The organism is Thauera sp. ZXT1-4, assembly GCF_052598215.2.
Map to the genome: position 1 here is coordinate 1 of NZ_JBQWSN020000025.1, position 54,500 is coordinate 54,500.

The 54,500-nt window shown below is 65.0% G+C and carries 53 protein-coding genes, 1 tRNA gene and 1 pseudogene; 30 read left to right on the forward strand and 25 right to left on the reverse strand.

The genetic code is table 11. From position 1 onward, the window contains the following. Positions 1-186: 186 nt before the first annotated feature. On the reverse strand, positions 187-1,155 hold the full coding sequence (locus ACUH78_RS15260) for a TAXI family TRAP transporter solute-binding subunit (RefSeq protein ID WP_418365323.1): 969 nt from the start codon (positions 1,153-1,155) through the stop codon (positions 187-189). 176 nt (positions 1,156-1,331) lie between these two features. Between ACUH78_RS15260 and ACUH78_RS15265 the strand changes: the two genes are divergently transcribed. Continuing rightward, positions 1,332-2,201 (forward strand): helical backbone metal receptor, encoded by an 870-nt coding sequence (locus tag ACUH78_RS15265; protein ID WP_510497571.1) that lies wholly within the window; start codon positions 1,332-1,334, stop codon positions 2,199-2,201. Between the two features lie 96 nt (positions 2,202-2,297). Here ACUH78_RS15265 and ACUH78_RS15270 read toward each other — a convergent pair whose 3' ends face one another. The 3 genes from ACUH78_RS15270 to ACUH78_RS15280 all read right to left on the reverse strand — a co-directional run bounded on the left by ACUH78_RS15270 (position 2,298) and on the right by ACUH78_RS15280 (position 5,822). Further along, positions 2,298-2,807, reverse strand: a complete 510-nt coding sequence (locus ACUH78_RS15270; RefSeq protein WP_418365325.1) for a putative toxin-antitoxin system toxin component, PIN family — start codon at positions 2,805-2,807, stop codon at positions 2,298-2,300. A 111-nt stretch (positions 2,808-2,918) separates the two neighbouring features. Next, complete coding sequence (phaC, locus tag ACUH78_RS15275) at positions 2,919-4,742, reverse strand: class I poly(R)-hydroxyalkanoic acid synthase (RefSeq protein ID WP_418365326.1); 1,824 nt, start codon at positions 4,740-4,742, stop codon at positions 2,919-2,921. Between the two features lie 33 nt (positions 4,743-4,775). Next, positions 4,776-5,822: an MBL fold metallo-hydrolase gene (locus ACUH78_RS15280; RefSeq protein WP_418365327.1), complete on the reverse strand. Its 1,047-nt coding sequence runs from the start codon at positions 5,820-5,822 to the stop codon at positions 4,776-4,778. A 200-nt stretch (positions 5,823-6,022) separates the two neighbouring features. On the opposite strand from ACUH78_RS15280, the gene ACUH78_RS15285 reads away from it, so the two are divergent. From ACUH78_RS15285 to ACUH78_RS15310, 6 genes are all read left to right on the forward strand, one after another. Further along, on the forward strand, positions 6,023-6,466 hold the full coding sequence (locus ACUH78_RS15285) for a MerR family transcriptional regulator (protein ID WP_418365328.1): 444 nt from the start codon (positions 6,023-6,025) through the stop codon (positions 6,464-6,466). 93 nt (positions 6,467-6,559) lie between these two features. Then, on the forward strand, positions 6,560-7,027 hold the full coding sequence (locus tag ACUH78_RS15290; protein ID WP_418365329.1) for a PaaI family thioesterase: 468 nt from the start codon (positions 6,560-6,562) through the stop codon (positions 7,025-7,027). Between the two features lie 62 nt (positions 7,028-7,089). Continuing rightward, positions 7,090-8,232 (forward strand): carbonate dehydratase, encoded by a 1,143-nt coding sequence (gene can, locus ACUH78_RS15295; protein WP_445333937.1) that lies wholly within the window; start codon positions 7,090-7,092, stop codon positions 8,230-8,232. Between the two features lie 35 nt (positions 8,233-8,267). Beyond that, positions 8,268-9,479 carry an acetyl-CoA C-acetyltransferase gene (locus tag ACUH78_RS15300; protein ID WP_445333936.1) on the forward strand — a complete coding sequence of 404 codons (1,212 nt, stop codon included), beginning with the start codon at positions 8,268-8,270 and terminating at the stop codon, positions 9,477-9,479. 11 nt (positions 9,480-9,490) lie between these two features. After that, positions 9,491-10,624 (forward strand): acyl-CoA dehydrogenase, encoded by a 1,134-nt coding sequence (locus ACUH78_RS15305; RefSeq protein ID WP_445333935.1) that lies wholly within the window; start codon positions 9,491-9,493, stop codon positions 10,622-10,624. A gap of 150 nt (positions 10,625-10,774) precedes the next feature. Further along, complete coding sequence (locus tag ACUH78_RS15310) at positions 10,775-11,467, forward strand: DUF3334 family protein (protein ID WP_445333934.1); 693 nt, start codon at positions 10,775-10,777, stop codon at positions 11,465-11,467. A gap of 88 nt (positions 11,468-11,555) precedes the next feature. Here the strand turns inward: ACUH78_RS15310 and ACUH78_RS15315 are convergent, their stop codons facing one another. Beyond that, positions 11,556-12,038 carry an acyl-CoA thioesterase gene (locus ACUH78_RS15315; protein WP_418365333.1) on the reverse strand — a complete coding sequence of 161 codons (483 nt, stop codon included), beginning with the start codon at positions 12,036-12,038 and terminating at the stop codon, positions 11,556-11,558. Positions 12,039-12,245: 207 nt separating this feature from the next. Further along, positions 12,246-13,292 (reverse strand): AraC family transcriptional regulator, encoded by a 1,047-nt coding sequence (locus tag ACUH78_RS15320; RefSeq protein WP_445333933.1) that lies wholly within the window; start codon positions 13,290-13,292, stop codon positions 12,246-12,248. A 161-nt stretch (positions 13,293-13,453) separates the two neighbouring features. Here ACUH78_RS15320 and ACUH78_RS15325 point away from each other — a divergent pair, with 161 nt between their 5' ends. From ACUH78_RS15325 to ACUH78_RS15345, 5 genes are all read left to right on the forward strand, one after another. After that, positions 13,454-14,635 (forward strand): isovaleryl-CoA dehydrogenase, encoded by a 1,182-nt coding sequence (locus ACUH78_RS15325; protein WP_445333932.1) that lies wholly within the window; start codon positions 13,454-13,456, stop codon positions 14,633-14,635. A 20-nt stretch (positions 14,636-14,655) separates the two neighbouring features. After that, the gene (locus ACUH78_RS15330; protein ID WP_445333931.1) at positions 14,656-15,258 is read left to right on the forward strand and encodes a 2-hydroxychromene-2-carboxylate isomerase; all 603 of its coding nucleotides are present in this window, start codon (positions 14,656-14,658) and stop codon (positions 15,256-15,258) included. Between the two features lie 115 nt (positions 15,259-15,373). Next, positions 15,374-16,981 carry a carboxyl transferase domain-containing protein gene (locus tag ACUH78_RS15335; RefSeq protein WP_445333930.1) on the forward strand — a complete coding sequence of 536 codons (1,608 nt, stop codon included), beginning with the start codon at positions 15,374-15,376 and terminating at the stop codon, positions 16,979-16,981. Between the two features lie 11 nt (positions 16,982-16,992). After that, positions 16,993-17,778 (forward strand): enoyl-CoA hydratase/isomerase family protein, encoded by a 786-nt coding sequence (locus ACUH78_RS15340; protein ID WP_445333929.1) that lies wholly within the window; start codon positions 16,993-16,995, stop codon positions 17,776-17,778. Positions 17,779-17,910: 132 nt separating this feature from the next. Beyond that, positions 17,911-19,923: an acetyl/propionyl/methylcrotonyl-CoA carboxylase subunit alpha gene (locus ACUH78_RS15345; protein ID WP_445333928.1), complete on the forward strand. Its 2,013-nt coding sequence runs from the start codon at positions 17,911-17,913 to the stop codon at positions 19,921-19,923. A gap of 155 nt (positions 19,924-20,078) precedes the next feature. Here ACUH78_RS15345 and ACUH78_RS15350 read toward each other — a convergent pair whose 3' ends face one another. Continuing rightward, positions 20,079-20,465, reverse strand: a complete 387-nt coding sequence (locus tag ACUH78_RS15350; RefSeq protein ID WP_445333927.1) for a hypothetical protein — start codon at positions 20,463-20,465, stop codon at positions 20,079-20,081. Next, on the reverse strand, positions 20,459-21,058 hold the full coding sequence (locus tag ACUH78_RS15355; RefSeq protein WP_445333926.1) for a peptidoglycan recognition protein family protein: 600 nt from the start codon (positions 21,056-21,058) through the stop codon (positions 20,459-20,461). Before ACUH78_RS15355 ends, ACUH78_RS15350 begins: the two co-directional genes overlap by 7 nt. Positions 21,059-21,167: 109 nt before the next feature. Between ACUH78_RS15355 and ACUH78_RS15360 the strand changes: the two genes are divergently transcribed. The 8 genes from ACUH78_RS15360 (at position 21,168) to ACUH78_RS15395 (ending at position 27,009) form a co-directional block, all read left to right on the forward strand. Next, a complete protein-coding gene (locus ACUH78_RS15360; protein WP_445333925.1) occupies positions 21,168-22,097 on the forward strand; it encodes a hydroxymethylglutaryl-CoA lyase in 930 nt (309 codons plus the stop codon). Positions 22,098-22,244: 147 nt separating this feature from the next. Further along, a complete protein-coding gene (locus ACUH78_RS15365; RefSeq protein ID WP_418365341.1) occupies positions 22,245-22,442 on the forward strand; it encodes a DUF1289 domain-containing protein in 198 nt (65 codons plus the stop codon). Next, a complete protein-coding gene (locus ACUH78_RS15370; protein WP_418365342.1) occupies positions 22,439-22,636 on the forward strand; it encodes a DUF1289 domain-containing protein in 198 nt (65 codons plus the stop codon). Before ACUH78_RS15365 ends, ACUH78_RS15370 begins: the two co-directional genes overlap by 4 nt. Beyond that, on the forward strand, positions 22,633-23,553 hold the full coding sequence (locus tag ACUH78_RS15375; RefSeq protein ID WP_445333924.1) for an MBL fold metallo-hydrolase: 921 nt from the start codon (positions 22,633-22,635) through the stop codon (positions 23,551-23,553). The genes ACUH78_RS15370 and ACUH78_RS15375 overlap by 4 nt, the downstream gene beginning before the upstream one ends. Positions 23,554-23,638: 85 nt before the next feature. Further along, positions 23,639-25,093 carry an alanine/glycine:cation symporter family protein gene (locus ACUH78_RS15380; protein ID WP_445333923.1) on the forward strand — a complete coding sequence of 485 codons (1,455 nt, stop codon included), beginning with the start codon at positions 23,639-23,641 and terminating at the stop codon, positions 25,091-25,093. A gap of 83 nt (positions 25,094-25,176) precedes the next feature. Continuing rightward, positions 25,177-26,076: an RNase adapter RapZ gene (gene rapZ, locus ACUH78_RS15385; protein WP_445333922.1), complete on the forward strand. Its 900-nt coding sequence runs from the start codon at positions 25,177-25,179 to the stop codon at positions 26,074-26,076. Next, complete coding sequence (locus tag ACUH78_RS15390) at positions 26,073-26,462, forward strand: NusG domain II-containing protein (RefSeq protein WP_418365346.1); 390 nt, start codon at positions 26,073-26,075, stop codon at positions 26,460-26,462. The genes rapZ and ACUH78_RS15390 overlap by 4 nt, the downstream gene beginning before the upstream one ends. Further along, complete coding sequence (locus ACUH78_RS15395; RefSeq protein ID WP_445333921.1) at positions 26,443-27,009, forward strand: Gx transporter family protein; 567 nt, start codon at positions 26,443-26,445, stop codon at positions 27,007-27,009. Before ACUH78_RS15390 ends, ACUH78_RS15395 begins: the two co-directional genes overlap by 20 nt. 59 nt (positions 27,010-27,068) lie before the next feature. On the opposite strand, the gene ACUH78_RS15400 is transcribed toward ACUH78_RS15395, so the two are convergent. Together ACUH78_RS15400 and infA are read right to left on the reverse strand one after the other, a co-directional pair. Then, positions 27,069-27,953, reverse strand: coding sequence for a dienelactone hydrolase family protein (locus ACUH78_RS15400; RefSeq protein WP_445333920.1), 885 nt, complete (start codon positions 27,951-27,953; stop codon positions 27,069-27,071). Positions 27,954-28,097: 144 nt separating this feature from the next. Then, a complete protein-coding gene (gene infA, locus ACUH78_RS15405) occupies positions 28,098-28,361 on the reverse strand; it encodes a translation initiation factor IF-1 (RefSeq protein WP_418365349.1) in 264 nt (87 codons plus the stop codon). 412 nt (positions 28,362-28,773) lie between these two features. Here infA and ACUH78_RS15410 point away from each other — a divergent pair, with 412 nt between their 5' ends. Both ACUH78_RS15410 and ACUH78_RS15415 read left to right on the forward strand, forming a co-directional pair. Next, positions 28,774-29,745: an ABC transporter substrate-binding protein gene (locus tag ACUH78_RS15410; protein WP_445333919.1), complete on the forward strand. Its 972-nt coding sequence runs from the start codon at positions 28,774-28,776 to the stop codon at positions 29,743-29,745. A 5-nt stretch (positions 29,746-29,750) separates the two neighbouring features. After that, a complete protein-coding gene (locus ACUH78_RS15415) occupies positions 29,751-31,352 on the forward strand; it encodes a diguanylate cyclase domain-containing protein (protein ID WP_445333918.1) in 1,602 nt (533 codons plus the stop codon). 126 nt (positions 31,353-31,478) lie between these two features. On the opposite strand, the gene ACUH78_RS15420 is transcribed toward ACUH78_RS15415, so the two are convergent. The 11 genes from ACUH78_RS15420 to ybgC all read right to left on the reverse strand — a co-directional run bounded on the left by ACUH78_RS15420 (position 31,479) and on the right by ybgC (position 39,410). Continuing rightward, positions 31,479-31,554: transfer RNA gene (locus tag ACUH78_RS15420), tRNA-Lys, on the reverse strand. Positions 31,555-31,670: 116 nt separating this feature from the next. After that, on the reverse strand, positions 31,671-32,783 hold the full coding sequence (locus tag ACUH78_RS15425; protein ID WP_418365352.1) for a YeeE/YedE family protein: 1,113 nt from the start codon (positions 32,781-32,783) through the stop codon (positions 31,671-31,673). A 90-nt stretch (positions 32,784-32,873) separates the two neighbouring features. Continuing rightward, complete coding sequence (queC, locus tag ACUH78_RS15430) at positions 32,874-33,581, reverse strand: 7-cyano-7-deazaguanine synthase QueC (protein ID WP_418365353.1); 708 nt, start codon at positions 33,579-33,581, stop codon at positions 32,874-32,876. A gap of 57 nt (positions 33,582-33,638) precedes the next feature. Then, entirely contained in the window at positions 33,639-34,310 is a 672-nt protein-coding gene (gene queE / locus ACUH78_RS15435) for a 7-carboxy-7-deazaguanine synthase QueE (RefSeq protein ID WP_418365354.1), read from the reverse strand. A 4-nt stretch (positions 34,311-34,314) separates the two neighbouring features. Next, complete coding sequence (ybgF, locus tag ACUH78_RS15440) at positions 34,315-35,040, reverse strand: tol-pal system protein YbgF (RefSeq protein ID WP_445333917.1); 726 nt, start codon at positions 35,038-35,040, stop codon at positions 34,315-34,317. 12 nt (positions 35,041-35,052) lie between these two features. Continuing rightward, positions 35,053-35,562: a peptidoglycan-associated lipoprotein Pal gene (gene pal, locus ACUH78_RS15445; RefSeq protein ID WP_435751139.1), complete on the reverse strand. Its 510-nt coding sequence runs from the start codon at positions 35,560-35,562 to the stop codon at positions 35,053-35,055. A 67-nt stretch (positions 35,563-35,629) separates the two neighbouring features. After that, complete coding sequence (gene tolB, locus ACUH78_RS15450; RefSeq protein WP_418365357.1) at positions 35,630-36,907, reverse strand: Tol-Pal system beta propeller repeat protein TolB; 1,278 nt, start codon at positions 36,905-36,907, stop codon at positions 35,630-35,632. Between the two features lie 39 nt (positions 36,908-36,946). Continuing rightward, a complete protein-coding gene (locus ACUH78_RS15455; RefSeq protein WP_445333916.1) occupies positions 36,947-37,852 on the reverse strand; it encodes an energy transducer TonB in 906 nt (301 codons plus the stop codon). After that, a complete protein-coding gene (gene tolR / locus ACUH78_RS15460; protein ID WP_418365359.1) occupies positions 37,849-38,265 on the reverse strand; it encodes a protein TolR in 417 nt (138 codons plus the stop codon). Before tolR ends, ACUH78_RS15455 begins: the two co-directional genes overlap by 4 nt. Positions 38,266-38,283: 18 nt before the next feature. Further along, positions 38,284-38,952, reverse strand: a complete 669-nt coding sequence (gene tolQ / locus ACUH78_RS15465; RefSeq protein ID WP_418365360.1) for a protein TolQ — start codon at positions 38,950-38,952, stop codon at positions 38,284-38,286. Further along, positions 38,949-39,410 carry a tol-pal system-associated acyl-CoA thioesterase gene (gene ybgC / locus ACUH78_RS15470; RefSeq protein WP_435751136.1) on the reverse strand — a complete coding sequence of 154 codons (462 nt, stop codon included), beginning with the start codon at positions 39,408-39,410 and terminating at the stop codon, positions 38,949-38,951. The genes tolQ and ybgC overlap by 4 nt, the downstream gene beginning before the upstream one ends. A 187-nt stretch (positions 39,411-39,597) precedes the next feature. Between ybgC and ACUH78_RS15475 the strand changes: the two genes are divergently transcribed. The 4 genes from ACUH78_RS15475 (at position 39,598) to ACUH78_RS15490 (ending at position 43,725) form a co-directional block, all read left to right on the forward strand. Continuing rightward, the gene (locus ACUH78_RS15475) at positions 39,598-40,749 is read left to right on the forward strand and encodes an STAS domain-containing protein (protein WP_418365362.1); all 1,152 of its coding nucleotides are present in this window, start codon (positions 39,598-39,600) and stop codon (positions 40,747-40,749) included. Between the two features lie 69 nt (positions 40,750-40,818). Beyond that, positions 40,819-41,355 carry an ATP-dependent protease subunit HslV gene (gene hslV / locus ACUH78_RS15480; protein WP_418365363.1) on the forward strand — a complete coding sequence of 179 codons (537 nt, stop codon included), beginning with the start codon at positions 40,819-40,821 and terminating at the stop codon, positions 41,353-41,355. Between the two features lie 10 nt (positions 41,356-41,365). Next, complete coding sequence (gene hslU, locus ACUH78_RS15485) at positions 41,366-42,703, forward strand: ATP-dependent protease ATPase subunit HslU (protein WP_435751135.1); 1,338 nt, start codon at positions 41,366-41,368, stop codon at positions 42,701-42,703. A 146-nt stretch (positions 42,704-42,849) separates the two neighbouring features. Continuing rightward, on the forward strand, positions 42,850-43,725 hold the full coding sequence (locus ACUH78_RS15490) for an AEC family transporter (RefSeq protein ID WP_445333915.1): 876 nt from the start codon (positions 42,850-42,852) through the stop codon (positions 43,723-43,725). Positions 43,726-43,764: 39 nt separating this feature from the next. Here the strand turns inward: ACUH78_RS15490 and ACUH78_RS15495 are convergent, their stop codons facing one another. The 4 genes and pseudogenes from ACUH78_RS15495 to ACUH78_RS15510 all read right to left on the reverse strand — a co-directional run. Next, entirely contained in the window at positions 43,765-44,544 is a 780-nt protein-coding gene (locus ACUH78_RS15495) for a slipin family protein (protein ID WP_418365366.1), read from the reverse strand. Beyond that, entirely contained in the window at positions 44,538-46,091 is a 1,554-nt protein-coding gene (locus tag ACUH78_RS15500) for an NfeD family protein (protein WP_445333914.1), read from the reverse strand. Before ACUH78_RS15500 ends, ACUH78_RS15495 begins: the two co-directional genes overlap by 7 nt. 106 nt (positions 46,092-46,197) lie before the next feature. Then, positions 46,198-46,608 carry an Hsp15 family ribosome-associated heat shock protein gene (gene hslR / locus ACUH78_RS15505; protein WP_445333913.1) on the reverse strand — a complete coding sequence of 137 codons (411 nt, stop codon included), beginning with the start codon at positions 46,606-46,608 and terminating at the stop codon, positions 46,198-46,200. Between the two features lie 137 nt (positions 46,609-46,745). Further along, positions 46,746-47,372: pseudogene (locus tag ACUH78_RS15510) on the reverse strand (complement resistance protein TraT); the annotation flags it as partial. 119 nt (positions 47,373-47,491) lie between these two features. Here ACUH78_RS15510 and ACUH78_RS15515 point away from each other — a divergent pair. Genes ACUH78_RS15515 through gmtZ form a run of 4 tightly spaced genes read left to right on the forward strand, consistent with a single transcriptional unit; the run spans position 47,492 to position 54,466 of the window. Beyond that, positions 47,492-47,932, forward strand: a complete 441-nt coding sequence (locus tag ACUH78_RS15515) for a VPA1267 family protein (protein WP_418365369.1) — start codon at positions 47,492-47,494, stop codon at positions 47,930-47,932. Continuing rightward, on the forward strand, positions 47,929-50,127 hold the full coding sequence (locus ACUH78_RS15520) for an AAA family ATPase (RefSeq protein WP_445333912.1): 2,199 nt from the start codon (positions 47,929-47,931) through the stop codon (positions 50,125-50,127). Before ACUH78_RS15515 ends, ACUH78_RS15520 begins: the two co-directional genes overlap by 4 nt. Next, a complete protein-coding gene (gene gmtY, locus ACUH78_RS15525; RefSeq protein WP_418365371.1) occupies positions 50,124-51,605 on the forward strand; it encodes a gamma-mobile-trio recombinase GmtY in 1,482 nt (493 codons plus the stop codon). The genes ACUH78_RS15520 and gmtY overlap by 4 nt, the downstream gene beginning before the upstream one ends. Further along, positions 51,602-54,466: a gamma-mobile-trio integrase GmtZ gene (gene gmtZ / locus ACUH78_RS15530; RefSeq protein WP_445333911.1), complete on the forward strand. Its 2,865-nt coding sequence runs from the start codon at positions 51,602-51,604 to the stop codon at positions 54,464-54,466. The genes gmtY and gmtZ overlap by 4 nt, the downstream gene beginning before the upstream one ends. Positions 54,467-54,500 lie beyond the last annotated feature (34 nt).

A 54,500-nucleotide genomic window follows, 5' to 3' on the forward strand; every position in this document is an offset into this window, starting at 1 on the left:
GCCTCGGCGACGATCTTCTGCAGTTCTTCGTCGGACAGCTCGAAGCTGGCCTTGTTTTCGTCCTGGCGGTTCATGTGCGCTGCCTCGAATCCATGCACTCAGGGACAAAAACGGCGGGGAGCCGGGGCCCGCCGCCGCTTCTGCTACAGGGTACGGCGCTCTGCCCCAGGGCGCCGCAAGGAGGAATTACATCCAGCCTTTTTCCTTGTAGTACTTCACCGCACCCTCGTGCAGCGGTGCGGACATGCCGTCCTTGATCATCTTCTGCGGTTCAAGGTTGGAAAAAGCCGGATGCAGCTTCTTGAAGTCCTCGAAGTTCTCGAACACGGCCTTGACCATGGTGTAAACCGCGTCCGGGGATACCTTGGCAGAGGTCACGATGCTCGCAACCACGCCGAAGGTCTGGGTCGACTCGGGATTGCCGGCATACATGCCACCCGGGATGGTGGCCGGGGCGAAGTAGGGGTACTGGGCGAGGATCTTGTCTACGCCTTCGCCGGCGACGTTCACCAGCTTGGCGCCGCAGGTGGTGGTCGGATCCTGGATGTTGGCGGCCGGGTGGCCGACGACGTAGGCGAAGCCGTCGATCTTGTTGTCGCACAGGGCTGCGCCGTGCTCGTCGGGTTTGAGCTCGGAGGCAAGCGAGAAATCGGAGAAGCTCATGCCCATGGCCGGCAGCAGCACCTCGAGTGTGGCGCGCTGGCCCGAGCCCGGATTGCCGATGTTGAAGCGCTTGCCCTTGAAGTCTTCCATCTTGGTGATGTTGGCTTCCTTGCGCGCGAGCACGGTCAGCGGCTCGCCATGAAGCGAGAACACGGAGCGCAGGTCGGCGAAGGCCCCGCTGTCCTTGAACTGGACTTCGCCGTTCAGGGCGTTGTACTGGATATCGGACTGCGAGACGCCGAAGTCGAGCTCGCCTGCCTTGATGGTGTTGACGTTGTATACCGAACCGCCGGTGCTTTCGACCGAGCAGCGGAAGCCGTGCTGGGCACGGTCCTTGTTGATCAGGCGGCAGATTGCGCCGCCGGCGGCGTAATACACGCCGGTCACGCCCCCGGTGCCGATGGTGACGAACTTCTGCTGGGCGTGCGCAGGCGCTGCCCCAAGGGTGCCGACAAGTGCGAAGGCGGCTGCCAGGGCGGTCAGTTTCTTCATGAAGCTCTCCTGTGAGTGAATTGACGAGCCGGCGATCGGCTCGGGGCCATGGCGACACATGCGCCGCGGGTTCGTTGGGGCGAAGCATCCCACAAAACGTGCGATGCGGGCACTCGGGGTTTCCCGAAGAGGGGGTGGTGTCGCGCTAGAATCGGTGCATGAACGGAAACAACGATATGGGGCCCACGGCCGCTGGTGCCGGGGCTCGGGCGTGCCCGACGAGTCTTGTTGGGCTGATTGACGCGGCGGGGACGCAGCATGCGTATGCGGGCACATCGGCGCGCATCGTGTCGCTGGTACCATCGCTCACGGAACTGTTGTTCGATCTTGGGCTGGGCGATCAACTGGTAGGGCGGACGGGGTTCTGCGTGCATCCTCGTGATGCGGTGCGTACCGTCCCCAAGGTTGGTGGCACCAAGGACGTCCGGATCGAGCGCGTGCGCGCGCTTTCGCCGACACATGTGCTGGTCAACATGGACGAGAATCGGCGCGAGACGGTCGAAGAACTCGCAGCCTTCGTGCCGAACATCATCGTTACCCATCCCGGTACGCCACTCGACAATCTGGCGCTCTTCCATCTGCTTGGCGGCGTCTTCGGGGCTGAGCGGGCGGCCCTGCAGCTCGGCGAGGATCTGCGTGCGGCGCTGGCCGAGGCGTCGGCGTTGCGCACGGAGGTGCCGGATGAAGCGGTGCTGTACCTGATCTGGCGTGAGCCGTGGATGACCGTCGCGCGTGATACCTACATCGCCGCGACCCTTGCCGCGGTCGGCTGGCATACGCTGCCGGAAGTGGCGGGTGGGGAGACGGGTGCCGCGCGCTACCCAGCCTTCACCTGGGACGCGCCGTGGCTGCTTGGGGTCGAGCGCGTGCTGCTGTCCACCGAGCCCTATCGTTTCCGTGACGCACATATCGGCGAGGTGGCGGGTCTGGCCGGGCGGCCGGCGGCGCTGGTGGACGGCGAGATGGTGTCCTGGTACGGCAGCCGTGCGGCCAGGGGGGTGCGCTGGCTCTGCGCACTGCGCCGCAGCCTTGCGGTGGGCGCCTGAGCGTAGTCTGCCTGCCAGCGATAAGGGTGATTGCGACCGGGCGCTTGCGACAGGGGCGCCTGCATTCAGGGCGCCTACCTCGGCGCCGGGGCAGGTTCAGGCGCCTGCTGCGGCGGTGACCGTCTGCTGGAAGCGTTCCGGCGTTTCGACAGCGAAGTACGGTCGGATGGCCACGTGGCGACGCAGGCGGAGCAGCGCCTTGTCGCGTGTCAGCAGGTGTTTGGCCTGGCTTGCCCAGGCGATTTCGAGGAACTTCTGGTCGTCTGCGTCACTGCAGCGCGGCAAAGGTCTCGCCATCGCGTCGGCGACGTCTCGCGTTTCTGTGGCGAGCGTGACGCGGGCGCAGTATGCGGCGAGGAGGCTTGCCTGTGCTGCTTCGCCCTGAGCGAACTGGCGGTAGGCGAGCACGCGCCGCAACTCCTCCAGCGCATCTTCACGGCTGAACAAACGGCAATTTGCGGCCTCGATCCAGTCGCGCAGCCCGCGGAGCGCCGGGTCGCGGAACATCCATAGGGCGAGCACGGCATTGGTGTCGAGCACAAGGCCCGGCGGCGGTGCCGCAACAAGGGCGTCAGGCGAGAGCAGAGGGGTGGGAGGCGCGGTCACGTCCGGGAGCGTGGAGGGGCGGGGTAGTCAGGGGGCGCGAGGCAGGGTAACGCGCACCGGTAAACGGAAAAACGGGGAGGGTTGCCCCTCCCCGCTTCAGTGCTGCGATTCTCAGCTTGCGGCCGTGGCGTCGATGCGAATCTTGACGAAGCTTCCCGGTGCATCCTCTAGCGCCTTCAGCTTTCCGCTGGCGGGGTCGCGTGCGTCGACCTGCTCGTTGTCGTGCGCAGTGACCCAGGCCTGCCAGTCGGTCCACCACGACCCCGGATGTTGCTGGCTGCCCTCGAGCCAAGCGTCAGCTGTTTCCGGCAGTTTGGCGGTGGGGTTGAGCCAGTAGCCGTACTTGTTCGCGGCGGGCGGGTTGACGATGCCGGCGATGTGGCCGGAGCCGCCGAGCACGAAGCGGGTCGGGCCGCCGAAGCGACGGGCGCCCATATAGGTGCTCTTCCACGGTGCGATGTGGTCTTCGATCGTGGAGATGAAGTAGCACGGCACCTTGATCTTGCCGAGGTCGATCGGGGTGCCGTCGATCTCGATGCCGCCCGGCTCGATGAGGCGGTTTTCCATGTACATCTTGCGCAGGTAGAAACTGTGCATGGTGGCGGGCATGCGGGTGGAGTCCGAGTTCCAGTACAGCAGGTCGAACGGGAACGGGTCCTTGCCCATCAGGTAGTTGTTCACCACGAAGGACCAGATCAGGTCGTTGGCCCGCAGCATGTTGAAGGTGCCGGCCATCTCCGAGCCTTCCAGATAGCCGCGCTCGAACATCTTCTTCTCGAGGCTGGTGACCTGGCCTTCGTCGATGAACACGCCGAGTTCGCCCGGATCGGTGAAGTCGGTCATGGTGGTGAAGAAGGTGGCCGAGGCGATGCGCTTCTGCCGTTTCGCCGCCAGATAGGCGAGCGATGTGGCGAGCAGCGTGCCGCCCAGGCAATAGCCCGCGGCATTGACCTCCTTTTCGCCGGTTTGCTGCTCGATCGCGTCGAGGGCGGCGATGATGCCTTCCTTGACGTAGGCGTCGAAGCTCTTCGCGGCCAGGCGCTCGTCCGGGTTCACCCAGGAGATCACGAACACCGTGTGGCCCTGGTCGACAGCCCACTTGATGTACGAATTCTTTTCGCGCAGGTCGAGGATGTAGAACTTGTTGATCCAGGGCGGAACGATCAGCAGCGGCTTCTTGAGCGCCTTTTCGGTGCTCGGGGTGTATTGCAGCAGCTGCATCATCTCGGTCTGGAACACCACCTTGCCCGGCGTGGTGGCGACATTCTTGCCCAGCTCGAAGGCCGTGGTGTCGGTCATCCTGACGCGCAGGTTGCCGCCGCCGTCCTCGACGTCGCGCAGCAGGTTGTTGAGACCCTTGAGCAGATTCTGGCCGTGGCTCTTGACGGTCTCGCGGAAGACCTCGGGGTTGGTCATCGCGAAGTTGGATGGCGACAGGGCGTCGATGTACTGGCGGGTGTAGAAGGTGACCTTCTTCTGCGTCTGTTCGTCGAGGCCGTCGACACCGCTGACGGTGTCGTGAATGTGGCGTGCGGCGATGAGATAGGACTGCTTGATGAAGTCGAACAGGAAGTGCTCTTCCCATTCCTCGTCCTTGAAGCGCTTGTCGGTTTTCTCGGGCGTGGCGATCGGGGTGGCGTTGAGGCCGGCCACGCGCATCATCGATTGTTGCCAGAGCGAGAAGTAGTCCCAGACCAGGTTCATCTGTGCCTGGGCGAGCTTGTAGGGGTTGGCCAGCAGCTTGGCCATCATGTCCATGAAGGCCTGTGCGATGCCGAGCTCGTCGGCTGGTGCCGAGACGCCCTTCTTGAGCTGGCGGTGCACGTGTTCGTTGATCAGGTGCGAGGCGCGGCGGGCGACTTCAGCGTAGGTCTTGGCGACTTCCTGCGGGTCGGGCAGGTCGCACTTGGGGGTCTCGTTGGTGGGTGCAGCCATCTCGTACGGGCTCCTGTTGCTGGCGGGGCGGGGTTATCGGTTAAGAGTGAAGTTAGGGGTGAAACGAATCAGTCCGTCCGCTTCGATCCGTCTCGAGAGCGCTCCCTGAGTCTCGAGATGGTTGAGGTGGGCAATGGCCTCCCCCATGGCGAACATGACCTGATGGGTGTCCAGCTCGCGGGGAAACAGCGTCGACAGCAATTCCGCTGCAGTCTTCGGCGTGCCGCAGGCGGCCAGCAGAAGCTCGCAGCGTTCGCGATGGTGTGCGGCCAGCTGCTCCACCCGGGCCTGGATACCCTTGAATGGTTTGCCGTGCGATGGTAGCACGAGCGTATCGGCCGGCAAGGTGCACAATTCCCTCAATGACTTGAGGAACCAGCCCAGTGGATCGTCATGCGGGGTGGCGGCATAGACGCTGACGTTGGTGGAGATGCGCGGCAGCAGCATGTCGCCCGAAATGAGCACGCCGAGCTCGGCGCAATACAGGCTCGCATGTTCGGGTGCGTGGCCGTGGCCGATGATCACCCGCCATTCGTGTGCCCCGATGCGCAGGCTGTCGTCGGCGAAGAGGCGGTGAAAGCTCGCAGGCAGCGCGGGTGCGCCATGGCGGTAGGCATTGCCGCGGCGGGACAGCGCGTCGTGCCGCGCATCCCGGAGGCCATGGCTGGCGAACTGCGCGAGCATGTCCGTGACGCAATAGCCGGGCAGTTGATGCCAGATCGCTTGCGCGGCCAGAAACTCGCCCTGGGTCATCTCGATGCGGGCGCCGTCGCGCGCGGCCAGCCAGCTCGCCAGGCCGATGTGGTCGGGGTGGTGGTGGGTGACGACCACACGCCGCACCGGTCGTCCGTCCGCGGCCAGCACGGCGTCCCATGCTGCACGGGTATCGTCGAGGGCATAGCCGCAGTCGATCACGGCGAGGCTGTCGCCGTCGTCCAGCAGCCAGAGGTTGATGTGGTCGAGCGCGAACGGCAGGCGCATGCGCAGCCAGCGTACGCCCGGTGCGACGGGGATGGTTTCACCCGAGGCAGGCAGGGTATCGAAGGGAAAGGCGAGTGCGGGGCCGGTGTTCTCGATCATGGGGGTGTCCTGTGTCGATGTCGGGGATGGTGCGCGCATTGGGCGTGCTGGGGCGCAGCCGATGCGGTCCGGTCGTGGAGCTCGATTGCCCAATTGACTGGAATCTGATTAACTTCGGATCGATTTTTCTTTAATCGGCTAGCAAAACAAGGCACTGCAGCGCATTGTCCGCATGGGCCTGCGGGTTGCGCCGACCGAGCATGGTCAACGAACAAACCTACACGATCACCGAGCTTGCGCGCGAATTCGGCATTACGCCTCGTGCAATCCGCTTTTACGAAGACCAGGGGCTGCTCACACCAGCCAGGGCCGGGCGTGCCCGCGTCTATACCAAGGCCGATCGTACCCGACTGAAGCTTACCTTGCGTGGCAAGCGGCTGGGGCTTTCGCTGGCCGAGATCCGCGAGTTGCTGGGCATGTACGGTGGCGTACAGGATTCCGTGCCGCAACTCGAACGATTTCTGCGCGTGCTGGCCGAGCGGCGTGCGTCGCTCGAGCAGCAGCGCCGCGACATCGAAGCGGTCCTGGAGGAGATCGACATGATCGAGCGCCAGTGCCAGGCTCTGCTTGGCGACAACGCGGAAGGCGCTGCAGCGGCCAAGGCGGAGCTGGCGCGCTGCATCGATCGGGTCGGGACGGCCTGATCGGGTCAGGTTGGCTCCATTGGTGTGAAGTGTGATTTACGTTGACGTAAACGTTAAAACAAAGAAAATACCGATACAAGAAGGAGACGAACGATGCGAGCAGAGATGCAGCCATTCCAGCCACGTGACCCTGCCTACGCAGAGCGGGTCCGGTCGAGCTTCGCCCTTCAGCACGCGATGACCCTGATCGGCGCACAACTGGTGGTGGTCGAACCGGGCTACACCGAAATCCATCTGCCGCATCGTGCGGAGATCACCCAGCAGCACGGCTTCATTCATGGCGGGGTTGTTGGCATGATCGCTGACTCGGCCGCGGGGTATGCGGCCAACACGCTGACCCCGCCCGACACCAGCGTGCTTACCGTGGAGTACAAGCTCAACCTGGTCGCGCCTGCCGACGGCCAGCGCCTGGTTGCGCGGGGCGAGGTCATCAAGCCCGGACGCACCCTGATCATCACCCACGCGGAGGTTTTCGCGGTGCGTGACGAGAAGTGGACCCTGTGCGCCGTGATGCAGCAGACGATCATGGCCATGCACGGCCGCAAGGAGCGTGACGCATGATGTGCCCAGTCTGCAGATGCGCAGGCCCGTATCTGAATCCTGGTTCCTGGGGGGCGTGAGCGATGCCTTCGCGCCTTTGTGTTCTCACCGCTGCGGACGCTACCGAACTCGGACATGTGCGCGGGTTCTTCCGCCAATACGCGGCCTGGCTCGGCGTGGATCTGAGCTATCAGGGCTTTGCCGATGAGGTTGCGAACCTGCCCGGTGCCTACGGCGAGGCAGATGGCCGTCTGTTCTACGCCGAGGTCGATGGCAAGCCCGCCGGCTGCGTGGGCATCCGCCGCTTCTCCGAAGGTGTGTGCGAGATGAAGCGGCTCTACGTCGATCCAGCCTTTCGCGGCCTGGGCGTCGGGCGCAAGTTGGCCCTCGCTGCGATCAAGGCCGCGCACCTGCTCGGCTACCGCCGCATCCTGCTCGATACCGTCCCGGCGATGCGGATCGCGGTGAAGCTTTACCGTGAGCTTGGCTTCAAGGAAGTGCCTGCCTACTACCCCTCTCCGGTGGAGGGGACGATCTTCCTGACCCTCGACCTGGAGAACTGGTCGGAGGACGAGGTCAACAACGAGAACCTGTTCCATCTCTTCGACTACAACCAGGCGTGGTCGCGCCAGATGCAGCAGATCGACCCTGGCTTCTTCGGCAAGCTGGCGCAGCTGCAGGCGCCTGAGTATCTGTGGATCGGTTGCTCTGACTCCCGCGTACCTGCCAACCAGATCGTCGGCCTGTTGCCGGGCGAGGTCTTCGTCCACCGCAACATCGCCAACGTCGTTGTGCACACAGACCTCAACGCATTGGCGGTAATTCAGTACGCGGTCGATGTGCTCAAGGTGAAGCACATCATGGTGGTTGGCCACTATGGCTGCGGCGGTGTAAAGGCAGCACTCGAACGTACTCGGGTCGGGCTGACCGACCTGTGGCTGCGCCATGTGCAGGATGTGCATGTACGCCACCTGCAGGCGGTTGACACGCTGCCACCCGAGCGTCGTCACGCTCGCTTGTGCGAACTCAATGTCATTGAGCAGGTGGCCAACGTCGCGCAGACCGTGGTCGTGCAGGACGCCTGGCAGCGCGGCCAGCGGCTGACCGTGCATGGCTGGATCTATGGCCTCAAGGATGGCCGTATCCATGACCTGGGACTCAACGTCAGCCGTCCCGACGACCTCTTGCCGCGCTATGCCGCGGCCCTCGAAGCGCTCGGTGATTGAGCGCCAACCTCTTACGCATTCAACAGGAGAACTGCATGTCCGATCCCGTCGTCATCGTTTCCGTCGCCCGTACCCCGCTGGGCGGCTTCCAGGGCGAGTTGTCCAGCCTGACCACACCGCAACTCGGCGCCATCGCCATCCAGGCGGCGGTCGAGCGCGCCGGCCTCAAGGCCGAGCAGGTCGAAGAAGTCATCATGGGTTGCGTGCTGCCCGCCGGTCTGGGCCAGGCGCCCGCCCGCCAGGCCGCGCTCGGCGCCGGCCTGCCGCTGTCGGCCGGCTGCACCACCATCAACAAGGTGTGCGGCTCGGGCATGAAGGCCACCATGCTCGCCCACGACCTGATCCTGGCAGGCAGCAACGAGGTGATGGTCGCCGGCGGCATGGAATCCATGTCCAACGCGCCCTACCTGCTGCCCAAGGCGCGCGGCGGCTATCGCCTCGGTCACGGCCAGATGTTCGATCACATGTTCCTCGACGGCCTGGAAGACAGCTACTCCAAGGAGAACAAGGGCCGCCTGATGGGCACCTTCGCCGAGGAGTGCGCCAGCCACTTCAGCTTCAGCCGCCAGGCGCAGGACGAGTTCGCCATCGCCTCGACCACGCGCGCGCAGGCCGCGATCAACAACGGCGACTTCACCTGGGAGATGGTGCCGGTCACCGTGTCCGGCCGCAAGGGCGACGTTGTCGTCGACAAGGACGAGCAGCCGCTGAAGGCGCAGATCGACAAGATCCCGGGCCTGAAGCCTGCGTTCAAGAAGGACGGTACAGTCACGCCGGCCAACTCGAGCTCGATCTCGGACGGTGCCGCGGCGCTGGTGCTGATGCGCAAGTCCACCGCCGACAAGCTGGGCCTCAAGCCGGTCGCGACCATCGTCGGCCACGCCACCCATGCGCAGGCGCCAGCCTGGTTCACGACGGCTCCGGTGGGTGCGATGCAGAAGGTGCTGGCCAAGGCCGGCTGGTCGACCGACGACGTCGATCTGTGGGAGATCAACGAGGCCTTCGCGGTCGTCACCATGGCGGCGATGCACGAAATGAAGCTGTCGCACGACAAGGTCAACGTCAATGGCGGTGCCTGCGCGCTGGGCCATCCGATCGGCGCCTCGGGCGCGCGCATCCTGGTCTCGCTGATCGGCGCGCTGCGCAAGCGCGGCCTCAAGCGTGGCGTGGCCAGCCTGTGCATCGGCGGTGGCGAGGCGACGGCGATGGCGATCGAGGTCGATGCCGCGGTGGGCTGCGGCGGTTAAGGGGGCGCAACATGATTCTGACTCAGGAACAGGAACTCATCCGCGACTCGATGCGCGCCTTCGCGCAGGAGCGCCTGGCCCCCTTCGCCGCCGAATGGGACCGCAACCACACCTTCCCGCGCGAGGCGCTGAACGAGCTTGCCGAACTCGGTGCGCTCGGCATGGTGGTGCCCGAGGAGTGGGGCGGGGCCGGCATGGACTACATGAGCCTGGTGCTGACGCTGGAAGAGATCGCCGCCGGCGACGGTGCCACGTCGACCATCGTCAGCGTGCAGAACTCGCTGCCCTGCGGGATCATCAACCGCTTCGGCACCGATGCCCAGAAGGAAACCTGGCTGAAGCCGCTCGCCCGTGGCGAGAAGCTCGGCTGCTTCTGCCTCACCGAGCCGCACGTGGGCTCGGATGCGTCGGCCATCCGCACTTCCGCGGTGCGCGAAGGCAACGAGTGGGTGCTGAACGGCGTCAAGCAGTTCATCACCACCGGCAAGCACGCCGATGTCGCCATCGTGTTCGCGGTGACCGACAAGGCCGCCGGCAAGAAGGGCATCACCTGCTTCCTGGTGCCGGCGAACGCACCGGGCTACCAGGTTGGCCGCATCGAGGAGAAGATGGGCCAGAAGGCGTCCGACACCACCCAGATCCTGTTCGAGAACTGCCGCATCCCGGCCGACTCGGTGATCGGTGCGGAAGGCGAAGGTTACCGGATCGCGCTGTCCAACCTCGAAGCCGGCCGTATCGGCATCGCGGCGCAATGCCTGGGCATGGCGCGCGCCGCGCTGGAAGCGGCGGTGAAATACGCGCAGGAGCGCGAGAGCTTCGGCAAGCCGATCTTCGAGCATCAGGCGGTGAACTTCCGCCTCGCTGACATGGCGACTCAACTGGAGGCCGCGCGCCAGCTCGTGTGGCACGCCGCCAGCCTCAAGGATGCCGGCCGTCCGTGCCTGAAGGAGGCTTCGATGGCCAAGCTGTTCGCCTCCGAGATGGCCGAGCGCGTGTGCTCGGACGCCATCCAGGTGCACGGCGGCTATGGCTACGTCACCGACTTCCCGGTCGAGCGCATCTACCGAGACGTGCGCGTGTGCCAGATCTACGAAGGCGCCAGCGACATCCAGAAGCTGGTGATCGGCCGCGCGCTGGCGGGCTGACCGGCTCCGTAGCCATGGCGTTGTGTGGGTCTCGCTCATGCGGCTGCCCCTTGCTTTCAGGCAGGGCGGCCGCATGGTGCGGGCCCGCACCGGCGCCGCAGTGTGTTATAGAGAGGGCACCACTCCTCACCGCGTACAAGGACGCCCCTCATGAGTAGCTCTCGAGACTACGCCGTCGTCTTCGGCACCGAAGACCTCCTGAAAAGCTTGTGCGACTCGGTCGCAAAGGTACTGGCAGTCGCGACGCAGAGCGAAATCCGCTACTCGGGAATGGTCCAGCGCATCTCCAAGACCTGCCTGAAGCCCGACATCGGCTGCTTCGTGCTGTTCGATGGCGGATTCTCCGGTCTGGTGGTCATCAACTTCTCTGCCCAGGCTGCGATGGAGCTGTATCAGAAGTACCTGCTCAGCATGGGGATGTCGAAAAGCGATCTCGCTGCGTCGCACACCGCCGATGAGGTCAGCAACGTCATGGGCGAACTGATGAACCAGATCGTCGGCGATTTCACCGGCAAGGTCGGTCGTGAGCTTCAGACGCACATCACGCAGAATCAGCCCAAGATGCTGGTCCTCAACAAGCAGGTCATTCTCAGCGTCGACACCAAGCTCGACAACCCTGAGGCGCGGCGAGTGACCTTCTACACCGGCGAACACAACATCTTCTACCTCGAGCTTGCGGTCGATCGTACCGAGTTCATCAAGCTCAATGATTTCGACGCCAATGAGGTACTCGACCCGGATGCTTTGCTCGAGCAGAACTCGAACGGTGCAGCCGGTGGCAAGGTTCACGGCACCCAAGAGGGTGGGGATCACGACGAGCTCCTGAAGTCGCTCGGCATGTAGGGCACCTCGGGCCGGGGCGCGCCGGGCGCAGGCTTCGCAGCACGCACAGCCGAACCGCCGGGCCGAACTCTGCCAGGCGCCCTCGGATTTACTCCCCGCCGTGCACCTCAGCGAACTTGCGCTCCATCTCGCGCCGCATCGCGCGGCGCACCTCGGCTTCGCGGAAGCGCCGGCGTTCGTCCGGCGTGCGGGGCTCCAGCGGTGGCACCCTCGTTGGCCGGCCTCCATCGTCGACCGCGATCATGGTGAAGAAGCAGCTATTGACGTGGCGTACGACCTTGGCGCGGATGTCTTCTGCGACAACCTTGATGCCCACCTCCATCGAGGAGTTGCCAGTGTGGTTGACCGAGGCGAGGAAGGTGACGAGTTCGCCGACCTGAATGGGCTGGCGGAACATCACCTGGTCGACGCTGAGTGTGACGACATAGTGGCCGGCGTAGCGGGCAGCACAGGCGTAGGCGACCTGGTCGAGCAGCTTGAGGATGGCGCCCCCATGGACCTTGCCCGAGAAGTTTGCGGTATCGGGCGTCATCAGGACGGTCATGGTGAGCTGGTGGGCGGGCAGGTCCATTGTGGTGTCTCGGGTTGATCCAGAAAGGTGCGACCCAGGCCGTGCCGGTCTCCGGCCTGGCACGGCAGTGTCGCCCCCGGCGAGGCGGGGCGCAAGGCTGGAACGCAGGCTTCAAGTGGGTGTTCGTGGTGTTGGAGACGCTGGAGTTGGTGATGGAGCACAATGTGCTCGTGAAGCGCAACGAGGTGACCCAATCCCCGCTGGGGGCTAGGGTGCCGGGCCAGCGTCTGTCCGGTACACGCTTGGCGCCACCCCCGTCCACTCCCGGAACGCGCGCGCAAAGCTCTTCTCGCTGTCGAAGCCGATCGCTGCCGCGACCTGCTTTACCGACTTCCGTGTCTGCAGCAACAGCCTGATCGCGTGCTCGCGCCGCACCTCGTTCTTCAGCTTCTGCAGGGACACGCCTTCTTCCTTCAGCTGCCGGTGCAGGGTGCGCACTGAAGTATTGAGCTGGGCGGCGACGTCCTCGGCGGTGTGGGCCGCGGCGGGGGCGGCGGCGAGGAGTTGGGCGACGCTGTGCACCAGCAGGCGGTCGCGGCGATACTGCCGCACGGTCAGTGGCAGGGCGCGTTGCAGCATGGCCTGCAGCGCCTTCTCGTCGCGGCGCACGGGGAGCGCCAGGTAGCGTGCGTCGAAGCAGATCGATGCGGGTTCTGCGGCGAAGCGTGCGGGGCCAGCGAAGAGATAGGCGTAGGCGTCGGCATGGCCCGGGGCCGGGAAGGGGAAGGTGGCCTCGGTGAGCGCGATGCGCGAGTCGACCAGCCAGCAAGCGTAGCCGAGCAGGTAGCGCAGCGTGCTGACGAGGCAGAACTCGCGCAGCTCACCGAGTTCTGTGTTTTCGCTGACACGGATCGTGGCGAGTCCCCCGCGCTGCGTAAGTGTGAAGACGATGTCTTCTGTGAGCAGGCGGTGGTGCCGGCACCAGCGCTTGAGGGCTACTTCCAGCGTCGGCGCGGTGAGCGAGGCGCGGCACAGCATGCCGTAGCTGCCCCAGGGGAGCCGGCGCGAGAACCAGCCCAGGGCCTCGTCATCGAGCGCCTGCATCGCCACCCCCGAGAGCAGCTCCATCTGCGCGGCGGTGACGCGCGCGGCGGAGTCGTCCAGCAAGGCGGCTGAGATCTGCGCCTGCGCGAGCGCGCTGGCCGGATCCATGCCCCGGCTACGATACCCGGTGACGATCGCGCGAATGAAGGCGATCGGTGTGGCGGCGCGGCCGCGGGTGAGTTCCGCAGGCGAGGGGGCGAGTATGTTCATGTGCCGCAATGCTAGCTGGCGTGGCACGAATTGCAACCATGATGGCACTCGTGGACCGCGGTGCGCCGCTAATCTCGGTCCATCCTCGGGCATGCGCCGTCCATAATGGATTTGCGCAAGACGCCCACCGCGCCAGGACAACCTCGAGAAGGAGACACCCCATGAACGTGCCCAGCCTGAACTTCAACCTCGGCGAGACCATCGACGCGCTGCGCGACACGCTGCAGGCTTTCTGCGCCGCGGAGATCGCACCGCGCGCGGCGGAGATCGACCGCGTCAACGAGTTCCCCGCCGACCTGTGGAAGAAGCTCGGTGACCTTGGCGTGCATGGCATGACGGTGAGCGAGGAGTACGGCGGCACCGACATGGGCTACCTGGCCCACATCGTCGCGATGGAAGAAATCTCGCGTGCCTCGGCGTCGGTCGGCCTGTCCTACGGCGCGCACTCCAACCTGTGCATCAACCAGATCCGCCGCAACGGCACCGAGGCGCAGAAGCAGAAGTACCTGCCCAAGCTGATCTCGGGCGAGCACGTCGGTGCGCTGGCGATGTCCGAGCCCAACGCCGGTTCCGACGTGGTGTCGATGAAGCTGCGTGCCGACCGCAAGGGCGATCGTTTCGTCCTCAACGGCGCCAAGATGTGGATCACCAACGGCGGCGATGCCGACACCCTGGTGGTCTATGCCAAGACCGACGTCAATGCCGGCCCCAAGGGCATCACCGCCTTCATCATCGAGAAGGGCATGAAGGGCTTCAGCTGCGGCACCCACCTCGACAAGCTGGGCATGCGCGGCTCCAACACCTATCCGCTGTTCTTCGACGACGTCGAGGTGCCGCTTGAGAACGTGCTCGGCGGTGAGGCCAACATCGGCCGCGGCGTGCAGGTGCTGATGTCGGGCCTGGACTATGAGCGCGCGGTGCTGTCGGGCGGCCCGCTCGGCATCATGGCGGCGTGCATGGACGCGGTCGTGCCCTACATGCACGAGCGCAAGCAGTTCGACACCCCGATCGGCGAGTTCCAGCTCATGCAGGGCAAGATCGCCGACATGTACTCCACCTGGAGCGCCTGCCGCGCCTATGCCTACGCAGTGGGGCAGGCCTGCGACCGCGCCGACCACGCGCGCACGCTGCGCAAGGACGCTGCCGGCGTGATCCTCTACACCGCCGAGAAGGCCACCTGGATGGCGGGCGAGGCGATCCAGGCGCTGGGCGGCGTGGGTTACACCAACGAGTATTCGGTGGGTCGCCTGTGGCGTGACGCCAAGCTGTACGAGATCGGCGCCGGCACCAGCGAGATCCGTCGCATGCTGATCGGCCGCGAGCTGTTCTCCGAGACGCGCTGAGTCTCCGACGGAGAGGAAACATGGCCGAGCCGATCGACTTCTATTTCGACTTCTCCTCGCCTTACGGTTACTTCATGGCGGAGAAGATCGACGCGCTGGCGGCCGCCCACGGCCGCAGCGTGCGCTGGCGTCCCTTTCTGCTGGGGGCGGTGTACAAGGTGACAGGCGAGGTTCCGCTGCCATCGAAGCCGCTCAAGGGCGACTACTCGAAGCATGATTTCGAGCGCTCGGCCCGTTTTCTCGGCCTGTCGTGCCGCATTCCCGAGGCCTTCCCGATCGGCACCCAGATCGCGGCGCGCGCCTTCTACTGGCTCGACGAGCGTGACCCGGTCGCAGCACGCGCCTTTGCGCTGGCCGCCTACCGTGCCTATTTCGGCGAGGGGTGCGACATCTCGCAGGAGACGGCGGTGCTCGACCTCGCCGCGGCCCACGGTGCCGACCGTGCCGGGTTGGCCGAGGCGCTTGCCGGCGAAGCCGTCCGCAACCGGCTGAAGGATGAGTGTGCCCAGGCTATCGCGCGCGGCGTGTTCGGTTCGCCCTTCGTCATCATCGATGGCGAGCCTTTCTGGGGCGTGGACCGCATCCCGCAGATCGAACGCTGGTTGCAGACGGGCGGGTTCTGACATTGGAGGTGCCGTGCCGGCTGGTTAGCGCGGGGCGGGCCTGAATCAAGTAACGGCCGGACTGCGGGGGCGACCGAGATCCGCCACGCGGGACGAGATACGAGGACGAGGGGACATGAGCACGATCAAATCTGCCATCAACACGCGCAGCGAGGACTTCCAGGCCAACGCGGCCAGCCTGCGCACCCAGGTCGAGGACCTTCGCGCCAAGGCGGCGCAGGTCAGCCTTGGCGGCGGCGAGTCGGCCCGCGCCAAGCACACCGCCCGCGGCAAGCTGCTGCCGCGCGACCGCGTCGGCCATCTGCTCGATCCGGGCACGCCTTTCCTTGAAGTCGGCCAGATGGCGGCCTACGGCATGTACGACGACGAAGCGCCGAGCGCGGGTGTCATCACCGGCATCGGCCGCGTGCAGGGCGTCGAATGCATGATCGTGGCCAACGACGCCACGGTGAAGGGCGGCACCTACTACCCGATGACGGTCAAGAAGCACCTGCGCGCGCAGGAGATCGCCGAGCAGAACAACCTGCCCTGCATCTACCTGGTCGACTCGGGCGGCGCCTTCCTGCCCAAGCAGGACGAGGTCTTCCCCGACCGCGACCACTTTGGCCGCATCTTCTACAACCAGGCCAACATGTCGGCCAAGGGCATTCCGCAGATCGCGGTGGTGATGGGCTCGTGCACCGCGGGCGGCGCCTACGTGCCGGCGATGTCGGACGAGACCGTCATCGTCAAGAACCAGGGCACCATCTTCCTCGGCGGTCCGCCGCTGGTGAAGGCGGCGACCGGCGAGGTGGTGAGCGCCGAGGATCTCGGCGGCGGCGACGTGCATACGCGCCTGTCGGGCGTGGCCGACCACCTGGCCGAGAACGACGCCCACGCGCTCTACATCGCGCGCCGCATCGTCTCCAACCTCAACCGGACCAAGCCGATCAACCTCGCGCTCGGGCAGGGCGAGGAGCCGCTGTACGACCCGGAAGAGATCTACGGCATCATCCCCAGCGACACCCGCAAGCCCTTCGACGTGCGCGAGATCATCGCGCGCGTGGTCGATGGCTCGCGCTTCGACGAATTCAAGGCGCGCTACGGCACCACGCTGGTGTGCGGCTTCGCCCAGCTCCACGGCTACCCGGTGGGCATCGTCGCCAACAACGGCATCCTGTTCGGCGAGTCGGCGCAGAAGGGCGCGCACTTCATCGAGCTGTGCGGCCAGCGCGGCATTCCGCTGCTGTTCCTGCAGAACATCACCGGCTTCATGGTCGGCCGCAAGTACGAGAACGGCGGTATCGCCAAGGACGGCGCCAAGATGGTGACGGCCGTGGCCACCGTGCAGGTGCCGAAGATCACCATGCTCATCGGCGGCTCCTTCGGCGCCGGCAACTACGGCATGTGCGGCCGCGCCTACTCGCCGCGCTTCCTGTGGATGTGGCCGAATTCGCGTATCAGCGTGATGGGCGGCGAACAGGCGGCGAGCGTGCTGTCCACCGTGCGCCGCGACGGCATCGAGGCCAAGGGCGGCAGCTGGAGCAAGGAAGAGGAAGAGGCCTTCAAGGCGCCGATCCGCGACCAGTACGAGTTCCAGGGCCATCCCTACTACGCCACCGCGCGCATGTGGGACGACGGCGTCGTCGATCCGGCGCAGTCGCGGCGCATCCTCGGCCTCTCGCTGTCGGCGGCGCTCAACGCGCCGATCCAGCCGACGAAGTTCGGCGTGTTCCGGATGTAAGGGGGCCAGACATGAGCTACGAGACCCTGGAAATCGTCCGTGAAGCCGGTGTGGCGACGATCTGGATGAACCGTCCGGACGTGCACAACGCCTTCAACGCGCAGCTGATCGCCGATCTCACCGCCGCCTGCATCGTGCTCGATGCCGACGACACGGTGCGCGCGGTGGTGCTGGCCGGGCGGGGCAAGAGCTTCTCCGCCGGCGCCGATCTCAACTGGATGAAGGCCGCCGGCGAGGCGAGCGAGGCGGAGAACTTCGCCGACGCGATGAAGCTTGCCGGCATGCTGCGCACCCTGGCCGAGATGAAGAAGCCCACCATCGGACGTGTGCATGGCGCGGCACTGGGCGGCGGCATGGGGCTGGCGAGCGCCTGCGACATCTGTATCGCCTCCGACCGCGCGGTGTTCGCGACCTCCGAGGTCAAGTTCGGGATCATCCCCTCGGCGATCAGCCCCTACGTGATCCGCGCCATCGGCGAGCGCCAGGCCTACCGCTACTTCCAGACCGCCGAGCGCATCAATGCGGCGCGTGCGGCCGCGCTGGGACTGGCGCACGAGGCGGTGGCCACCGATGAGCTGGACGCCAAGGTCAAGGAAGTGGTCGAGGCGCTGCTGCAGGGCGGCCCGAAGTCGCAGGCCGCGGCCAAGGATCTGATCCGCGCGGTGGCTAACCGGCCGGTGAGCGACGCGGTGGTGGAAGACACTGCGCGCCGCATCGCGAGTCTGCGCGTGACGCCCGAGGCCAAGGAGGGCCTCGCCGCCTTCCTCGACAAGCGCCCGGCGGCGTGGATCACCTAGTGGGCGACGGTGGGCGTGCTTCGCCGAAGGCATGCCCACCCGTATCGATTAAGCGCCTGTTTGCCGTGGGAGCGGGCTTGCCCGCGAATCGTCCTGACGGCCCGCCTGAAGAACACAAGGTTTGGAGACACCATGTTTGACAAGATCCTGATCGCAAATCGCGGGGAAATCGCCTGCCGCGTCATCAAGACCGCCCGCCGCATGGGCATCAAGACCGTCGCGGTGTATTCCGAGGCTGACGCCAAGGTCCGCCACGTGCGCCTGGCCGACGAGGCCGTGCTGATCGGCCCGGCGGCGGCGCGCGAGTCCTATCTGGTGATCGACAAGATCATCGCCGCGGCCAAGGCCACCGGCGCCCAGGCCATCCACCCCGGCTACGGCTTCCTGTCCGAGAACGAGGACTTCTGCCACGCCTGCGAGCGCGAAGGCATCGTCTTCATCGGCCCGCCGGTGTCGGCGATCCGCGCCATGGGCTCGAAGTCCGAGGCCAAGAAGCTGATGGAAGCGGCCGGCGTGCCGCTGACCCCCGGTTACCATGGCGACGACCAGAATCCCGCGTATCTGCACCAGCAGGCCGACGCCATCGGCTACCCGGTACTGATCAAGGCCGCGGCCGGCGGCGGTGGCAAGGGCATGCGCCTGGTCGAGAAGTCGGAGGACTTCATCGACCTGCTCGCCTCCTGCAAGCGCGAGGCGATCTCCAGCTTCGGTGACGACCACGTGCTGGTCGAGAAGTACATCACCAAGCCGCGCCATATCGAGATCCAGGTCTTCGGCGACACCCACGGCAACGTGGTGTATCTGTTCGAGCGCGACTGCTCGGTGCAGCGCCGCCACCAGAAAGTGTTGGAGGAAGCGCCCGCGCCCGGCATGACGCCTGAGCGCCGTGCGGCGATGGGCAAGGCTGCGGTCGATGCGGCCAAGGCAGTGGGCTACGTCGGCGCCGGCACGGTGGAGTTCATCGCGAGTGAAAGCTTCACGCAGGACGGCTCCTTCTACTTCATGGAGATGAACACCCGCCTGCAGGTCGAGCACCCGGTCACCGAGATGATCACCGGGCTCGACCTGGTGGAGTGGCAGCTGCGCGTCGCCTCGGGCGAGAAGCTGCCTCTGGAGCAGGAGCAGTTGCAGATCCGCGGCCATGCGCTCGAAGCGCGCATCTACGCCGAGGACCCGGCCAAGGGCTTCCTGCCCTCCACCGGCAAGCTGGTCCATCTGGCGCCGCCGGCCGAGTCGCTGCACGTGCGGGTCGACACCGGGGTCGAGGAGGGCGACGAGATCAGCCCGCACTACGACCCGATGATCGCCAAGCTGATCGTGTGGGACGTCAACCGCGACCGCGCGTTGGCGCGCATGCTGCAGGCGCTGGCCGACTACCGCGTGGTGGGCGTGGCCAACAACATCGAGTTCCTGTCGCGCCTGACCGCCTGCCCGGCGTTCTCCGGCGCCGACCTCGACACCGGCCTGATCGAGCGCGAGAAGGCCTACCTCTTCCCGGCCGAGGAAGGCGTGCCCGACGAGGTGCTGCAGATCGCCGCGCTTGCCGAGCTGTTGCGTGAGGCGGCGCTCGCCGACAAGCGCGCCCAGCGCACGGCGGACGCCCGCTCGCCCTGGCATGCGCGCGACGGCTGGCGCATGAACGCCACCGCGCGCCGCACGCTGTTGTTCCGCCACGGCGAGACCGACCGCACGGTCGAGGTCGCCTACCTGCCCGGCGGGTACCGGCTGACGATCGATGGCCGCAGCGTGGAGGCGCGCGGCGAGCTCAACCCGCGTGGCCTGCTGCGCGTGGAGCTCGACGGCACCCGCATGGACGCCACCGTGATCGCCGCTGCGGGTCGCCGCCATGTCTTCGCCAAGGGCCGTGCCTGGCAACTCGCCGCGGTCGACCCGCTGCACCACGGCGGCGAGGGCGGCGGTGCCGAAGGCGGCCTGCTGGCGCCGATGCCGGGCAAGGTCATCGCGCTGGTCGCCGCCGAAGGCGCCAAGGTGGAGAAGGGTGCGCCGCTGCTGATCCTCGAGGCGATGAAGATGGAGCACACCATCACCGCGCCGTCCGCCGGCACGGTCAAGGCCTTCCGTTTCGGCGTGGGCGACCAGGTGGGCGACGGGGCCGAGCTGGTGGAGTTCGAAGTCGCCGCCTGAGGGAGCTGCCAACCACGAACGAACACCTTGTTAGGGCGCGGACCCGAGGGGGCGACGCGGTCGCGAGAGCCGGCGCGCCCTGCATCGAGCGCCTCGTGCGCGCGTTCCGGTCTGTCGCCGTGGATGAACGATGGAGGGGGAGCCGAAAAGGCGGCTCAGTTGCTGAGGATATCGTCGCAATCGTCGCAGGCGAAGTGCCATTCATTCGGGCCGCAGCGAATGAGGCCGGTTGCCGCCGCGGTGATGCGCCAATCGCAGAGTTCTCCATCTGCGAGCAGGGTGCCCTCGACGAAGCACGGGGCCGCCGGGTAATTGTCGGCGATTTGGCGGGGGCTCAGTGCGTGGGCGCGGCTGAAGAAGATCGCGGCTTCCGTGTGAGTGAGGGCGACATCGGCTGTGGTGCAGTCGAGCGGAGCGGCGGAACGGAAATCCTTGATGAAGACCTCGTCAAGATGCTGAGGGGGGGGCGAATGGGGGGGGAGCCTGGAGCAGCCCAGAAGCGATGTCACGAGCAGGGTACCCAAGGCGAGCCGAATCACCATTTGGCACTCGCCGCTTCGCCAGGGTTTTTGTAAGAGACTTGGGGGTGGCGGAACGTGTCGTCGGAACCGATGGTGAACGTTTGGTACAACAGGTTGAGCAGCCAGCGTAGAGAACTGCTCTGCGTGGAGGAGACGGCTTCGTAGGTGGTGTCGTTGATGTGGCGGCCGACAAGCTCGATTCCGAGCGAGTCGCTGTTCACCGGAAAGCGATCCGGATATTTCTTCGTGCGCTCGATCTTGTCGATCTCCTTCACTCGGGCGGCCCAACGTAGGGCTTTCGCTTTCGCCAGTTCGGCATCTGCGCACGAGAATGGCTTGATTTCAAGGCAGCGCGACTTGATCAAACGGCCGACGTGGTAGCAACGCTTGTGTGCGCTTGCCGTCTGATAGATCCGACCATCAGTGTCAATCAGAAAGTGGGCGCCGTTGCTGCCGGACTGGTAGGCGTTAAACGTGGCCTCCGCGGTACTGGAGTCGGTTTGGTGGAGGACGATGGCTTTGATTGCATCGAGCTTGCCATGCTCTATGGTGTGAAAGCGGCGATGGCGGATGCTGGGGGAGACGAACATCCCCTCGGAGTTCAAGGTCGTCATGCTCGTATGGCTTCATACAAAGGTGAGGCAGAATAGAACAAATGAATAAATTCTGCAATGCTGTAGGAGTGCTTTTCATATGGGAAACGTGCTAGTTGGAAGGGGTGAAATGAAACAGGTGCCATCGAAAGTACGCATCGTCGAGATGGGGCCGCGCGATGGCCTGCAGAACGAGAAGCAACTCGTTCCCACCGACACCAAGGTCGAGCTCGTGCGCCGCCTCGAACGCGCCGGGCTGAAGGCGATCGAGACAACCTCCTTCGTGTCGCCCAAGTGGGTGCCACAGATGGGCGACAACAGCGAGGTGCTCACCCGCGTGCTCGCGGACGCCGCGCCCGGTGTCGCGTACCCGGTGCTCACCCCCAACCTCAAGGGTTTCGAGGCCGCGCTGGCGGCCGGCGCGCGCGAGGTCGCGGTGTTCGGCGCCGCCTCCGAGTCCTTCAGTCAGAAGAACATCAACTGCTCGATCGCTGAGTCGCTCGAGCGCTTCCGCCCGGTGACGGAGGCGGCGCAGGCGGCGGGCGTGAAGGTGCGCGGCTACGTCTCCTGCGTGGTCGGCTGCCCCTACGAGGGCGCGGTGGCGCCGCAGGCAGTGGCGGAAGTGGCGGCGACGCTGATGGAGATGGGCTGCTACGAGGTGTCGCTGGGCGACACCATCGGCGTCGGCACCCCGGCGAGCATCCAGCGCATGCTGGAGGCAGTGATCCGGCGCGTGCCGTCCGAGCGGCTCGCCGGCCACTACCACGACACCTACGGCATGGCGGTGGCCAACGTGTATGCATCGCTGGAGCTGGGCGTGGCGGTGTTCGACGCCTCGGTCGGCGGCCTGGGTGGCTGCCCCTACGCCGCGGGCGCCTCGGGGAACGCAGCGACCGAAGACGTGGTCTGGATGCTGGACGGCCTCGGCATCGCCACTGGCATCGACATTGATGCCTTGGTGGATACCGCGGCGTGGGTCAGCGCCCAACTCGGCCGTGAGCCCGCCTCGCGCGTGGCGCGTGCGGTGCTCGCGAAGCGCGCGAAGGCAGCCTGCGGCTAGGCGTCCCGGCTTTGGAGTAGCCCTCGCCTGCACCCCGCGTGGTGTGGGTGCAGATCGGCCGGGCGGGGCGCGAGTCGTTCATAATTGAGCCGCAGATCAATGAGGCGGCGCGCAAGGACGCGCCCCCATAACCAACAGAGACCGTTCATGAGCATTCCGTCCCCCTGCACCAACGTCTGCCGCATGAGTCCCGACACCGGCTGGTGCGAAGGCTGCCAGCGCACGATCGACGAGATCACGCGCTGGAGCCGGACCAGCGACGACGACCGCCGCGCCATCCTGTCCGCTGTCGCCGAGCGCCGCGAATGGCTCGCAGAGGCCAGCCCTGCGGAGTCGCGCGCATGAGCGGCGACGCGCTCTGTGTCGGCGTGTGCATGATCGACTGGGATTCGGGCGTGTGCCTGGGCTGCGGTCGCACCGCGGACGAGATCAATGGCGTGCCGGTCGCAGCGCCGCCCGAAGCCTTGCAGCCCGCGACCGACCAGCCTGTGGCGCTGCCGCCCAATGTCGCCGCGCAGGTCGGGGAGGGCAGCGATTGAGTGCCTCGGCCCGCCTGCCTTCGACGCTGCAGATCTTTGAGCGCGGCTGGCTTTCGGCCAACAACGTCCTGCTGTTCGATGGTGACGAGGCGACCCTGGTCGACTCCGGGTACCTGACCCATGCTGCGCAGACCGTGCAGTTGGTGGCTGGGTCGCTGGATGGACGCAGGCTCGCACGCCTGATCAACACGCACTCGCACTCCGATCACATCGGCGGTAACGCCAGCCTGAAGCGTGCGTTCGGGTGTGCGATCACCGTTCCCGAGGGCATGGCGCGCGCCGTGGCCGAGTGGGACGAGGACGCGCTGCTGCTTTCGATCGGGGCACAGTCCGGGGAGCGGTTCCGTTTTGATGCGACCCTTGGCGCGGGCGCGCGCTTTCTGGCCGGAGAGCTCGAGTGGGAGGCACTGGCCGTTCCTGGCCACGACATGGATGCGCTCGCCTACTACAACCCGGATCGCCGCATCCTGATCTCGGGTGATGCGCTGTGGCGCGATGGTTTCGGCATCCTTTTCGCCGAGGTGATGGGCAGCGACGATGCCTTGACGCAGGCAAGGGGTACGCTGGAGGCGATCGGTCGGCTTTCGGTCGATGTGGTGATCCCGGGGCATGGCGCGCCCTTCTCGGAGTTCGACGACGCGCTCGAGCGGGCCTTCGCGCGCATCCGTGCATTCGAGGCGGACGGTGCGCGTATGGCGCGCAACGCGATCCGCGCCTGCATTACCTTCAAGCTGCTCGAAGTCCGCAGCATGCGGCTCGAAGACTTGCCCGTCCATCTGGCGCAGACGCCGCTCTACCGCGTTGCGAATGCCCGATTCCTGGGGCTGGACTACGATGCGTTGGCGACATGGGTGGTCGGTGAGCTTGAGCGTGCAGGCGTGGCACGCCGGGAGGGCGGGCTGCTCCTCGCAGCCTGATGCGGGTTTTCCACTAGGCGTAGATTTTCATTGATCTGCAACAAGCGGATACAATCGAGCCCTTAAATTTCCCGGAAGTGTTGTCATGCAAGAGACCGTAGACTGGATCAACGGCTGGGTGTGGAGTCCTGCGCTCGTCTATCTTTGCCTGCTGGTGGGCCTCTATTTCTCGATCCGCACCCGCTTCATGCAGGTGCGCCATTTCGGCGAAATGGTGCGTGCAATGTTCCGCGGCACGAGTTCGGACGCGGGGGTTTCGTCCTTTCAGGCGTTGACCATCGCGCTTTCGGGCCGGGTCGGAACGGGCAACATCGCGGGTGTCGCCACCGCGATCGGCTTCGGCGGTCCGGGCGCCATCTTCTGGATGTGGATGGTGGCCTTCCTCGGTGCTGCCACGGCATACATCGAATCCGCGCTCGGTCAGATCTACAAGGTCGAGCATCACGGCCAGTATCGTGGTGGCCCCGCCTACTTCATCGAGAAGGGTCTGGGTTGGCGTACCTATGCGATCGTGTTCGCGGTCGCGACCATGATCGCCTGCGGCGTGCTGCTGCCCGGCATTCAGACCAACAGCATTGCCGCCAGCATGCAGAACGCTTTCGGTGTGGCACCGGCGGTGACCGGCACGATCATCGTGATCCTGCTGGGGCTGATCATCTTCGGGGGCGTGCGCCGCATTGCGCAGGTCACGCAGGTCGTCGTGCCCTTCATGGCGCTGGGCTATGTCCTGGCGGCGGCCGTGGTGGTGGCACTCAACGTGGAGAAGGTGCCCGAGGTCATCAGCCTGATTCTGTCCTCGGCGTTCGGACTCGATGCCGGCTTCGGTGCGATGATCGGTCTGGCCATCCAGTGGGGTGTCAAGCGCGGGGTGTATTCCAACGAGGCAGGTCAGGGCACCGGTCCGCATGCGGCCTCCGCGGCCGAGGTGCCGCATCCGGCGGCGCAGGGGTTGGTGCAGGCATTTTCGGTGTACATAGACACCTTGTTCGTGTGCTCGGCCACCGCATTCATGATCCTGATCACCGGCACCTACAACGTGACGGGTGCCGACGGCACGCAGGTGTTCACCGGGCTGGCCAACATCACTGCCGGCACAGGCTTCACTCAGGCTGCGATGGAGCAGGTGCTCCCCGGCTTCGGTGCGGTGTTCGTGGCGGTTGCGCTGTTCTTCTTCGCCTTCACCACGGTGCTCGCCTACTACTACATCGCTGAGACCAACCTGGCCTACCTGACACGCAACCTGCGCTCCGAGGTGCTGATCTTTGTGTTGCGTGTGGCGCTGATCGGCTCCGCACTGTACGGCTGCGTGCGAACCAGCGACCTGGCCTGGGGGCTTGGCGACATCGGCGTGGGCATGATGGCCTGGCTCAACCTGGTCGCCATCATCATGCTGCAGAAGCCTGCGCTCGCCGCGCTCAAGGACTACGAGGCACAGCAGGCACGGGGGCGCCTCGAGCCCCAGTTCGACCCGCGCCCGCTTGGCATCGAGAATGCCGACCTGTGGGTAGCACGCGCCGAGAAGCGCAAGCAGGACGCCTGATCGGAGCGGGCGGCGGCCTGCATGCACGACGGCCCGCCGACGCTGGGGTATAGTGTCCGCGGGCCTTTTCTTCTCCTGGATCGATGCAGATCGTACTCATCAGCGGGCTTTCGGGTTCGGGCAAGAGCATCGCGCTCAACGTGCTCGAGGACGCGGGCTACTATGTCGTGGACAACCTTCCCGCCGCTCTGCTGTCCGGCTTGGTCGAGCACCTGCGCGGGGCAGGCTGGGAGCGCATCGCGGTGGCGGTGGACATGCGTTCCGGCGCAAGCATCGAGGCCCTGCCCAAGGTCGTCGAGGCCTTGCGTGCGGAGGTGCGCGACCTGCGCTTCATCTTTCTCGATGCGCGTGACGACACGCTGATCGCGCGTTTCTCCGAGACTCGGCGGCGTCACCCGCTCGCGACCGGGGGGACGAGCGTGGAAGAGGCGATTCACCACGAGCGCGACGCCCTTGAGTGCATCGCCGAGCTTGGCCACAGAATCGACACCAGCGACATGCACCCGAACACGCTGCGCGCCTGGGTGAAGGATTTCATCCAGATGTCTGCGGCGCAGGGCATGACCCTGATGTTCGAGTCCTTCGGCTTCAAGTACGGCATCCCACTCGATGCCGACCTCGTGTTCGATGTGCGCTGCCTGCCCAATCCACACTACGACCCCAAGCTGCGCCCGCTGACCGGGCGCGACCAGCCGGTGGTCGATTTTCTGCAGCGCGTGCCCGAGGTCGGACGCATGTGCCAGGACATCCATGATTTTCTTGCGGGCTGGTTGCCCGCCTACCTGCGGGACAACCGCAGCTACCTCACCGTGGCGATCGGCTGCACTGGCGGGCAGCATCGCTCGGTGTATATAGCCGAGTGGCTCGCGGTGCGTTTTCGCGACCAACTCGACGTGATCGTCCGTCACCGCTCTGCGGCGAGGCGTGCGGCGGATCGTGCTGCGGCGCGTGTGCATGCACCGGAGAACGGTAGCGACACGTGAAGCGGTTCCTGAGTTCATGGCGCGGCCTGCTTCGCCCAGGGGATGTGCTTGTAGCGCTGGCGGGGCTATTCGTGTGCGCTTACGCCCTGCTGAGCCTGTGGCGTGGCGGAGCGCCCGACGGGGCAGTGGTCCGTGCGGGTGGCAAGGTGGTGGCCAGCGTAGACCTGGGCCGCGAGCGATTCATCGAGGTGCCCGGGCCGCTTGGCGTGACGTTGATCGAGATCCGACCAGGCCGCGCGCGCGTCGCTTCGGACCCGGGGCCCAGGCAATATTGCGTGCGTCAGGGCTGGCTGACCCAGGCCGGGGCGGTGGCGATCTGCGCACCGAACGAGGTCAGCCTGAGCCTTACCGGCGGGGTGGCGGAGTATGACTCCCTCAATTATTGAAATACGGCCCACGCCCGAGGATCGCAGGATCGCGCGCCATGCGGCAGCGGCCATCGTGCTTACGGTCGCGGAGGCCGCGATCCCCTTGCCGCTGCCCGGGGTCAAGCCCGGTCTGGCCAACATCGTCACCCTGGTGGTGCTGGCGCGCTGGGGCTGGCGCGAGGCGGTGTGGGTGTCCCTGCTGCGCGTGCTGGCCGGCAGCCTCCTGCTCGGCCAGTTTCTGGCGCCGGGATTCTTCCTGAGCCTTGCGGGGGCGCTCGCCAGCCTGCTGGTGCTGGGGCTGGCCATGCATCTGCCGCGGCGCTGGTTCGGGCCGGTCAGTCACAGCATTCTCGCTGCCTTCGCCCATATCGGCGCCCAGCTGATCGTGGCACGGCTATGGCTGGTGCCTCACGATGGCGTGTTCTATCTGTTGCCGGTGTTCTCGCTCGCGGCCGTGGTGTTCGGCTTGGCGAATGGGCTCGTGGCGGCCCGACTGCTTCGGGAGCTGGAGCCAGTTGCGTCCCGGCGGGTTGCGGACCATGGCGCGAACGGCGTGCGGCGCTGACGTGCGCCGGTGAAGGGGGCATGGAGGCGCGCCCGTGCTGGGCGCGCACTACGCGATGCTCAGCCGCGCTGGTTCGCGAACCAGTCCAGCAGCCGCTTCCAGCCATCCTCTGCCTCTGCCTTGCGATAGCTGGGCCGGTAGTCCGCATGGAAGGCGTGCGGTGCATCGGGATAGACGTGGATGGTGCTTTGCGCACCCGCCTGCTCCAGCGCCTCGCGCATCGCGTCGACATCCTCCAGCGGAATCCCCTGGTCCTGGCCGCCGTACAGGCCGAGCACCGGCGCATGCAGGGCGCCGGCAATGTCGATCGGGTGATGCGGGTTCTTGTCCGAGGGCAGGCCATCGAGCCGGCCGTACCAGGCGACGCCTGCCTTCAGCGCGGGATTGTGTGCGGCGTACAACCAGGTGATGCGACCGCCCCAGCAGAAGCCGGTGATGCCGAGCCAGTCCGGGCTGCCGCCGTGGTTGCGGGCCCAGCTCGCACACGCATCGAGGTCATTCATGACCTGCGTATCGGGCACTTGCGAGACGATCTTCTGCAGGATCTCGCCCACGCTCTCGATGCTGCGCGGGTCGCCCTGGCGGAAGAACAACTCAGGGGCTACGGCCAGGTAGCCCTCGTGCGCGAGACGGCGACAGACGTCGCGGATGTGCTCGTGTACGCCAAAGATCTCCTGAACCACGAGAACCACTGGTTGAGGCGTGGTGCTCGCGGGGCGGGCGTAGTAGACGGGGAGGGCGCCGCCTTCGACCTCGATCGTGGCGTCGCCGGTGTCCAGCCCCCCAGGCTCGGTGTGGATCGTGGTGCTGGCCTGGACCGGCTGCACGGCAAGCGCGAAACCGGCAGCTGCGAGCGTGGTGACAAAGCCGCGCCGGTCGAGTCGGGCAGAAGGCAGCAGGGCGTCGAAATCGGCCTGCTTGTCGAGGTGGGGGCGATGGGGCATGGTCGATGTCTCCTATGGCTTCACTTTTAGAGTCGCTCTAAAAGTGAAGCATGCGAGCCGACCAAAGGCAAGCACTCCGCGGGTGCGGTGAGCCGGGCCGCCGCCGCGCATGCGCCCTCAGGGCGCAGCGGGCGGGCGGGGTGTTCAGCGACGGCGCTGAGGTGCTGCGGTGGCGCCTGCAGGACGGCCGGGCAGGTGGCGGAACGTGATGCGCCCCTTGCTCAGATCATAGGGGGACATCTCGAGCGAGACGTTGTCGCCCGCGATGATGCGGATGTGGTGCTTGCGCATCTTGCCGCCCGAGTAGGCGATCAGGTTGTGACCGTTGTCGAGGGTCACGCGGTAGCGGCCGTCGGGCAGTACCTCGGTGACGGATCCGTGCATTTCGATGAGTTCTTCCTTGGCCATGTCGAGGCTCCTTGTCTTATGCCGCCTGCCCCCGCGCTCCATGCTGCGGGGTCAGCCTGCCGTATCTGGGCTTGGGTAGGGGAATTCCGTGCAGCGGCTAGGCTGCATCGGCCTGGTTTTCAAGGCGGTTTCTGTCGATTTCGGGCGCCTTGAAGACCTGCGCCGGCAGAAAACGCATTCTGGTTCGGCGATTCTGGAGGCGGAGCGCTTACGCGCTTCGAATCGTCGCCGCGGTGCGCTCTGGACACTGCCTTGAGCGTGGCAATGCCGTGAGTCGATTGAAAAAATTGATTGAAATCGAACCCCATGATAACACCTTTTTCTTGTTCTGAAGTCCATGCGTGGCGCGGATCACACTGTAGCCCCATGGTGGCGGCGCACGCGTTACGAGGGTGGGATATGCTCACGGCCCATGCTGCGCCGCCGTTTCCTGTCCCTCCTTGCCGCCTCGATTGCCGTCCCGCCCTTTGCGACAGCGTGTCGCAAACAGGGGGCGTTTCGCGTCGGGATTCATCCGTGGCCCGGTTATGAGCCGCTCTATCTCGCGCGGGAGTTCGGCTGGCTGCCGGCTGCTGTCGACTTGCGGGCGGGGCGTAATGCCGGCGATTCGATCGCGGCTATGGTCGCAGGGGAGGTCGATGCCGCAGCGTTGACGCTCGACGAGGTGCTGGTCGTGCGGGATCAGGGGGTGCACGCCAGCGTCGTGCTGGTGTTCAACCACTCGGTGGGTGCCGATGCGGTGGTGGTGCGCGCGGAAATCGAGTCTCCGGCACAGGTTCGCGGGCGCCGGGTTGCGCTGGAGCGTGGTGCGGTAGGGGAGTTCGTGCTGCACAGGCTCCTGCAGGCCGCCGGGTTGCGGGAGGTCGACGTCACCCTGATCGACATTCCCCCGGACCGGCAACTCGATGCGTGGCGTGCGGGCGAGATGGACGTCGCGATTGCCTACGAGCCCGCGCTTTCCCTGCTCGAACGTGAGGGCGGACGGCGCATCTTCGACAGCCGGCAGTTTCCAGGCCTCATCTTCGACGTGCTCGCGGTGCGGAGCGATCGTCTGAGCGGGCAGAAGAAAGTACTTGATGCCCTGTTGGCGGCACATTTTCGTGCGCTCGCACACATGCGCGTGAACCGCGAGGATGCGCTGCGTCGGATCGGTGCCTGGCGGGGCCTAGGTTTCGAGGAGACCGAGCGCAGTTTCGCCGGGCTGAGTCTACCGGACGTATTGGGGAACCGTGCCTATCTCGATCCCGCGGGGGCGCGCAGCATCGTTCCGGCCGCGCGTGAGCTGGCGGGGCTGATGCGCGGTGCCGGTCGTCTCACGTCCGATGACCGTCTCGATCGGCTTGTCGATCCGGACTTCCTGCCGCGCAACCGGGTGTCCCTGTGATCGCGTTGGCGAAGCGCGCCCTGCTCGCGCTGCTCCTGCTTGTAGCTCTGCCGGCGCAGGCGGCGCAGGAGCTGGTGCTGGGGGTCTTCGCGTTCCGTCCGAAGCCGGTGATGATCGAGCGGTACCAGCCCCTTGCCGATTACCTTTCCACCAAACTCGGTGGCGTGCGGGTGAGGCTGGAGGTGCTGGAGCAGAGCGAGCTCGAGGAGGCCGTGGCGACGCACCGGATCGATCTGGTCATGACGAACCCGACGCACTACTTGTTGCTGCGCGTGCATAGCAGCCTGTCCGGTGCACTGGCGACCGTGATTTCCGCGCAGGACGGCAGTATGGTGAGCACGCTTGGTGGCGTCATCATCACCAGAGCGGAGCGCACGGATCTCGTGCGGCTTCAGGATCTGAGGGGGCGGCGAATCGCGATCTCCGGTCCGCGCTTCATGGGCGGCTACCAGGCCCAGGTATTCGAGCTCATCCAGGCTGGCGTACGGGTGCCAGAAGATGTCGATTTTCTCGAAGTCGGGCGTCACGATGCCGTCGTCGAGGCGGTGCTGGAAGGGCGCGCCGATGTGGGATTCGTCCGTACCGGCATTCTGGAAAGTCTCGCCGCGGAGGGGCGCCTCGACCCCGCCCGCCTGCAGGTGATCCATCGCCAGCGGCTGGCGGGTTACCCGTATGCGGTGTCGACCCGGCTATATCCGGAATGGCCTTTCGTTGCGCTGCCGCATGTGGAGGGCGCGATGGTCCGGCGCATATCGGCCGCGTTGCTCAGCCTTGAGGCTTCGCACCCGGCCGCACGTGCAGCCTACATCGGCGGCTTTTCGCCGCCGCTCGACTATCTGCCCGTGGAAACCCTGGCGCGCACGCTCCGTCTGCCGCCCTTCGATGCGGCGCCGCCCTTCTTGTGGCGGGACGTATGGAGCAGATATGCGGCGTTCATTGTTGCGCTGGGTGTCGCGGCGGGGCTCGTGGTGGTGCTGTTCCTGATGGTGGCACGCCGCAACCGCCAGCTCGCGCAGTCAGTTGCCGCATTGGTGGAGGCGCAGGACACCCTGCATCACATTGCTTACCACGACGCGCTGACCGGGTTGCCGAACCGCGCCTTGCTGGCGGACAGGCTGCGTCAGGACATGCGGCGCGCGCGCCGTGACGGGTACAGGATCGCAGTGGCATACATCGATCTGGATGGATTCAAGGCCGCCAACGATACCTACGGCCATGCGGTGGGGGATCGCCTGCTGGTCGAGGTGGCGGGCAGGCTGCGTGAGGTGTTGCGTGATGGGGATACCGTCGCCAGGCTAGGCGGGGATGAATTCGTCGCGGTACTGTCGGGCGTGGAGCCCAGGCACCATGGCGTGGCCGTCATCGAGCGCCTGCTTGCTGCGATTGCGGAGCCGGTCAGCATCGATGGGCGCACACTGCAAGTGTCGGGCAGTGTCGGCGTGAGCTATTTTCCGCAGGATGGAGAGATCGAGGCGGATCAGTTGCTACGGCAGGCAGATCACGCCATGTACGATGCGAAGACCGCTGGGCGGAACTGCTACAGGATCTTTCGGCCCGACGAGGCCGCGTTTGACGAGGGTGTCGCCACGCGCCGGGAATACGTCTGAGCGGGCGATCGTGGCGCGGAGGGCATGAAAGCTCTCCGCGGTGGGCCTTGACAGTGCACGGATGGTACGCGCCGTACAAACAAAAAGGGCCTTGGTTGACCAAGGCCCTGTCTGCTTCGTTTTTGATGGTAGGCCGTGCTGGGCTCGAACCAGCGACCAACGGATTAAAAGTCCGCTGCTCTACCAACTGAGCTAACGACCCGAAAAACGAGCGCGAATTATAGTTGCGGCCAGCATGGCGTGTCAAATTTTCTGTCGGTTTTTCCGCATGATGGCGGGCCGTCGTGAAGGGGCTACCCGCCCTCGCTGGCATCCCGGTCAGGCATCGGCATCGCGCATCAGCAGCCAGTACTGGAGTTTGAGCGTTGCGGCCGAACCTGCAATGATCGCCGCGGTGCTGAGCAGGGCGCCGAGTGCGAGCGTGGACAGGCCGGTGACGCCCTGGCCAATCGTGCACCCTAGGGCGGTGACGCCACCGAAGCCCATCAGGAGGCCTCCGCCCATGTGGCGCACGAGATCTCCTGCGTCGCGAAAACTCTCGATGCGGAAGCCCCGGCTGCTCAGTGCATGCACTGCCGAGCCCGCGATGACGCCGAGCGCGCTGGCGATGCCGAAGGTCACGACCCTGCTGGTGTCGCTCCACATCTGCAGGAGTTCGAGGATGTAGGCGTAAGGGCCAACGAAGGTGAGGGACTCGGCACGCCCACTGTTGGTGGCGATGAAGGCTTCCTCAAGCGTTTCCGGGTGTTCGGCGATGTAACCGATGTGCCCGCTCACATACCATCCGGCGATGACCGTGGCGCCGACGACGAGGCCGCCCAGCAGGACGTCGCCACGCCACGCCTCGCGGCTCGCTAGCGACCACAGCGCGAGCCCGCCGCCGAGTGCTGCCATGCACAGCAGCAGCGCCGCGGATGGATCCATGCCTGCCGCTGCGACGAAAGCGGGAAGGTCCTGGCCGTGGGGCAACTGGATCGAAACCGCGTCGAGGTAGTTCACCCGCCACACCCCGAACAAGCCGCGCAAGGTCATGGATGCTCCGATCGCCACGAATACGAAGACCACGATCGACTTCAGGTTGCCGCCGCCGATGCGGATCAGGGTCTTGCTGCCACAGCCGGAGGCGAGGGTCATGCCGATGCCAAAACACGCACCGCCCACCAGATGCGACAGCCAGATCAGGCGACTGGAGGTATAGATGGATTTCGAAGCATCGAACAGGCCGAGCGCCTGCAGGGCGCCGGTGCCCAGGATGGCGACGGCGACTGCCAGCGCCCACATGCGCATGCGGTTCCAGTCACCCATGTTCACGATGTCGGACACCGCGCCCATGGTGCAGAAGTTGCTGCGGCTGCCTGCATAACCGAACACGGCGCCGATGGCGAAAGCGAGCCAGACGATGGTCGTGGCGGAGACCAGGGGTTCTTCCATGATGTTGGGGGTTCCAGGCCGAGTACCGGCGTGCGTGCTTGTCCGGGAGTGGTGGAACGATTCTAAACGCGAATCAGCCCGCCGTCCTTGTCATGCGGTTTGTGGCTGGTAGCGGGTCGGATCGGGAACGCCGGCTGCGGCGAAGCCTGCGGCACGCAGCCGGCAGGCCTCGCAGCGCCTACAGGCGCGACCGTCCTCGTCCGCCTGGTAACAGGTGACCGTGATGCCGTAGTCGACCCCAAGGGCCGCGCCGCGACGGATGATGTCCGCTTTGCTGAGCTCGATCAGCGGGGCATGGATGCGCAGGGGACGGCCTTCGACGCCGGCCTTGGTGGCAAGCCTCGCCATTGTCTCGAAGGCGCGGATGAACTCGGGCCTGCAGTCCGGGTAGCCGGAGTAGTCGATGGCGTTGACGCCTATGAAGATGTCGCTGGCGCCGAGCACTTCCGCCCAGGCGAGGGCGATGGAAAGCATCACGGTGTTGCGCGCAGGGACGTAGGTGACCGGGATGCCCGCACCGGGTTCGCTGGTTGGCACTGCGATGTTCGGGTCTGTCAGCGCGGAGCCGCCGAACTGGCCCAGGTTAACACTGGCCACCCGGTGTTCGCGGGCACCAAGGGCTGCGGCGACTCGCCCTGCTGCCTGAAGCTCTGCGGTATGCCGCTGGCCGTAAGCGACCGAGAGGGCGTGGGCCTCAAAACCCATGTCATGCGCGATCGCAAGGCAGGTGGCGGAGTCGAGCCCGCCGGAAAGCAGCACGACGGCGCGCGGTGCGGAGGCAGGAGGAGGCGCTTTCATACGGTATTTTTCCATCAGTGGAGCGCAGCCGGGTGCGCCCCGTGCAGTGCCCGGGGCTCAGCGGCCCCGGGCGTCGTTCCAGAGCACTTTGTGCAGTTGAAGCTGGAAGCGTGCCGGCAGGCGGTCGCGGACCAGCCATTCGGCCAGCGTGGCGGGCTCGATGGCGCCTGCGACCGGAGAAAGCAACACTTCGCAGCGACGGTCGAGCGCATGCTCGTTGATCATCTGCCGCGCCCAGGCGTAGTCCTCGGCGTCGGCGAGCACGATCTTGACCTCATCGCCCGCCCGCAGCAGGGGAATGTTCTCGTAGCGATTCTTCGCGACCTCGCCGGAGCCTGGTGCTTTGAGGTCCATGATTCGAGCTACGCGCGGGTCAACCGCGCCGATGTCCAGCGCACCACTGGTTTCGAGCGAGACGGCGTAGCCGGCGTCGCACAGCGCGCTCAACAGGGGCAGGCAGCCTTTTTGCGCGAGCGGCTCGCCGCCGGTGACACAGACATGGCGCAGACCGTGTCCGGCAACCTGGGCGAGGATGTCCTCGAGGGCGAGCGTCGCGCCGCCGCTGAAGGCATACGCGGTGTCGCACCAGGTACAGCGTAGGGGGCAGCCCGTCAGACGCACGAAGACTGTGGGCAGTCCGACGCTGGACGACTCTCCCTGTACGGAGGCGAATATCTCGGTGATGCGCAGGCGAACGGCTGCAGCCGCGCCCAAATCCCTCTCCGGCATGGACTCAGGATGTGCCGAGCCGCTGGCGCGCCACTTGAGCAGCGTTGCTCTGCGGATAGCGTTCGGTCAGCGACTTCAGTGTGTTGCGCGCGCTGGTGGCGTCACCCATGGCCTGCTGGCTGTTGGCCAGGCCCAGCATTGCGTCGGGTGCGACATTGTCGTTAGGCCATTTTTCGATCACGGTCTTGAAGTGACGGGTGGCGCTTGCCACGTCACGGGCCTGCAGGGCAGCGTTTCCCGCCCAGAAATGGGCGCCTGCAGTAAAGTCGCCGCTCGGGTAGCGCTCAGTGAAGGCCTGGAAAGCGGCGAGCGCCTCCTTGTGCTTGCCGTCCTTGAGCAGATTCAGTGCGCCCTGGTACTCGGCCGACTCCTGGGCCGGGTCGGCGGCCACGCCGGGCGCGGGGGCTGTGCCCGTGCCGTCGCCTTCCAGGTGACGCAGGCGTGCGTCGAGGTCCACATAGAAATCCTTCTGCCGCTGTTTGAGCGTTTCCACTTCGTTCATCAGCAACTCGATCTGGCCACGCAGGCGGGCCACCTCGGCTCGCAGCTGTTCGTTCTGCATGGCGAGTTCGAGCTGGCCGCGGCTCGTAGTCTCGAGCTGGCCCTGGACATCCTGGCGCAACTGGATGATCTGGTTGCGTGCCTCGGTATCCCCCCCGAAAAGCTGGGCATGGGCCGGGCCCGCCGGGCTCAGGGCGAGAAATACGGCAAGCGGCAGAAGGCGTTTCATGTCGGGACTCTCTTAGAACTCGCCCGAGTACAGCATGTCGCCGCGGCGGTTCTCGGCGTAGCAGTTCTCGGTGCGATCATCGCAACGGGGCTTCTCTTCACCCAGGCTCACGGACTCGATCTGCGATTCCTGCGCGCCCAGCAGCAGCAGAGCCTGCTTGACGACGTCAGCACGCTTCTGACCCAGCGCGAGGTTGTACTCACGGCTGCCGCGCTCGTCGGTATTGCCCTGGACGAGCATGCGCATCTGCGGGTTCTGGACGAGGAAGCGGGCATGGGCTTCGATCAGCGGACGTGCCTCGGGCTTGATGACGAAGCTGTCGAAGTCGAAGAACACGCTGCGCTTGGACAGGATGTTGTTCGGGTCGGTCAGCGCTGCGATGCCGCTGCCGCTCAGGCTGGACGCGTCGACGGTGGCCACGCCGGAACGGTCTTCGACCGAGGCGCCGGAGGTTTCGGGGCCCGTGCTCGAGCAGGCCGCGAGCGTCATGGCCAGCAGGGCGGGGAGGATGAGTTTCTTCATGGGTGATGCTCCAGTACGTGAATTATGGACAGCAGAGAGTTTTGCGGCTTGGCTGCCGCTTCTTGGATTACCGGATCCTCGGACCCCAGGCGGGTTCGCGGACATCGGCGGCCTGCACCGTAAGCCGCTGCCGGATGCGCCCGTCGGTCGACACCGCGGACAGCACGCCTCGCCCGCCACTGTCGGTGGCGTAAAGGATCATGCGGCCGCTGGGGGCGAAGCTGGGCGATTCGTCGCGTGCCGAATCGGTGAGGATGGTGGTCTGCCGGGTGGCGAGGTCCTGCACGGCCACCTGGAAGCGGCCGGCATTGCGGGTGATGAAGGCGAGCAGCTTGCCGTCGAACGAGAGCCGCGGCGAGACGTTGTAATTGCCTTCGAAGGTCACCCGCTGGGCGCTGCCGCCGCTGGCAGGAATGCGGTAGATCTGCGGGCTGCCACCGCGATCCGAGGTGAAGTAGATGTTGCCGTCCGCGCCCCAGAACGGCTCGGTGTCGATGCCGGAGGATTGCGCGAGCCGGCGCACGCCCGAGCCGTCGGCGCCCACTACATAGAGCTGGGAGAGCCCGTCCTTGGTCAGTACCACCGCCAGCTGGCTGCCGTCGGGCGACCAGGCGGGTGCGGAGTTCGAGCCCTTGAAGTTGGCGACCACGCGGCGTTGCCCTGTGGCGAGCGTGTGCACGTAGACGATGGGCTTCTTCTGCTCGAAGGACACGTACGCGAGGCGCTGTCCGTCCGGCGACCACGCGGGCGAGATGATGGGCTCGCGCGAGCGCAGGGCGGTGGCGGGGTTCATGCCATCGGCGTCGGCGACCTGGAGTTCGAAGTTGGGGCCGGACTTGATCACGTAGGCGATGCGGGTGGCGAAATAGCCCGGCAGCCCGGTGAGCTTCTCGTACACGAAGTCGGCGATGCGGTGGCCGACGAGGCGGTTCTGCGCCGGACTCATGGGCAGCGCCATGGCGCCCAGTTCCTGCTGCTTCTGAGCGTCGAAGAGGCGGAAGCGTACCTCGTAGCGGCCGTCGCTGAGCGGAATCAGGCTGCCGGTGAGCACGGCGTCGGCGCCGCGGCTGCGCACGGCGGCGAGGTCGGGCAGCACCGATTCGGGCATCGGCAGCGGGCCAGTGTCGATTAGTGCGAACAGGCCGCTGCGCTCGAGGTCGGCGCGCACCACGTCGGTGACACTTTGCGGCAGGCGGCCTTCGTTCTCGAAGATCGGGATGATGACCGGAAAGCGGGAGGCCCCGGTACCGGTGATTTCGATCGATAGCTGCGCCTGGGCGCCAAGCGCGAGGCTGGCAAGCAGGGTCAGGACGAAGAGTCGGAAGGCGTTGAAGGTTCTGATCATGGGTTCTTGCTCCAGCCGCGAATTATAGACATGGCGGGCTCAATCTTCGGCCAGCGGACGGAATTTCAGTTCGAGGGTGCGCTGGAACTGGCTGCGGTTCTCAGGTAGTGGCAAGGGACTTGAGCGCCGGATTGCGCGCTCGATCGCCTCGTCGAGCGCCGCAATGCCCGAACTGCGCTTGAGGCGCACGTTCAGCACTTCGCCGCTCGGCAACTGATCGACCTCGAAAACCGCTTCCGGGTTGCCGCTGAGGCCGGGTGGGCGCAGCAAGTTGCCGCGCACCTTGGCTGCAACGGCGGCGCGGTACTTGTCGATATCGCCGCCGGGCGCGCCCTGTGCTGCCGGACCCTGTGCTGCAACGCGCGCGCCCTCCTGTGCCATCAGGCTGGCCAGGCGTGCCTGCTCGGCACGCTGGAGTTCCTGCTCCAGGCGCTGCGCGGTCGGGTCAGGAGCGGGTTTGGGCTGGGGTTTGGGCAGTGGCTTCGGTTCGGGTTTGGGCTTTGGCTTGGGCTCAGGCTTGGGTTCGGGTTTCGGCTTGGGCTCGGGCTTCGGTTCCGGTTTGGGTGCGGGCTTCGGCGGCTCCGGCTTCTCCTCGGGCGGTTTGGTCGTGATCTCGGGTTTCGGCACCGGCGCAGGCTTCGGCGGCTCGGGCTTGGGTTCAGGTTTGGGCTCGGGCTTGGGTTCTGGCTTCGGCTCAGGCTTGGGGACCGGTTCCGGTTCCGGTTCCTGTTTCGGTTCGGGCCTCGGCTGCGGGCGCGCGGCGGCGGGTGCGCTACGCGCCGGAACCGACGCCAGGCCGACCTCGAGCGCCGCCGGGGGCGGGCTCTGCCAGCGGACGCCGAAGAACAGGAACAGGAAAAGCCCCGCGTGCACGGCGATCGCCAGGCCCATGGATTGCCATTTGCCCGGCGCCTCGCGGCGGGGCGGCGCTGCGTGTTCCCTCATTTCTGGGTCGTCGCGCTCTGGGTGACCAGGCTGATCTTGCGCACCCCGGCGTTGCGCGCGGTCTCGAGCACGTCGATCACCTTCTGGTAGTCGAGCTTGCTGTCGGCGGCGACCAGGAAGGGCTGCTCGGGGTTCTTCGCGAGCGCGTCCTTGAGCGCGGTGGACAGCTGGTCGCGGCGCACCGGGCGCGGGGTCCCGCTGTTGCTTGCGCGCAGCGCATAGGCGCCGTCGGCCTTCACCTCGATGAAGATCGCTTCGGCTTGCGGTGGCGGTGTGCCTGCCCCGGCGGACGGGACGTTGATGGTGCCCTGCTGGATCATCGGCGCGGTGACCATGAAGATCACCAGCAGCACCAGCATGACGTCGATGTAGGGGACGACGTTGATCTGGTTCATGAGACGGCGTTGGCGCATCGGTCGCTCTCCGTCCGCTCAGCGCAGGTTGCGCTGCAGGATGTTGGAGAACTCCTCCATGAAGCTCTCGAAGCGGATGCCGAGGCGGTCGATGTCGTGTGCAAAGCGGTTGTAGGCGACCACGGCCGGGATTGCGGCAAACAGGCCGATCGCGGTGGCGACCAGTGCTTCCGCGATGCCCGGGGCAACCTGGGCGAGGGTGGCCGAACCCACGCTGGAGAGGCCGCGGAAGGAGTTCATGATCCCCCACACGGTACCGAGAAGGCCGATGTAGGGCGATACCGAGCCCACTGAGGCGAGGAAGGCGAGATGGGCTTCAAGGTCGTCGATCTCGCGCTGATGCGTGGCGCGCATGGCGCGGCGCGCGCCGTCGAGCGTGGCGCCGTGGTCGTGGCCCTTGGCGCGCAGCTTGGTGAACTCGCGGTAGCCTGCCTCGAAGATGCGCTCCATGCCTTCAGCCTGGTTGCGGCTGGCGGATTCGTACAGGGTGTTCAGATCGCCACCGCTCCAGAACTCGCGCTCGAAGCGGTCGGTTTCGGCACGCGCCTGGCGGATCTGGAAGGACTTGCGAAAGATCCAGTACCACGACACGAGCGAAAGCGCGGCGAGCAGCGCCATCACGAGCTGGACGAGGACGCTTGCCTGCGAGATCAGGCTGATGATGGAAAGGTCGTGCGTGACGGTCATGCTTGGCTTCGGATCGAGGAGAGCAGGTTGGGCGGGATCGCCGTGGGTTTGTTTAGCTTCATGTCGACGCAGGCAAGCTGGGCCTGCGCGGTAAACAGCAGCTGCCCGCTACGCAGGATCGACTGCTTGAAGACGATGCTTGCGCGGCGCAGGCTTTCGATGCGGGTCTGCACTTCGAGTTCGTCGTCGAGACGGGCAGGGGACAGAAAATCCGCCTGCACCGAGCGCACGACGAAGCCGATGCCGGCCTCCGACAGCAGTGCCTGCTGGCTGACGCCGAGTGCGCGAAGCCACTCCGTGCGGGCTCTTTCGCAGAACTTGAGATAGTTCGCGTAGTACACGACGCCCCCCGCATCGGTGTCTTCGTAATAGACTCGCAAGAAATGGCTGCGAGCACCGGCGTCTTGCGGCGCAGAAGTCGCGCTCGCCCCGCGGGAGACCGTGCTATGTGGTTGCATCGCAGCATTCTAGCCGAGCCTCTCTCGTGGGTGCACGCGTGTTGCAATTGTTGATGATTGTTTTGACAATTTCTCCTTAGTCTCTGTCTTGAAAGAAATTTTCTGAAAATGTTGTTCGCCGTTTCAGGGTTGTCCGGCGGTGTCCGCCGGGGGCGCTGAGACGGGACCGATTGGTTGGGATACGACTGTGGCACTTCCCTTTTTTGGCAGGAAGAACACCCCCCGTGAGCTTGCTCCGGAGCAGGTGCACGCCAACGTTCAGGAGCCTGCGCCGCCTCCGACAGAGCTCTCGGAGCTGAATTTCGATTCGGCGCATGGCGATGAGCAGGTCGAGGTCCAGGAGTGCGGGGGCGGTATCGGCGCCGTGTTCGAGGATGCCGCGGTGCTCTACGCCAATGGCAACGAAGGGGAGGCGCTTGCCCTGCTCGAGCCGGCCGTGACCGGCGAGGGCGCCGACGTGGGCGAGGGGGCCTGGTTGATGCTCCTGGATCTGCTTCGCCTGCGCGGCATGGCGGAGCGGTTCGAATCGCGGGTCATCGATTACGCAACGCGCTTCGAGCGCTCACCGCCGCCCTGGGAGGACCTTTCCGGCATGGGCGCCCGGCCACGGGCTGGCGGCTTTCCGCTGATCAACCTCAGTGGCCAGCTTTCGGCCGCGGCCGAACGTCAGTTTCAGCAGATCACCCAGATCGGGCGGCGTAGCGGCGGGATCCGTATCGACGTCAGCAAGGTCAAGGGCGTGGATGACGGAGGCTGCGGGGTGTGGCGGCGCACGCTCGCGGAGCTCGCCGCCGAGCGCATCGAGTTCAGCTTGCTCAACGTGGATTCGCTCGCGGCGCTGCTCGAGAAGCGGCTGAGCGTTGGGCGGGCTGAGGAGCGTGACACTTGGTTGATGCTGCTCGAGCTGCTGCAGTATGCCGGCGATCAGGCGCGCTTCGAAAACCTCGCGGTGGATTTTGCGGTTACCTTCGAAGAGTCGCCTCCGTCGTGGGAGCAGCGCGCCGCTAAGACGGACGCCGGCGCGGCCCCGACCCCGGCGCGGCCGGAGCCGGTCAGCACGGCGTCCGACGCCTTCGTCTTCGAGGGCGAACTCAGCGGCTCGGGTAACGACAGCCTCAAGCAACTGGCGGTCTTTGCCGCCGAGCGCCGGGAGCTCACGGTGGACTGTCGGCGCCTGCGCCGGATCGACTTCGTCTGCGCCGGAACCTTGTTCAACATTCTCGTCACCCTGCAGGCTCAGGGTAAACTCGTGCGTCTCGTCAATGTGAACGCCATGGTGGCGGGCTTGCTGCGCGTGATGAGCGTGGATCAGGTGGCGAAGGTCACCCTGCGCCATTGAGCAAGCTGTACGAGCCATCCCTGCATCCGCAAACCCTGAGCGCCGGCACCGGGCCGGCGAGGAATCATCATGGAACAATATCGCGGCACCACCATCCTGTCGGTGCGGCGCGGCAATCGCGTCGCTCTTGGCGGGGACGGCCAGGTCACCCTGGGCAACATCGTCATCAAGGCCTCGGCGCGCAAGGTACGCACGCTCTACAACGGTCAGATCCTTGCCGGTTTCGCGGGTGGCACTGCGGATGCCTTCACCTTGTTCGAGCGGTTCGAGGCCAAGCTCGACAAGCACCAGGGCAACCTGCTGCGCAGCGCAGTCGAGCTCGCCAAGGACTGGCGCACCGACCGCATGCTGCGCCGGCTCGAGGCCATGCTGGCGGTGGCCGACCGTGAGCATTCACTCGTGATCACCGGCAATGGCGACGTGCTCGAACCGGAGCAGGGCATCGTTGCCATCGGTAGCGGTGGCGCCTACGCCCAGGCTGCAGCGCGTGCGCTGATCGAGAACACCGAACTCGATCCCAAGGAAGTCGTGTCCAAGGCGCTCGGCATTGCCGGCGACCTGTGCATCTACACCAATCACCATCACACCATCGAAGTGCTGGATTGAGGCTGAACGCATGACCCAGATGACCCCGCCGGAGATCGTCTCCGAACTCGACAAGCACATCGTCGGCCAGGACAAGGCGAAGAAGGCCGTTGCGATCGCGTTGCGCAACCGCTGGCGGCGTGCCCAGGTGGACGAGCCGCTGCGCAGCGAGATCACCCCCAAGAACATCCTCATGATCGGCCCCACCGGCGTCGGCAAGACCGAGATTGCGCGCCGCCTGGCGCGGCTGGCCAATGCGCCGTTCATCAAGATCGAAGCGACCAAGTTCACCGAGGTTGGCTATGTCGGCCGGGACGTGGACACCATCATCCGCGACCTGATGGAGATTGCGATCAAGGACGGCCGCGAGCGCGCGATGAAGTCGGTGCGCGACCGCGCGCTGGACGCAGCCGAGGATCGCGTGCTCGATGCGCTGCTGCCACCCGCGCGTGCCGTGGGCTTCAACACGGAAGCCGAGCCCACACAGGATTCGGCCACACGCCAGAAATTCCGCAAGAAGCTGCGCGAGGGCGAGCTCGACGACAAAGAGATCGAGATCGAGGTCGCAGCCCCCTCCATGCAGGCGGAGATTTTTGCGCCGCCGGGCATGGAGGAGCTCACCCAGCAGATCCAGGGCATGTTTCAGAACATGGGGGGCGGCAAGAAGAAGCAGCGCAAGTTGCAGATCCGGGAGGCGATGAAGTTGCTCGCCGACGAAGAGGCTGCGCGCCTGATCAACGACGAGGAGGTCAAGCTCGAGGCCGTGCGTTCGGTCGAGCAGAACGGCATCGTGTTCCTCGACGAGGTGGACAAGATCGCCGCACGCACCGACGCGCATGGTGCCGACGTGTCGCGCCAAGGCGTGCAGCGCGATCTGCTGCCGCTGGTCGAAGGAACGACGATTTCGACCAAGTACGGCATGATCAAGACCGATCACATCCTGTTCATCGCCAGCGGTGCATTTCACCTGTCGAAGCCCTCGGACCTGATCCCCGAACTGCAGGGCCGCTTTCCGATCCGCGTCGAGCTCGAATCGCTGTCGGTCGAAGATTTCGCCCGCATCCTCACCAGCACAGACGCCTGCCTCACGCGTCAGTACGAGGCCCTGCTCGCAACCGACGGTGTCCAGCTCGAGTTCACCGCGGAGGGTATCCGCCGCCTGGCCGAGATCGCCTTCCAGGTGAACGAGAAGACCGAGAACATCGGTGCCCGCCGGTTGTACACGGTGATGGAGAAACTGCTCGAGGAGGTTTCCTTTCAGGCGGGTCGTAGTAGCGCAACCCAGACGGTGGTGGTCGACGCGGCCTACGTCGACGCACGCCTCGACATGCTGGCGCAGCGCGAGGACTTGGCGCGCTACGTGCTTTAAGCGGCTTCGGCGCCTGTTCGCGGGCAAGCGCCCTCCCACGGGCAGATGCACCTGCCTGGTTTTGCTGTGGGAGGGACTTGCCCGCGATTGCCTTTCGATGGCTGCCTTCGTGGCAGCGACCGCAAATCCCGGACCCGAGCCGCCAAATGCTGATCCGCATCGTCGAAATCCTCTTCCCGCTGTTTTCCATCACCGCCCTGGGATTCTTCGTCGGCCGGCGCACGAAGCCGGACCTGTCGCATGCCAACAAGCTGAACATGGACGTATTCGTGCCGGCGCTGGTGTTCGCGGCGCTGGCCAACAAGGCCTTCGACGTCGCCGCCTTCCTGCCCCTGATCGGGGCGGGGACGGTCGTCGTGGTGGGCTCGGGGCTGGCGGCCTGGGGGCTGGCGAAGGCAACCGGTATCGAACCCAAGACCCTGGTGCCGCCGTTGATGTTCAACAATTGCGGTAATCTGGGTCTGCCGCTGGCGGTGCTCGCCTTCGGCGAGCTCGCGTTGGCGCCCATGGTGGTGCTGTTCATGGTGTCGAACCTGATCCACTTCTCGTTCGGCGCCTGGCTGCTGGACCATCGCGTGCGGCTGCTCACGGTGTGGCGGGTGCCCTCGGTGCTGGCCACGTTCGCGGGGCTGATGGTGAGCCTGACCCACTTCGAAGTCTGGCCGCCGCTGCTCATCGCGATCCGCATGCTGGGCGAGATCTCCATCCCGCTCATGCTGTTCGGCCTCGGGGTGCGCCTGGCGGATTCGCGCATCGGCGCGATCGGAATCGGTGTGTTCGGCGCCGTGGCGCGACCGCTGGTGGGCATGGCGCTGGCGTGGGCGGTGATGCAGGTGATCGAACTGCCGCCGCGCGAACAGGCGCTGATGCTCGTGTTCGGTGCGCTGCCGCCCGCGGTGCTCAACTACATGTTTGCAGAGCGCTACCAGCAGGAGCCAGGGAAGGTGGCCTCCATGGTGTTGATCGGCAACGTCGCGGCGGTGGTGTTCCTGCCGCTCGCGCTTGCGCTCGTGCTGGACTGATCAAGCGCTCCGCGCACCGGACGGAGCAGGGCGGGCGCCTCAGGCATTTCGGTCAGATCGCTCCGGATCAAGGCGCATCAGCTTGCCGAGCAGATCCACAGGCACCGGAAACACCAGCGTCGAGCTCTTGTCGCCCGCCACCTGAGTGAGCGTCTGCAGGTAGCGCAGCTGCATGGCGGCAGGGTCGCGTGACAGCATCTGCGCGGCTTCGAGCAGCGCCTCGGCGGCCTGCTTCTCGCCTTCGGCGTGGATTACCTTGGCGCGCCGCTCGCGTTCGGCCTCGGCCTGCCGGGCGATCGCGCGCACCATGGTTTCGTTGAGGTCTACGTGCTTGATCTCCACGTTGGCGACCTTGATGCCCCAGGCATCGGTCTGTGCGTCGAGGATCTGTTGCACGTCGGTGTTGAGCTTTTCGCGCTCGGAGAGCATCTCGTCCAGTTCGTGCTTGCCGAGCACCGCGCGCAGCGTGGTCTGGGCAAGCTGGCTGGTAGCGTTGAAGTAGTCCTCGACCTGGATGATGGCCTTCTGCGGGTCGACGACGCGGAAATACACCACTGCATTTACCTTGACCGAGACGTTGTCCCTGGAGATGACGTCCTGCGAGGGCACGTCCATGGTGACTACGCGCAGGTCGACCTTCACCATCTGCTGCAGGCCGGGGATCACGATCACCAGGCCGGGCCCCTTGACCCGCCAGAAGCGTCCGAGCATGAAGATGACGCCGCGCTCGTACTCGCGCAGTACGCGCAGTGCGGCGAAGAGGAGGAAGACGAGGAGGAGGATGAGCGGGGCGAACCCGAACTGGAGATCGATCAACATGAGGCGCTCCTGTCGTGTGGCCGTGCGGCCGTGGGCGAAACTTCAAGGGTGAGGCCGTCCAGACGGTCGACGCGTACCTGCTGTCCGGGCCTCAGGCTACTGGCACTGCGCGCGCGCCAGGTCTCGCCGTGCACATGGATCCACCAGCCTCCGCCCTCGGCGGTCGCAGTGACGGTGCCGAGGGTGCCGAGCATCTCCTCGCGGCCGCTCACCACCGGGCGGCGGTGGCTGCGCGCGGCGAAGGTGCCGATGGCGATGATGATCGCCGCGCTCGCCAGCGCCATGCCGACGATGAGTGCGACGGGTACGCCGAAGCCAGGGACGTCCGCATCCATCAGGAACAGGCCACCGACCACGAAGGCGATGATGCCGCCCACGCCCAGCACACCGAAGCTGGGTAGGAAGGCCTCGGCCAGCATCAGTGCCGCGCCCACTGCCAGCAAGAGCACGCCGGCCCAGTTCACCGGCAGCAGCTGGAAGGCATAGAGCGCGATCAGCAGCGAGATCGCGCCCGCCACGCCGGGTACACCGAAGCCGGGCGAGGTGAACTCGAAGAACAGTCCGTACATGCCGATCATCATCAGGATCAGCGCCACTTGCGGGTTGGCGAGCGCGGCGAGCACGCGACTACGCCAGTCCGGCTCCATCCGTTGGATCCCGATGCCTGCGGTGGCCAGCGTGCGCGTACCGTCGAGTACGGGAACCTCGAGGCCATCGAGCCTGTTGAGCAGATCCCGGCTGTCGAACGCGATGAACTCGATCACCCCCCGGGACAGGGCTTCCTCGGCCGAAAGACTGGCGGCTTCGCGCACTGCGCGTTCGGCGAAGTCCACGTCCCGGCCTCGTAGCTGCGCCAGACTGCGGATGTAGGCCGTGGCGTCGGACATGGATTTGGCCGCCATCGCGTCGGTGGGCGCAGCAGCGCGATGGCCGGGTGCCGTGGGGGAGGCGGCGGCAGAGCGCCCGGTGGCGGATGCATCCGCGCCTGTTCCGTCGTCTGGATGATCGGAGGCACGGTCCTGCTCCCGGGGCGCATCGCCGGCGCCCTGGGCCTTCTCGCTTGCGTCCTGCGCGGGCTGCGGCGCGTCATCCAGTGGTGCCCTCCGCCCGGGCTGCGCGCCGCCAATGCCGATCGCCACCGGCGTGGCCGCGCCAAGATTGGTGGCGGGCGCCATCGCCGCGATATGGCTGGCGTAGAGGATGTAGGTGCCCGCGCTCGCCGCCCGCGCACCCTCTGGCGCGACGAAGGTGGCCACCGGCACCGGTGAGGCGAGGATGTCCTTGATGATCGCGCGCATCGAGCCATCCAGGCCGCCAGGCGTATCCAGCTCGATGACCACCACTTGCGCGCCGCTCGCTGCTGCGCGCGCAAGGCCCTTGTGAAGGTAGTCCGCGCTTGCCGGGCCGATCGCGCCGTCCATGCGAAGTACCAGCGCGCCTCCCGCGCTGGGTGTCGCCGATGTACCGGCCAGGGTCATCAGCAAGGCAGCGAGGATCAGCGCCAAGCTGAAAAGTCTTCGCATCAGTACGAATGCGCTTGCGCTCATCCCATCGCCTCCGTCGTCCGCCACGAGCGGTCGTGATGCCACCCGTGTCTTTCGGAGTGTAGTTCGACTGCACAAGTTCGCTGCAGCGATGGGGGAGGAAGAAACCTCAATATCCGCTGAATCGGTCCATCCGGCGCCGGTCGCGCTTTGTCGGGCGCCCATGCAGGTCTGCCCCTGGTGCAGCGGCGAGCTTGTTCAGCTCGTGGGCGCGTTCGCGCGCTTCGATGCTCTCGGCGGCCTCCTCGTAAAGCATCTGCGCCACGGTGGCCGAGCCACGTTTGTCGGCGATTGCGCGCACGAACACCGTGCGGGTCTCCTCGCCGAGGGTGATGTCGAGCCGGTCGCCCGTCTTCACGTCGCGCGCGGGTTTCACTGCAGCGCCATTGAGCTTGACCTTGCCACCCTCGACGGCCTCGGTGGCTCCGGTGCGGTGTTTGAAGAAGCGCGCGGCCCACAGCCATTTGTCGAGGCGGGTGCGGGCTGGGTTTGCGACGGCGTGCTTGCGGTGTTCGGTCATCTGCAGGGCATTGGTGAACGGAAAAGGGCACGGTCGACAGTATCGACAGAGCCCTCCCGAATGCAACGGCGCCATGGGACCGGGGTCCCGTCCAGTCCTTCCGCCAGCTTGCGCGGGGCGGGAGGGTCGGAGCCCTCTCAGAACAGGCCGGAGATCGAGGTAATGAGACCCTTCTTCAGTTCGGGGAGCGCTTCTTCGAAGGCAAGGTTGACCTTGTTGGCGGTCGAGCCGATGCGGGTCTGGTAGGTCTTGTAGCTCGACTCTTCCGCGTAGCTGACCTCGGACGCGCCGCTGTTACCCTGGCGCAGCTTGTGCCTGGAGCTGACCTTGGCCTTGCCGGTGCCGGCCATCCGCTCCTTGATCTGGAGGTCGGTGACCATCGAGAAGTAGACGTCCTTGACCGCGGCGCCGGCAATGCCTTCGGCGAGCGCACCCACCAGGCCGGCTGCCGCGATGCCGCGGCCGCTGGCGCCGCCGACGTAGGCCGCACCCGACGCGAGCATCAGCCCGCCAACTGCGGAAACGCCGTAGCCCTGGTTGATCGCGGCCTCCATCGCCGTCGGGGCAGACTTGCCGACCTGAAGGATGTTGGCCTGCAGGATGTAGTGCGCCGCCTCCGGATCCTGCATGACACGGTAGCCCTTGGCCTCGATGGCGGAGAGGATTTCCGCGTGGACGGACAGATCGGGTTTGTCCGAAGTGTTGCGGATCTGCACGAAGATGGTTTTCTTGTCCGGACCGACCGGATCAAGGAAAACCGTGTCCGACTTATGTGGAGTTACCGAAGAATCATAATTTAGCCGAAGCTATGCCGCCTCTGAACCGATAGGCGACATTTTATTGCTTGACGGTTGTAGTTATGTGGAGTCCTATATTTAATATTATGAGTGCATTCAACAACCTCTCGGGCCAGCAAAAGGCCGGCCAGAATCTCGCCACATTCCTCTCGTGGGTCGCCAGTAAAACCGACGCCGACTACCGAGGGATGGTCAGGCGTGGTCAGCTCTCTCGACAGGAGATCGCGCGGGAGTGCTGCTTTGCAAAAAGCGTCTTGTTGCAAAACCCTCGCGTGAATGAAGCGCTGCGTGCCCTCGAAGCACAACTTCGCGAACGGAGTATCCTGCCGCCCGTCGCGGATGCTGCGCGCTCGCCGCCATCGGCCGACGCACCCAACTCGCATGTTGCGGCGGACAAGGCCCGCCTGAAGCGTCTCGAAGCGGAGAACGCTGGCCTGCGCGCCGAGGTGACGGAGCTTCGTAGCCAACTGGAACGCTACCGCCTCATGGACAACGTGCTGTCCAGCACCGGGAGACTGCCCCGGTGAGCGTGCCGAGTTTCACCGTTCGTGTCTGCGTCGTGCGTAGCCAGAACCCTCAAGGCCGAGGCGGTGCGATCTTTACCGCCATCCAGATCGACGAATACGGTGCGCGCCTGGATGCCAAGACGCATCTAGTCGTGAAGGCCCCACACTGGTTGCTACATGCGCCGATTGAAGTCGGTCAATTCTGGCGCGTGAGTGGGGAGACCACGCCCAATACCATTATCGTGAATGGCTATCGCCTGACCGAATTGACGCTAACCGCCGAAACGATGGAGCTGCTTCGCCCCTCGGGCGAGCACATCATTACCTTGCTTGCAGAAGGTGAGGCATTCGCCGGTATCGGTATCGTCAAGGCCCGTCGCCTCTGGGATCACTTCGGCGAAGACCTCTACGCAATTCTCGATGCAGGCAACGTGAAACAGCTCGAAGAAGTCATGACCGCCGAAGCGGCGGTCAGCCTTGCCGATTCGTGGCACCGCTGGGGTGACACCTTCACTCTGCAATGGTTGCAATCCAAGGGGTTTTCCGTAACCCTGGGTCGTAAGGTCATCGCGTATTTCAGCCCGCAGCCAGCCCTCAAGATCGAGGAGGACCCCTATCGGTTAATCAGTTTCGCAGCGGATTGGGCGACCACCGATAAACTTGCTCGTGAAGCCCTCGGGATTGCTGAAGACGATCCGCGACGGCTCGCTGGGGCCGTCGAACAGTCCCTGTACGCTGCGTTTGACGCGGGACACACCTGCGTCAAACGCAGCGAGGCATCCCGACGTGTAGGCGCGTTGTTGAGTTGTAATCAGATCAACTTGGTCGACCGTGCGCTTGCTGAGGCGCACACAAGAGGTTGCTTTTTGCTCCGTGCCGACCGCCTGCATGCCGTAGGCCCCTACGTCATGGAGCGTGGCATCGCCGAGTCAATCGCGCAGCGTGCCGTACAACCGCAATCGTTGTTGGATCATGCCGCCTTCTCAGCCGTTCTCACTTGGTGTCAGGCCGACTCCGGCATGGTCCTCGAGCCGAGCCAGATCGATGCGCTGGCGGTGGCTAATGCTAACTCCATCGCCGTCATCACAGGTGGGGCAGGCACCGGCAAGACCACCGTGCTGCGTACCTTCTTCCACTTGTGTAGCGCGGCAGGTTGGCCGATCTTTGCCATGGCGCTCAGTGGCCGTGCCGCACGACGTATCGGCGAAGCCACCGGCCACCCCGCCAGTACGATTGCCGGTTTCCTGAACCGCTTCAACCTTGCCGAAGCCCCCGAGCGTGCCGTCGTCGTAATCGACGAAGCATCGATGCTCGATCTGCCGGCGGCCTATCGCCTGATCCGGCATCTGCCTGAGGGCTACCGCTTCCTGTTGGTGGGCGACCCGCACCAACTGCCGCCTGTCGGGCCGGGGCTGATGTTGCACGAACTGGCGCATCAGGCTGGCGTCCCTCGGATTGAGCTACAACAAGTCAAGCGCTACGGCGGCAGGGTTGCCGAAGCCGCTCGCGCAATCCGGCAGGGGCAATGGCCCGAACTACCCGACGATCCGCACAGCGAAATTGCATTTCTGCCCTGTGCGCTCCGGGATATCAACGACGTCGTACTTGACCTGCTGACCGACGATCCCAACGCCACGCAAATCCTCTGCGCCACCCGTACGGCGGCGGCCGGGGGCGCGAAAGCGATCAATGCCCTGTGCGCAGCGGCCCGCCATGCCAACAGCGAAGAATTGCTCCTCTGGAACCACGAGTTCGGTTCGGTACAAGGCACCGGCTTTCGCGTCGGTTCGCCGGTCATCTGCCTAGCCAATGATTGGGAGAAAAACCTGCAAAACGGCTCGCTAGGCGTGATCGTATCGGTCGAACCACCCCAACGCGACTCTGCGCCGGGGCAGTGCTTCGGCCGCATCCGCTGGGATGATGGACAAGAGCGCGACCTGACATCCGATCTACTACCGCAGCTAGAGCTCGCCTACGCCGTCACCATCCACAAGGCCCAGGGCAGCCAGTTCCCGCGCATCATCGTGCCGGTTCGCTCCTCGCGCTTGCTGGATCGCACATTGCTATACACGGCGATCACCCGCGCACAGGGACAGGCGATCCTAGTGGGCGACATGGCGGCTGCCAGGGCTGCTGTCGAAGCGCCGCCCCATGCGTCGCTGCGTCAAGTGGCTTTGGGATCGATGCTCGACGAGATCCTGGGGGCTATGCCGTGACCCATACTGTCGCCTACTACAAGGTAGTGCGTGATAACACCGGCATCCATGATGAAATCCCGGTGATCCTCACCGAATTCGGCCCGCTGCAGCCGCTGATCCACTTCATTCTCAAGCACCGGCATGTCCTGTCGGAGCGCAACATGAACAAGCTCGTGCAGGCGGTCGGTCTCCTGGTCGACTACATGCAAGCGAACCATGAGTCCTTCGACACGCCGCACGACCTGTTCGCAACCTTCGTCCAGCGGCTCTATAGCGGCACGGTAGGCGTCGACGGCGAAGACCCGAGCGACCTGTATTGGGATGCCCGCAAACCTGACCAGATACGCGTGCTGGTGAACCACCTCTCCAAATTCAGCGACTGGATGGCGCAGGAGCATGGCACCAAGCCACTGAACCCTTGGCGTCAGGCCACGCGCGCCGAGGAGCAACTAGCCTGGGCTGCGTGGCAGCATCAACGCAATCGCGCCTTCCTCTCGCACACCATGAGCACCGACATTGCCAGGCTCAAAGTGAGTCAGGCCAGAACTGCCCTGCTTAAAAAAAACCCCGTCATTGATCACGAGCCCGTCAAATTCTTCCCGGCCGATCGCATGCAGGATCTGTTGTTCCGGGGCTTCATCGTCCCGGGCAAGCAGAAGAGCCGCCGCATTGAGGAGCGGCTGAACCTGCGCGACATTCTGATCACGATGCTGATGGACTACGGCGGACTGCGTATGAGCGAGCCGTTCCACCTGTATATCCATGACGTGACGCACGACGAGACCAGTCCGGGCAGCGCCTTGGTCCGAGTGTTTCACCCGAGCTTGGGGCAGGCCCCGCCCGATCTGCTGAATGCCAATGGCAAGCCGGTCGTCTCTATTCGCGCCACGTACCTGCGCGACAAATACGGTCTTTTGCCGCGCACGGAGTACAAGGGCACGCACCGCCTGCACGCCGGCTGGAAGGGTAACGCGCTCGACAGCAAGCAGCACTTCATGCATGTGCATTGGGCACCGCTATGGGCGGGGGAACTGTTCTGGAAGTTCTGGGTGTTCTACATGGCACAGCGTTCCCGGCTTACCCCCGCTCATCCGTTCGCCTTCGTCACCCGCACAGGCGCACCCTACAGCATCGACGCCTTTGAGGATGCGCACGCCAATGCATTGCGGCGCATCGGCCTGGTATCGGCCAAGGCGCTGGGCACCACGCCGCATGGCCACCGCCATGCATACGGTCAGCGCCTATCCGACCTTCGCCTTGATGCTATATACCTGAAAAAAGCGCTTCATCATAAATCATTGGAATCTCAGGCCGTCTACACGGAACCGGATCGAATGAAGTTGAAACGTGCAATCGATGCCGCTCTGGCTTTCGCGAACGAGGCTCAGGAAGGGGCGGCACTGTCACCACCTGACTTCCTAGAATACGGTCTCAAAGAGGTCGATCCGTTGAGTATGTTCTCGGGCCAGAACTTCAGACTATCGAGAAGAAAATGATCAAAAAAAAACGAAGGCAGGTCATCAGAAAGTTCGATCCGGACTACCGCTTCCTACTCGACCTCGATCCAGCCCTGGAGGGCTGGCGTGCGTGGGCAGCCGAGTATAACCGCACTTTGCCCCCATTCAATGCGAACAATCAAACCGCACTGAGCGCATTCCTTGTCGTCTACCTGCACGGTCAAGGGCTGCATATGATACCGCCTGAAGAGTTCTGCGCGAGGGGGCGGAGGTTGCCTGAGCTCGATAAAGCACTGGGCTTGGATTTAATGGCCGGGGAAAGCAACATCAAGAAAAAACATGACACCGTCAGCGATTTTCTCGAGTGGGTGCTAAACGAAAAGCTCTCAGTGCTTGACGCCGGCGGTAATCGTATCGTTCCGTCACATCTCGCTAATCCTTTCCCCCGACGGATGATCAAGCGATATGGCAAGGAATCCGATCTGAGCTTCGACCACGTGCTCAAGCTTGACCCCCAGTTGGAAGACTGGCGCAACTTGGCCGCTGAGTGGCTCAAGGATCAGAGACGCGCTGTCCCCGCCCGCCGCGATGCGATCGCCAAATTCCTCACGATTTACATTCACGGTCAGAACCTGGAGCGCAATTTTGGGCGTTTCCTCATGCGTGAAACGCAAAAGCCAAAGTTTGACGAAGTACTGGTTGAGGCCAAACAAACCGGCGAAATGACACTTTCTGCCAATGGCATAATGCGTAACAATTATGCAAAAGAGTTTATCGACTGGGTTCTAACGACTAAACTGAGCGACCCCGACACAGGAGACTGGGACCGATCCCGCTTCCACAATCCGATCTCTCGCCTTACTTATTCCGGTCAGCCAGCAAGGGCCGAGTCGGACAAGAAGTCGCTCTCAATTCGCTACATCCGCGAACTGCGTTCCATGCTAGCCGAGGGACCGAACTTCCGCGATTGGAAATGGGCGCAGGACGCAATGACGGGTGGGAAAAGCGGCGGAGACTGGTTTGTGGTCGACCCTAAGACCATCGACCCCACAGACCCCGATTGCATGTTTCGACGACGAGCAGCGGGAAAACACCAAAGGAAGTCTAGAGGCTACTCAGCCGAGGTCTGGGAAATCTGGTCGCCCGTGCGCGCCGTCGCACTGTACCTCAAGTTGGAATTGCCCTTGCGCACCTTTCAGGTTCGAATGCTGGATTCGGGGGAAGCCGACACATGGCGCTATGTGCATGCGCAGAATGGAGGTGGTTTTGTGCTGAATCTCAGCCCGCTTGCCACCGGCAGCGAGAAGCGTCCTTTGCAGCGCGGCGTCTTCCATCAAAGCACGAACGAGCGCGAGGCAGGCCTCTACATAAACACCAACAAGACTGCCGACGTCAATAAATCTGAGAATCAAAGGGGCTACGTCATTCCCTGGGCCCCGGACGAAGTTTTGTACTGGCTGGATAAGCTACGCAATTGGCAGGAACGTTACAACCCAGTTTCTGAGCCAACTCCATGGACCAGTTTAGAGCGGAAACACTTTGGAGGGACACGGCCCCACCCCGAGGTGCTTGCGCAGCGTGGTTCAGCGTGCTTTCTTTTTCGTGATCCGATTGATGGCAAGGGCGACAAACCACTGACTGACGTCGCATTGAACCGTCTCTGGTATCACTTGCTCGCAAGGCTGGAGCAGCGCTGCGAGAAGAGTATCAGCCCCGAGGACAAACTACACGACGGCACACCATTGCGCTTCGTCAATCCTGACTCACACGCGCAAACATGGTTTTCTCTACACTCTCTGCGTGTGTCGCTCATCTCCTACTTCATCCTCGATAAAAAACTACCGATTGCTTTGGTATCCAAGATGATTGCCGGTCACGCGTCCATCATCATGACGCTCCACTACACCAAGGTCGGTAAAGCATACCTGCGCGAAGTGCTGAGGGAAGCGGAAAAAAATGAGCTGGAAGCCGAGCAGGCCAATCATCGCCGCTTTTTTCAGGAGGCGAGCTTCGAGCAGGTAAGCCAACGCTTCGCCTTCGTGTCGGAGGACGCGGTACGGGCTGTGATCGGCACCCGATCGGTCGCAGCCCTCGCCTTCGATGACAAAGGTATTTGCCCCAATGGGGCGACGCTCTGTGATGTGGGTGGTGAAAGTCTCGCCGACTCTCGGAATGAGCAGCAATACGCTCCCGTCCCAGGTTTCCCGCAGGAGCGTAACTGTGTCTGCTGCCGCTTCCTCCTGACCGGGCCGGCCTTCCTGCCCGGCCTGATCGCGCACTTCAACACTGTAAGCGAAAAGGTCCACCGCCAAAGCGGACGCTACAACGCACTGGATCAGAAACTGCGGAGTCTGGAGGATGGCCAGCGGAAAGCGGAGCGTGAAGACCAACCCTTCCTCCGAGTGCGCGAGCTGGAGCAACTCTCCAAGTACGCAGAGGGCGAGGCGCTGATCCTGAACAAGTTCATTAATGACTTGCAGTCTACGAACCACCTGATTCAGCGCTCCATCCAGATTGCCGGCGATAAGACCAATGGCGGTGTGAAGCTCGTTGCAAAGGGAAGCATGGCCGACCTAAAGGTCAGTTTCATCGAGTCACAGTCGGTGCTGCACCTGTTTGAAGTTGTCTGCGAAAACGCGGTGATCTACCCCGACATCGATGCCGGCTTCGCCACCGTCCGGCGTGCGCAGATGCTCGATGCCATGCTGCGCTACAACGACATGGAGCCGGTGCTGATGAACCTGACGCAAGAGCAGCAACTACTCGTCGGCAATGCGGTAATGCAACTGATTCAGGCGCGCACGGGCTCGATCGAGGGGGCGTTACCCTATGCCGAATGCCGCGCCAAGCTCAAAACCATCGGACTTCTTAAAGATGAGCCTGAATCCGTGTTCGCTTAGCCGGAAATCCAGCCTAACGCATTGATGTAATTGT

Bases quoted from the DNA above. Each gene is read 5' to 3' on its own strand.
- ACUH78_RS15260 (WP_418365323.1), bottom strand. From the start codon at position 1,155: ATGAAGAAACTGACCGCCCTGGCAGCCGCCTTCGCACTTGTCGGCACC.
- ACUH78_RS15265 (WP_510497571.1), top strand. From the start codon at position 1,332: ATGGGGCCCACGGCCGCTGGTGCCGGGGCTCGGGCGTGCCCGACGAGT.
- phaC (WP_418365326.1), bottom strand. From the start codon at position 4,742: ATGGCTGCACCCACCAACGAGACCCCCAAGTGCGACCTGCCCGACCCG.
- ACUH78_RS15280 (WP_418365327.1), bottom strand. From the start codon at position 5,822: ATGATCGAGAACACCGGCCCCGCACTCGCCTTTCCCTTCGATACCCTG.
- ACUH78_RS15285 (WP_418365328.1), top strand. From the start codon at position 6,023: ATGGTCAACGAACAAACCTACACGATCACCGAGCTTGCGCGCGAATTC.
- ACUH78_RS15290 (WP_418365329.1), top strand. From the start codon at position 6,560: ATGCGAGCAGAGATGCAGCCATTCCAGCCACGTGACCCTGCCTACGCA.
- can (WP_445333937.1), top strand. From the start codon at position 7,090: ATGCCTTCGCGCCTTTGTGTTCTCACCGCTGCGGACGCTACCGAACTC.
- ACUH78_RS15300 (WP_445333936.1), top strand. From the start codon at position 8,268: ATGTCCGATCCCGTCGTCATCGTTTCCGTCGCCCGTACCCCGCTGGGC.
- ACUH78_RS15305 (WP_445333935.1), top strand. From the start codon at position 9,491: ATGATTCTGACTCAGGAACAGGAACTCATCCGCGACTCGATGCGCGCC.
- ACUH78_RS15310 (WP_445333934.1), top strand. From the start codon at position 10,775: ATGAGTAGCTCTCGAGACTACGCCGTCGTCTTCGGCACCGAAGACCTC.
- ACUH78_RS15315 (WP_418365333.1), bottom strand. From the start codon at position 12,038: ATGGACCTGCCCGCCCACCAGCTCACCATGACCGTCCTGATGACGCCC.
- ACUH78_RS15320 (WP_445333933.1), bottom strand. From the start codon at position 13,292: ATGAACATACTCGCCCCCTCGCCTGCGGAACTCACCCGCGGCCGCGCC.
- ACUH78_RS15325 (WP_445333932.1), top strand. From the start codon at position 13,454: ATGAACGTGCCCAGCCTGAACTTCAACCTCGGCGAGACCATCGACGCG.
- ACUH78_RS15330 (WP_445333931.1), top strand. From the start codon at position 14,656: ATGGCCGAGCCGATCGACTTCTATTTCGACTTCTCCTCGCCTTACGGT.
- ACUH78_RS15335 (WP_445333930.1), top strand. From the start codon at position 15,374: ATGAGCACGATCAAATCTGCCATCAACACGCGCAGCGAGGACTTCCAG.
- ACUH78_RS15340 (WP_445333929.1), top strand. From the start codon at position 16,993: ATGAGCTACGAGACCCTGGAAATCGTCCGTGAAGCCGGTGTGGCGACG.
- ACUH78_RS15345 (WP_445333928.1), top strand. From the start codon at position 17,911: ATGTTTGACAAGATCCTGATCGCAAATCGCGGGGAAATCGCCTGCCGC.
- ACUH78_RS15350 (WP_445333927.1), bottom strand. From the start codon at position 20,465: ATGGTGATTCGGCTCGCCTTGGGTACCCTGCTCGTGACATCGCTTCTG.
- ACUH78_RS15355 (WP_445333926.1), bottom strand. From the start codon at position 21,058: ATGACGACCTTGAACTCCGAGGGGATGTTCGTCTCCCCCAGCATCCGC.
- ACUH78_RS15360 (WP_445333925.1), top strand. From the start codon at position 21,168: ATGAAACAGGTGCCATCGAAAGTACGCATCGTCGAGATGGGGCCGCGC.
- ACUH78_RS15365 (WP_418365341.1), top strand. From the start codon at position 22,245: ATGAGCATTCCGTCCCCCTGCACCAACGTCTGCCGCATGAGTCCCGAC.
- ACUH78_RS15370 (WP_418365342.1), top strand. From the start codon at position 22,439: ATGAGCGGCGACGCGCTCTGTGTCGGCGTGTGCATGATCGACTGGGAT.
- ACUH78_RS15380 (WP_445333923.1), top strand. From the start codon at position 23,639: ATGCAAGAGACCGTAGACTGGATCAACGGCTGGGTGTGGAGTCCTGCG.
- rapZ (WP_445333922.1), top strand. From the start codon at position 25,177: ATGCAGATCGTACTCATCAGCGGGCTTTCGGGTTCGGGCAAGAGCATC.
- ACUH78_RS15395 (WP_445333921.1), top strand. From the start codon at position 26,443: ATGACTCCCTCAATTATTGAAATACGGCCCACGCCCGAGGATCGCAGG.
- ACUH78_RS15400 (WP_445333920.1), bottom strand. From the start codon at position 27,953: ATGCCCCATCGCCCCCACCTCGACAAGCAGGCCGATTTCGACGCCCTG.
- infA (WP_418365349.1), bottom strand. From the start codon at position 28,361: ATGGCCAAGGAAGAACTCATCGAAATGCACGGATCCGTCACCGAGGTA.
- ACUH78_RS15410 (WP_445333919.1), top strand. From the start codon at position 28,774: ATGCTGCGCCGCCGTTTCCTGTCCCTCCTTGCCGCCTCGATTGCCGTC.
- ACUH78_RS15425 (WP_418365352.1), bottom strand. From the start codon at position 32,783: ATGGAAGAACCCCTGGTCTCCGCCACGACCATCGTCTGGCTCGCTTTC.
- queC (WP_418365353.1), bottom strand. From the start codon at position 33,581: ATGAAAGCGCCTCCTCCTGCCTCCGCACCGCGCGCCGTCGTGCTGCTT.
- queE (WP_418365354.1), bottom strand. From the start codon at position 34,310: ATGCCGGAGAGGGATTTGGGCGCGGCTGCAGCCGTTCGCCTGCGCATC.
- ybgF (WP_445333917.1), bottom strand. From the start codon at position 35,040: ATGAAACGCCTTCTGCCGCTTGCCGTATTTCTCGCCCTGAGCCCGGCG.
- pal (WP_435751139.1), bottom strand. From the start codon at position 35,562: ATGAAGAAACTCATCCTCCCCGCCCTGCTGGCCATGACGCTCGCGGCC.
- tolB (WP_418365357.1), bottom strand. From the start codon at position 36,907: ATGATCAGAACCTTCAACGCCTTCCGACTCTTCGTCCTGACCCTGCTT.
- ACUH78_RS15455 (WP_445333916.1), bottom strand. From the start codon at position 37,852: ATGAGGGAACACGCAGCGCCGCCCCGCCGCGAGGCGCCGGGCAAATGG.
- tolR (WP_418365359.1), bottom strand. From the start codon at position 38,265: ATGCGCCAACGCCGTCTCATGAACCAGATCAACGTCGTCCCCTACATC.
- tolQ (WP_418365360.1), bottom strand. From the start codon at position 38,952: ATGACCGTCACGCACGACCTTTCCATCATCAGCCTGATCTCGCAGGCA.
- ybgC (WP_435751136.1), bottom strand. From the start codon at position 39,410: ATGCAACCACATAGCACGGTCTCCCGCGGGGCGAGCGCGACTTCTGCG.
- hslV (WP_418365363.1), top strand. From the start codon at position 40,819: ATGGAACAATATCGCGGCACCACCATCCTGTCGGTGCGGCGCGGCAAT.
- hslU (WP_435751135.1), top strand. From the start codon at position 41,366: ATGACCCAGATGACCCCGCCGGAGATCGTCTCCGAACTCGACAAGCAC.
- ACUH78_RS15490 (WP_445333915.1), top strand. From the start codon at position 42,850: ATGCTGATCCGCATCGTCGAAATCCTCTTCCCGCTGTTTTCCATCACC.
- ACUH78_RS15495 (WP_418365366.1), bottom strand. From the start codon at position 44,544: ATGTTGATCGATCTCCAGTTCGGGTTCGCCCCGCTCATCCTCCTCCTC.
- ACUH78_RS15500 (WP_445333914.1), bottom strand. From the start codon at position 46,091: ATGAGCGCAAGCGCATTCGTACTGATGCGAAGACTTTTCAGCTTGGCG.
- hslR (WP_445333913.1), bottom strand. From the start codon at position 46,608: ATGACCGAACACCGCAAGCACGCCGTCGCAAACCCAGCCCGCACCCGC.
- ACUH78_RS15515 (WP_418365369.1), top strand. From the start codon at position 47,492: ATGAGTGCATTCAACAACCTCTCGGGCCAGCAAAAGGCCGGCCAGAAT.
- gmtZ (WP_445333911.1), top strand. From the start codon at position 51,602: ATGATCAAAAAAAAACGAAGGCAGGTCATCAGAAAGTTCGATCCGGAC.